Here is a 56,152-nt window from a genome sequence, read left to right on the forward strand (position 1 = left end):
TGCCAACGTCCAACGCCGGAATTGCCGACAGACGCTGGACCACTTGCCGAACTCTGCCGGCAGGTCTCGCCACGGCGCTCCGGTGCGGGCAATCCGGAAAATCCCATCTAGAACAAGGCGGTGGTTGGTAGGTTTGCGTCCGTTCGGGGCGCGGACTGCCAGGATGAAACGCTCAAAGAGCGCCCATTCCTCGTCCGACATCAAGTCTCGTGCCAAGCGGGTCTCCATCGCAGATACCAGCTGGAATCACGGTCAGCGCGTCCTGTGAATCCCTTTTGTCAACACAGCCTAAGTTGCACGCCATCTTCGACAGCCAAGGCCAACCGCTGAACCTGTCCGTGACCGAGGGTCAAGTCAGTGATTACATCGGCGCACGGGCATTGCTGAGAGGACTGCCGAAGGTCGACTGCTTAATTGGCGACAGAGGCTATGATGCTGATTGGTTCAGAGAAGCTTTGAAAGACAAAGGGATACGTCCCTGCATCTCGGCTCGGAGGAAACGTAAAAAGGCAGTGAACTACGATAGGCGCCGCTGCAAACGACGCAATCGCATCGAGATCATGTTCGGCAGCTTGAAGGATTGGCGCCGCGTCGCGACCCGCTATGACAGACGCCCGAAAGTCTTCCTGTCAGCAATCGCCCTGGCAGCGCTCGTCATTTACCGGCTATGAGTCCTGACCCTACGCAGACCAAGGCACGCAAAGAAGCTTCAACAATCGTCGGTCTGTTCAATTTTGATGGAACTATCATGCCGTGTCAAAGGGACACGGGGGCGTTCGCCGTGCAACTTTAACCAGCTTCCCTACCGTTTTCTCGATATCGGTAACCCGTGCGCAGTAGCTGTGCATGTTCGTCTACGGTTGACGATCTTTTTTCGTAGCGCTACGAAAATGGGTGTGAACTCCGCAAAACGCGCTGCGGAGGCAGCGCGACAGGGCAGGAAAGGGTATGGGATGGCAGACGTGCAGACACGCAGAAAGGTCGAGGACCTGCGTAGCCAGCGCTGGTTCGCATCGGAAGACATCCGGGGCTTTGCGCATCGGCAGAGGCTTCAGCAGATGGGGATGCGGCGCGAGGAGTTCCTCGGCAAGCCAGTGATCGCCATTCTGAACACTTGGAGCGACATCAGTCCCTGCCACGCCCACCTGCGCGACCGTGCCGAGGCGGTGAAGCGCGGCGTTTGGCAGGCAGGCGGCTTCCCAATCGAACTGCCTGCGCTGTCCGTTGGCGAAGTCATGGTGAAGCCCACGACCATGCTGTACCGCAACTTTTTGGCTATGGAGGCCGAGGAGCTGTTGCGCTCGCACCCCGTCGACGGCTGCGTTTTGCTGGGCGGTTGTGACAAGTCGACGCCGGGCCTGCTGATGGGCGCATTGTCTATGAACCTGCCGACGCTGTTCTGTCCGGCGGGGCCGATGTCTTCTGGTCGCTGGCGCGGGCACGTTACCGGTGCCGGCACACACACTAAGAAGTATTGGACTCAGTTGCAGACCGGTGAGATCGACAAAGACGATTGGATCGACCTCGAAAGTCGCATGACGCGCTCACACGGGACCTGCAATACGATGGGGACGGCATCCACCATGACGTCCATCGTCGATGCCATGGGGCTGACAAAGACCGGTGCATCGAGCGTCCCGGCGGCAGATTCGGCTCACCCGCGTCTGGCGGCGTGGTGTGGTGCGCGGATCGTGGAGATGGTGTTTGAGGATTTGAAACCCTCGGACTTCATGTCGGAGGCGAGCTTGCGCAACGGGCTGGCGGTCTACATGGCGCTCGGCGGATCGACAAACGCGGCTATCCACCTCGTCGCCATGGCGCGGCGGGCAGGCCTGGACCTGTCCTTGGCCGACATGAACTCCATGGCCGCGCAGGTGCCAGTGCTGGCGAACCTGTTTCCCTCGGGCAACTATCTGATGGAGGATTTCTGGTTCGCTGGCGGTCTGCCGGTACTGCTTGACCGATTGGGCGACTTCATTGATCGCGACGCGAAAACGGTCGAAGGCAGAACGCTGGGAGCCGCAATTGAAGGTGTTGCCTGCTACGACGAAGACGTGATCCGCAGCATGGATAATCCGGTGGTGCCTCTGTCCAAGGGCCGGACGCTGGTTCTGCTGAAGGGCAACCTCGCGCCGGACGGAGCGGTGATGAAGACGTCGGCTGCGGAACTCCCCAAACATCGCGGCCCGGCGCTGGTCTTTGACGGGCCTGCCGACATGGCCGCGCGGATCAACGATCCGAACCTGGATGTGAGTGCCGACACCGTGCTGGTCCTGCGCGGGGCAGGGCCGGTTGGCGGACCGGGGATGCCGGAATGGGGCAATCTGCCGATCCCGACGAAGCTTCTAAAGCAGGGCGTGACTGACATGGTGCGGATTTGTGACGGACGGATGAGCGGTACCCACTACGGCACCTGCATTCTGCATGTTGCGCCCGAAGCGGCGGTCGGCGGACCACTTGCACTTCTGCGCACCGGCGACATGGTCGTGCTAGACGCGGAGGAGGGGCGGCTGGACATGGAGGTGTCAGAGGACGACCTGGCCACCCGCCGTGCGGCCTGGGTGCCACCGGTATCGCCCTACCGCCGCAGCTTCACCGCGCTCTACCAAAAGCACGTGAGCCAAGCGCCTGATGGCTGCGATTTCGACTTTTTGGAAGGCACCGATGTGGTGCCGGAACCGCCAATTTATTGATCCACACATCTGACAAGGAACCCGAAACATGGATATTTCCAATCCGTTCAAGGCACGGCTGAAGGCCGGACAGAACGTGCCGCTGGGCACATGGCTCATGACAGGCGCACCGTCGACAGCGGAGGCGCTGGGGCGGCTTGGCTTCGACTTTCTGGTGCTCGACATGGAGCACGTGCCGGTGGGAATCACCGAAACGGCCGACCTGCTGCGCGCCATTGCCGTGACCCCGGCACGGGCGCTGGTGCGTCTGCCGTGGAACGATCCGGTCATGATCAAGCGGGTGCTGGATGCAGGCGCGCAGTCGATCATGTTGCCCTTCGTGCAGACGGCGGAAGAGGCGCGAGCGGCCGTCTCGGCGGCGAAATATCCGCCTGTGGGCACACGGGGGGTGGCCGCGGTGCATCGGTCGTCTGGCTACGGCGCGGCCACGGATTATCTCAAGCGCGCGAATGACGAGACCTGCGTGATCATACAACTCGAAACGCCCGAGGCGCTGGCAGCCTTGCCGGAAATTGCTAAAGTTGAAGGGCTGGACGGGGTTTTTGTGGGCCCAGGCGACATGGCGGCGGCCATGGGCTATATCGGACAGATCGGCCACCCGGAAGTTCAGAAGATGCTGGCCGACGCGGCGCGGCAAGCGCGCGAGGTCGGTTTGCCAGTTGGCATCGTCGGCCCGACACCGGAAATGGTGCGTAATTTCATCGACATGGGCTATTCATTCGCTGCCATTGGCTCTGACATGGCCTTGATGACGGGGCGTGCGCGGGAGGTGTTGAGCGCTCTGGGGAGTGATGTGGCGAAACCTGCGCCCGCCGGGCAGTCAGCCTACTGATGGCCTGCATTGCGCGTATCGAGGCCTGGGCCTGCCGGAGCCCAATCGCCGAGCCGGTTGCCACGTCTTTCGGGATCATGCGCAACCGCCCGGCGGTCTTCGTTCGGGTGGAGGACGATGACGGCGCATTTGGCTGGGGCGAGGTCTTTGCCAACTGGCCAGCCGCCGGGGCGGAGCATCGCGTCAATTTGCTGGCGGATGATGTGGCGCCGCTCGTTCTGGGGCAGGCGGCGGACGACCCCGCCGCCCTGTTCCAGAAGCTCGAAGACCAGCTCTACATTCGCGCCCTGCAATGCGGTGAGTTCGGCCCCTTCAGGCAAGTTGTGGCCGGTATAGATCAGGCACTGTGGGACATGCGCGCGCGGCGAGAGGCCGTTGCGGTGCACGTGATGCTGGGAGCCTCTCCAGTGATCCGAGTGCCCGCTTATGCCAGCGGTATCCACATCGACGCGGCAGACCGGGTGATCCCTGAGGCGCGGGACACAGGTTTCCGTGCGTTCAAGGTCAAGGTCGGTTTCAGCCCGGATGAGGCTGCGCGAGTTCGCGCACTGATGGATGGGCTAAACAGCGGCGAACAGCTTGCGCTCGACGCCAATCAGGGGTGGGACACCGAGAAGGCGAAGACCTTTCTTGATGCTGTGGCGGACCTGCCGCTGATGTGGATGGAAGAACCGATCCGCGCCGACATGCCCGCTTCCGACTGGCACCGTTTGGCCGGCCGTGTGCCCTTGGCGGGGGGAGAAAATATCGCCGGGTTTGCTGATTTTTCTGCGAGGCTGGGGGAGGGGGTGCTCTCTTTCGTGCAGCCTGACATTGCGAAATGGGGCGGGTTTAGCGGCTGTCTCGCCGTTGGCCGTGCTGCGCTGTCGGCTGGGGCGACCTACTGCCCGCATTTCCTTGGGGCCGGGATCGGTCTGCGGGCCTCCGCCGAGTTGCTGGCTACCGTGGGGGGGCCGGGTCTGCTGGAAGTTGACGTGAACCCGAACCCGCTTCGCGATGCGTTTGGCACGGTCCGCGACAGTATTGAGGACGGCCATTGGCGGCTCGGGCCGGGGCCGGGCCTTGGCGTAAGCCAGCTGCCCGAAGCGGTGGCAAAGTGCATCACACACCGCCGGGAGGTGCTGGCCTAGACCAGCACCATCACTCCTGCGAGCACAAAGCCCGCGATGAACACCGTTTCCACGAAGATTAGCGCGACCGATTGTGGCGGCACCGCCAGAATGCGCTTGAGGTCCGTCTTCATGCCCACGGCTGCAATGGCAGTCAGCATCGCCCATTTCGACAGCGCCCACAGCAAGCCCTGAATTGCGGTTGGGACCGCCCCCAGAGAGTTGACAAGCGCCAAGCCCAGGAAGGCCATCACAAAGCCCGGCAGGATGGGAGGGCGCTTGCCGTCCACCGGCTCCGCCATGCCAGTGCGGCGCAGGACCAGTGTCAAGATTAGCACGAAGGGGGCCAGCATCGACACGCGGATCAGCTTGACGGTGGTTGCAGTCTCTCCCACCGGTTCGGATACGGAGAAGCCTGCGCCGACCACCTGCGCCACATCGTGGATCGTTCCCCCGAGAAAGACGCCGGATTGCAGGTCTGTTAGCCCAAGGACGTTCGACAGGATCGGGTAGACGACCATGGCCACGGTCGACAGCAGCGTCACGCCGAAGACGGTGAACGACAGATTGCGCTCCGATAGATCGTTGCGCGGCAGGACGGCGGCAATGGCCATGGCGGCGGAGGCACCGCAGATCGAGACCGATCCGGCGGTGAGGATCGCCAACCGCCAGCCACGCCCAAGCGACCGGGCTGCCGCCCATCCGAAAGCCATGGTTGCCAGCAGGCCGCCAACAACCAGCCCCACCACCTGCCAGCCGAGTTGGGCGAAGACCTCGAACGAGATCCGTGCGCCTAGCAGGGCCACGCCGAGGCGCAGCACGGTCTTGGCCGCAAGACCGATGCCCGGCGCGCAGCGCTCGCCGTCGTCGACAAGAAAGTGCAGCGACAGGCCGATCAGCAGCGCCATCAACATCGCTGGTGCGCCGTAATGGTCGGAAAGGAACTGTGCCGCCAGCGCGGCAAGCCCGCAGACAAGCAGACCCGGCCAAACGGTTTCGGCGCGCTGGAAGATGCCCCTTACTCGGGGCATCGTGTTGGTAAGTGTAGTCATGTCTTTCTCCGGACAGGTCTCAGAAGATCATTCCGCGTGGCAGTGGGACGGACAACGCTTCGCGGAAGCCCAGGGTGAAGATCAAAATCACTGCAGCAACGCTGGCGGCAAGTATCAGCCAGCCCCGTGCCGTGCGCTTGTCATGCTCAGCAGCCAGAAAAAGGCCTAGCGCCATGACGATACCGGCAAGGGCAAAGCCCAGAACCGGCGCCAGTGCGACGCCGACCGCCATGGCCACCGGGACCGCGATGCGGCGTGGTGTGGAGCCTGAAGAGCGGTCCTCGACAACGCGCCTTGTCAGCAAGGTTTCCAGCGCCGCGAAAGCGCAGAGCACGAGCATCCCAATGGCAATTGTCTGCGGGAAGACGGCGGCCTCTGGATTGAGCAGCGTACACTGCCACAGAGCCACCAGCGCAACAGCAGCCATGACACCGACGGCCGCTAGATCGCGCAGAATCGCGGCGGTGCTTGCGCGGTCTTTGGCATTGGCCTTTTCGGGCATGGCTTCCTCGCCTCCCCTGCGAAACATGCGCTTGATGTCGGGCAGGAACGGGTAGATGAAACTAAGCGCTGTGAGCGCGATGATCACCATCGACAGTGGCCGCCCGAAGAACTGTCCAGGGATAGACCCCATGGCATCGCCAATGGTCCAGCTCTGGACAAAACCCTCTTCGGCGATCCGACCCAGAATCAAACCCAAAACGATGGGTGAGACAGAAAAGCCGCGCCGGTTCGCCAACCAGCCGATCACGCCGAGCACCAACATGATGCCTACGTCTGACAGGCTGTTGCGGATGGCAAAGCTGCCAATGATCGTCATGAAGGCCACCACGGGCACCAGCCCCGCTTTGGGCGCCTTCACGATGGAGCTGTAGGCAAATCGCCCGATAATGAGGCCTGTGGGCAACATCAGAATCGTGGCAAGGAACAGGCCAAAGATGAAGGTATATACGATGCTCGAACCGTCGTTGAAAAGCGTGGGTCCCGTCCTGACCCCTTGCACCATAAGCGCGCCGAGGATCACCGCATCGGGCGGCGTGCCCGGGATGCCAAGAACCAGTGTCGGGATGAAGCCACCGCCGACGGTAGCGTTGTTGGCGCTCTCGGTGGCGACGATGCCGCCAGGATTGCCTGTGCCGTAGGCTGGCTCGCTGCGGTCAGAGCGGCGCGCCTCGGAATAGGCGACCAGCCCGGCGATGGACCCGCCCGCGCCAGGCAGAGCACCCACAAGTGTGCCGATCAGCGAACTGCGCAGGACGTTGACCTTCTGGCGCATCAAGGTGGCAAACGCTTCGGGCAGACGGAAGCCGCGGGTCTGCTCTGGCGCGTCGAGGTGCCTTTCGGATCTGGCGGCAAGTTCGATCAGCACAGGCACGCAGTAAAGGCCGATCAGGGCGGAGACCGTCTCGATCCCGCCGAGCAAAGTGTTCGAGCCGAAGGTGAAGCGCACCTCACCGGATGTTTCGGATATACCGATCATCGCAACGAGGATGCCGAAGCAGGCCCCGATCAGCCCCTTTAGGAAGTCACGTGTCGAGAGTGCGGCAATCAACGACAAGCCGAATATCGCCATCCAGAAGTATTCGCCCGGACCAAATGCGAGCGCTGCGGTAGCCAGCGGCGGCGCCAGAAGAAGCAGCGCGAAGGCGCCAATAAGGCCGCCAACCAGCGACGAGAGACAGGCGATGGTGACGGCAAGATCACCATCGCCGCGTTTCGCCATCGGATAGCCATCAAACGTCGTGCCGATGGCCGAGGGCGTGCCGGGCGTATTGAGCAGAATGGCAGCATAGGCCCCACCATAAATCGCGCCGGTGTAAATTGCGCCCAGCAGGATCAGCGCGCTTTCCGGCGGCATGCCAAAGGTGATCGGCACCAGAACAGCGACTGCCATGGTTGCGGTCAGACCAGGCACAGACCCGATGATGGTCCCGGCCGCAACGCCAGCCAGCGCCAGCAGAAAATTGAGCGGTGTCAGGGCCGCAAGGAAGTAATCGAGCATTCTCCGGTTCCCATCATTCAGAAGCAGAGCAGGCCGCGAAACGGCCCGGTCGGGGTCATGCGAAGGGCGGGGCGGCGGATGCGTCACCCCACGCTGTCCGCGACTTTTAGTCGATGACACCTGCGGCGCGGGCGGCGGGAATGTACTCCTGCGCGCGGGCTGCCATCCAGGCATCCATCTCCTCGCCGTAGGGCACGTCGATCAGAGCAAAGCCTCCGTCGATCATCTTCTGCTGGAACTCAGGATCGGCGTTTATGGAGGCGATGGCATCGGACACCGCGCGGCGCGTTTGCTCGGAGGCGTCCTTCGGCACGGCGATGCCACGATACGCGCCGGATACGATATCATACCCCAGTTCCTTGAATGTCGGCACATCGGGGAAGGTGGGGTGACGCTCTTCCATAGCCACAGCCAACATACGCACCTGATCTCCCTGTCCCGCGGCCACTGTGGTATAGCCCCACTCCGCTGCGACCTGTCCACCAAGCATGGCGGTGACCGCCGCGCCGGTGCCCTTGAAGGCCACGTAGGTCGTCGTGGTCTCTGCCAGCGTGTCGAACTTGATCGCGACGAGATGGTTCGCCGTGCCCTTTCCCGAGCCGGAGAAGGTGACTTTCTTCGGGTTGGCCTTTGCTTCGGCGATCAGGTCATCGAGTGTCTCGTAAGGACTGTCAGCGCGTACAACGATGGCATCGGGCGTGTAGTGAAACATGTAAACGTTGGTGATGTCATCGGTGTCGTAGCCGACATTACCCTGCTTTGGCTGAACGATGATATGGGGCAGGTTTACGCCCATTATTACCGAACCATCGTCAGCCATTGAATTGAGTTGCGACCAGCCAACGGCTCCGCCGCCTCCGGGTTTGTAGCTGACGACCAGTTGTTCGTCGTAGAGTTTTTCGAAGAAGGGCTGCTGCAAGCGTGCGGTGATGTCGGATTCGCCGCCCGGCCCGAAAGGGATGATGTACTCGACCTGTCCCGGCGGGAACTCCTGCGCGAAGGCTGAGAAGCCAGACGTAAGGGCAACAAGGCCCGCAGCTGCGGCAAACATGTATTTCTTCATGGTAGTTCCTCCCTTGAAAATGCCCTTGCCCGGAAATGGGCAGGGGCGGTCTTTTAGCTGTCCCGGTGTCTGTCCGGACCCGGGCTTCTTGCTTTGATTCAGGCCTCGTTGGGCCCAGTCAGATTGAGGTCCTGTATGAGGTGCCCGGGAATGGTGACGCGTTCCTCCATACGTCCCATCAACCGTTTCGCACCCGGCAGGCGTGTGCCTGGTTGCTCGAGGATTGCCTCGAGCAACCCGTCCAGTCTCTCGGCGAATCCGGGCGAGCGGGATACGTCAAAGGCCAGGATCATTTGGCCGACACCGGGCGGCGGGCCATCAGCGTCGAAAAAGGACGACGCCTCGTCCGAGCGGTTGGCACCCGTCACCAGAGCTGCGAGGATTTCCACCACCAAGGCAAGCGCCGCACCTTTAGCGTCGCCCGCGGGCACCATGGTACCCTTCAACGCCGCGTCGGCGTCCGTGGTAGGCTGACCGTCGGCATCCAGAGCCCATCCCTCGGGGATCGGTTTGCCCGCCTTCGAGGCCGCCATGACCTTGCCCCGTGCCACTTTGGACAATGAGAGGTCGATCACCAGTGGTGGATCATCCCCGCGAGGCGCAGCGAAAGCGATAGGGTTCGTCCCGAAAAGTGCACGCGACCCGCCCCATGGCGCCATCGCCTGCGGCGTGTTGGCGACCATGAGCGCGGCAAACCCCTTGTCGGCCAGCCGCTCCACATGCGCGCCGAGCTGTCCGCAATGGTGTGAGCGGCGGATGGCCGCCATGGCCACGCCATACTCCGGCGTCATATCAACCAGTTCGGAGATCGCCAGATCGATCGCTGGAAAGGCAAAGCCGCTGCGTGTGTCGATGTCCACACGAGCGCCTTTGCGTGTCGCCACGGGGCAGGCGGCGCCGATGACTTTGCCGCTGGCCACCTGTGCGGCATAGGAGGCAACGCGCGAAAAGCCGTGGCCTGCCTGCCCGTCGATCTCAGCCGCGACCAGCGCACGCGCCACGCTTGCGGCATTGCGCCTCGAGGTCCCGGCTGCTTCGAGCACGGCGGCAATCTTTGTCTCGGCCTCGCCGCGTGATAGCGTCATGTCAGACTGCGGCATGTATCAACGCCTCTTTGACGTTTTTGACCGTTATGCCGCTCACACGCACGTTGGCCTCCTGTGTGACGCCAGCAATGTGAGGGGTCAGGATCAGGTTGGGCACGCCGTCAAACACCGCGCCAGCTTCTGCGGTCAGCGGCTCAGTTGCAAACACGTCGAGCGCAGCGCCACCCAGCTGCCCGGCCTTTAGCGCATTGGCCAGCGCGGCCTCGTCTATCACTCCGCCGCGCGCGGTGTTGATGACGACAGCTCGCGCTTTCATGCCGCTGAGAGCTTTTTGGTCGATGAGGTTACGTGTTTCGTCCGTCAGCGGTACATGCAGCGAAACGACATCGGCGCGGCCCAGCAATTCGTCAAGCGTGCAGCGCTGCGCGTCCTTCCATGCCGGATCTTGGGCAGGCAGGAAAGGGTCGTAGGCGGCGATGGTCATGCCGAGGGCGCGGGCCCGCTCTGCGACGGCGCGCGCGATGCCGCCGTAGCCAACAAGGCCCATCACGTGCCCAGAGGCCTCACCGCCGATCAATGCGTTGCGGGGCCAGTCGCCAGCGATCATCGCGGCATTCGATCCATAGGCGCCGCGCAGCAGCGACAATGCGGTGGTGATGACATATTCCGCGACAGAAAGTGTATTGGCCCCGGTGGCGGGTCGTACCGCTACGTCGCGTGCAAGACAGGCGGGCATATCGATATTGTCGAGCCCTACGCCAAGGCGGCCCACGACGCGCAGATCAGGCGCGGCGTCAAGCAGGGCGCGGTCGACCTGAGTGCGGTTGCGGACGATCAGCCCGTGTGTGCCGGGAAGCGCCGCAAAGAGCGCCTCCCGGTTGTCCACCAGCGTCGGATCGTAGATCACGTCGACCCCCTCGCCAAATCCGGCGAGGGCATCTTCGTCCATGAACTCCGTTATGACGACCCGCATCATGCGGACCGGTAGAGCTTGGTCAGGGAGAACTCGCGGTGCCCCAGGGCCTCGGCGGCGGTGTTGCGGCCGTTGGCCGTGCGCATGATCATCTCGATCAGCGAGTCACCTGCCTCTTCGATGGTCTGCTCACGTGTCAAAACGCCGGTCACGTCCACGTCGATGTGTTCGGACATGGTGCGCAGGGTACGTGGGTTGCCGGAGATCTTGATGACCGGAACGATGGGGTTGCCGACCACGTTGCCTTGCCCGGTGGGGAACGTGTGGATGACATAGCCCGCCGCCGCCATCAGCGTGACGCATTCCGCCGCAGCCGAAGACGTGTCCATGAAATACAGGCCCGGCCCCTTTTCAGGTGCAACAGCAGGACCCATCGCGTCGATGTAGGAGGAGGTGCGACCGATCTTTTCGAGGTTGCCGAGTGCCTTCTCCTCAATCGTGGTCAGTCCGCCGAGGATGTTGCCCTTGGTCGGCTGGCTGTCTGAAAGATCGGAGGTCTTGAAGGCTTCGATCACGTCGTCTTGATAGGCTTGGAAAATCTTCTTGAAAGCCTCGCCCGCTTCCGGGGTTGCCGCGCGCTTTTCGCAGATGTGCTCTGCGCCTGTGATCTCGGAGGTCTCGCCAAAGCAGCCGTAGATGCCTTCGGGCAGCAGCTTGTCGTACATGTTGCCGACAGTGGGGCAGGATGAAAGGCCGGTTGTGGTATCGCTTTCGCCGCACTTGGTGGAAATCCACAAGTCAGAGACAGGGCATTCTTCCTTCTGTAGCTCCGTCGCCCATTGGACATATTCCTTGGCTTTCCAGCTGGCCTGGCGGATCGTCTCGAAATCGCCCTTCTGCTCGATGGAGAAACCTGTGACGGGCTTGCCTGTTTTCGCGATGCCGTCGACGATGATTTGCGTCCATTCAGGTTCGATTCCGATGACCACCACGGCGGCGACATTCGGGTTCGCGCCGGTGCCGATCATGGTTCGGAAGTGCAGGTCGAGGTCTTCGCCGAACTGGAGACGACCGTAGGCGTGTGGAATTGCCAGCGAGCCTTTCACGTTGTTGGCCACCGCTTCACAGGCGGCGTTCGAGATGTCGTCGACCGGTAGGATTACCACATGGTTGCGCACGCCCACGCGGCCGTTCTCGCGGCGCCACGCATTCACGGTCATGTTCTTGAAATCAAATGCCATGGTTCACCACCGTTTCGTTTTGCAGTTGTGGACGTGGACATGTTCGCCCACCGCAGCGGCGCCGACCATGCGGCCGATGTCTTCGCCATATTTCGTGACGGTATCGCCTTCCTTCATGTCGGTTAGCGCGACCTTGTGACCGATCGGGATGTCAGCCTTCGCCGTCACGGTGAAATCGGAATTGTCGGCGGTAACGACGCAGAGCATTTCAGTGCCCGCCGTAAGCCCTTCGACCACCACGACGCCGACATTATCGGCGTGATCGTGTTTCAGCAGATGTGGTTTTCCCACGGTTGGTCCTCCTCGTTGACCCACGTTTCATTAACAAACGCGTAACATGTACATTAAGTCTTATACAAGACATATTATACAGAACTTGCTTAAGGCGCTCATGCGGTGCTATTTACTGCGTAATCTCAGGAGGATGGTTCATGGGGACACCGCTGTATCAGACCGTGATCGATACTATCATTTCCCGAATCGCCTCCGGTGAGCTGCCTTCGGGTGCGCTGCTGCCGAGCGAGACACAGCTTGGGAGCGATCTGGGGGTGAGCCAGGGAACGGCACGCAAAGCTCTGATCGAGTTAGAGAAACGGGGTCTCGTACAGCGCGCGCAGGGGCGCGGGACTTTTGTTACTTTGCGCACGCCCGAGACATCGCTTTTCAACTTCTTCCGGCTGCGCAGCCGGGACGGAACGCTGAACGTGCCGCAGCTGGTGTCAGAGACGGTGACGCGCCGGCCCGCCACCGAAGATGAAACGGCGACATTGTATGGGCGTCCAAAGGAGATCATTCAGATCCATCGTGTGCGCTCCGTTGGCGGACGACGGGCGACACATGAGCTCTCCTGTCTGCCGCCCGCGCTTTATCCCGGGATCATTGATCGGGTGCCGCTGACAAACGCTCTCTATGTGCTTTACCAGCGCGCCTATTCGATCATTATCGTGCGCGCGGACGAAAGGCTTCGTGCGGTCGGCGCACCGCCGGATGTGGCCGAGGCGCTGAAAGTTGCGCCTGGAACGCCAATGATGCGGATGCGGCGCGAGGCGGTGGACGTGCTCGATCGGGTGGTCGAGCTACGCACCTGCCACCTGCTGACTGAAGAGATGGACTACTTCGTTTCGCTGTCCTGAAGACGTGGCTTCCGAAGCGCGCCGATCACTGGTGCAGCCAACGCAAGAGCCGCAACGAGAAACAGGACCGCTGCCAATGGACCATCGGTAAAGAAGGAGAGAAAGTTGCCGTCGTTCAACAGCAGACCACGCCGGAGCGTCTGTTCGAATTGCGGGCCAAGCACGAGACCGATGACCAGCGGCGCCAGCGGGAAGCCGGTCAGCCGGAAAACCAATCCAGCCGCTCCGAAACCGACCGCAACCAGCACGTCCAGAGGGTTGCCGCGCACTGTGGCGGCACCGAGGATGCCAAAGACGACAATACCGGCTGTCACGAGGTGCTGGGGTATCATCAAGAGCCGCCCGAACAGGCGCACCAGCGGGAAGGCAACGACCATCATCACCAAATTAATGAGAATTAACACGACGAAGATGGCATTCACGACGTCGAGATGTTCCGTCATCAGCCGAACCCCAGGCGTGATACCGTGCACCACGAGTGCACTGAGCAGGATCGCAGTCACTACATCTCCGGGAATGCCGAGCGCCAGCGTTGGAATCATGGCGCTGCCGGTGACCGCGTTGTTAGACGCTTCCGCGGCAACGATGCCCTCCGGCTCACCCCTGCCGAAGCCGTCGCCCCGTGGCGAGACTTGCCTGGCCACGGCATAGCTGATGAACGAGGCGGTGGCTGCGCCGGTCCCGGGCAGCGCCCCGACGAGGCAACCGATCCCCGAACTGCGGATCAGGGTGCCAATACGCCCCTTCCAAGCCGACAATCTGGGCAAAGTCATGCGCACGCCTGACACCTCTGCCGATTCCGCGTTCCCGGTCGCGACCCGCCAAAATGCTTCGGATAGTGCAAAGAGGCCGATTACGACGGCAATCAGATCGAAGCCCGCCGAAAGGAACGGCGTGCCGAACGTGAAGCGCGCTGCGCCAGTCACTGGGTCAGTCCCAACCAGAGCGAGCATCAGCCCGATGAGTCCCATCAGCAGCCCCTTGGCTGTGTTGCCGTGCGATACGGCAGCAATGCAGGTCAGCGCCAAAACGATCAGGGCAAAGACCTCCACCGAGCCGAAGCTGGTGGCAAAGCGCGACAGTTGCGGCGCGGCTAGGATCAGCACCCCGCAGGAAATCAGGCCGCCCAGCACAGAAGCTACCGTGGCCCATCCCAGCGCCAGCCCGCCTTCGCCGCGCTGTGCCATTGGATACCCATCAAGTGTGGTGGCGGCTGCCTGAGGCGTGCCGGGAGAATTGACCAGGATGGCAGATATCGAGCCACCGTAGACCGAGCCGCAATACACGCCCAGAAGAAGCGTCAGGCTGGGCACAGTGTCCATCCCAAAGGTAAAGGGCAGGCAGATCGACAGCCCCACGACAGAGCCGAGGCCCGGCAACGCACCGATTATTATGCCGAGCGTGGTGCCCAGCAGCAGCGCGCCCAGCGTCCAGACGTTAAAGACATCCAGCAGGATTGTGGACATTTTAGAAAACTCCTCCAGACATCATAAGGGGCAGGCGCAGGCCCAGTCCGTGATGGAACAGTGCCCAGAGACCGGGTCCCAGAACAGCCAGCGACACCGCGAAAGGCAGCGGGCGACGTTCCTCCAGCAGCCACAGAAGGACCGCGACACCACCCGTCACCGGAACGAGATATCCAAGGGTTGGAAGTGATACGGCGACCAGAAAAAGCATCCCGATCAGCGCGGTTGTCCGACCGAGGTGCTGCGCGCGCCCGTCGCTCGTGTCATCCGAGCGGGCAGGCCGTAAGGCGCAGCCCACGCCAAGCAGAGCCCAGAGGCCAAGCAAAATGCGCGGTAGACGCATCGGCTGGTCGGTGGAGGCGGCATTGATGCCGCCTCCACCTATAAAGGACCAACCGAACGCGGCCATGGCCAGCGTTACCAGTCCGAGACAAAGGATCCTGTCCGAATTTTGTGCCACTGCCATGTCCTCCCGCCCGGGCTTACTGGGTCAGTCCAGCATCGCGCAGGATCTGCGCATTCATCTCGGCGTTACGGCTGACGAAAGCTTCGAAGTCCTCCGCGTTGCGGTACATCAAGCCGGTGTTGGTCTTTTTTGCAAGCTCGACGAAGGCTTCGGCTTCAATCGCCGCCGCGCAAGCGTCAGACAAAGCGGACCTTTGTTCCTCGTCGAGTCCCTTCGGTGCCACCACACCCTGCCAGACGGAAAAGTCGAGGTCGTAGCCCAGCTCCTGCATGGTCGGGATGTCAGGGTAGGCCTCGAGCCGCTCGGGAGAGAAGACGGCAAGCGCGGTCACATCGTTGGACTCCATCACCGTCGCGGTATCGACAAACAGATCGATTTCGCCACCCGCCATGGCATTCATGGCCATGCCGGTGCCATCAAAGGGCAGGTGAACCGAATTTATCCCGGCCTCCGTCGTAAACGCTGCCATGGCCAGGTGCGGGATCGTCCCTGGCCCGGACGAGCCGTAAACCACGCGGTCTTCGGTGCCCTGCGCGACCCAAGCGGCGAGATCTGCATTGGCAGAACCACTTTTGTTCAACAGGAACACCGGTGTCGAGGTGGTCTGACAGATGTAGTCGAAGCTGTCGAGGCCGTAGGAGGTGTCCCGCAGCGAAGGCTGGATCGCGAGTGGGCCGATGGGCAGGTAGCCTAGCGTGTTACCGTCCGCAGCCGCTTGGGCCACAGAGGCGGCGCCGATGGTGCCGGAGGCGCCAGCAGTGTTCCGAATAACAACGGTACGGTCAAGCTTGGCTGCAAAGCCCGGCTCGAAAACACGTGCCACGGTATCGGTTCCGCCGCCCGCACCGAATGGAACCACCAGTTCCAGCGTCTGAGCCTGCGCTGTTCCTGCCACGCCGAACGCGGCACAGATCACTGCAAATGTAGTTGTCTTCCTCATGGTCTCTCCTCCCACTGAAGCATTGGCAACACGCTGTGCTGCCCTCCCTTAGTCAAAATAATAGCGCTACGATTTTTCTGTCAAACAGTCTTTACGGTTATCGGCAAATATAGTCTGAGCGTGTGCAAAGGGCACGGCGGCGGGCCGCTCCGCCGCGCCCCGTGATTATGCGTAAGCTGCTGAAAACGCACCTTCACGTGTGATGCCCGACGCGTCAAGCGCAGGCGTCCAAGGCGTTACCTTCTCGGAGGTCAAAGCCTTCAGCGTTCGCAGGCGTTGCAGGCCGTCGCGTTCCAGATGCGCCAGCACCGCTTCGACGTCCGGAAAACCACAGACAATCGAATCAAGCCAGATCGTCCGTCCGGCCAGGAACCCCTTCGCGCCTGCGGCATACGAATACTCAAGCACGCGACCGAAGTGTTCCGGCGCGGACCCGCCCGACAACATGACCCAAGGCGCGCCTGCCTCTGCGCAGATGCGGCCGAGTTCGTCGAAAGCCTGCGTGGCCTCGCGGTGCGCGGGGCTGCCGTCAAGCGGGGGCAGGCTGGCGGCGGGCAGGGGGGTCTCCAATTTAAACAGGTCGACACCGTATTCAGGTTTGGCAAATTCGCGCACGCTTTCGATCACCAATTCCGCCCGCTTGTCGGGGGATTCGACGTAGTCAGTGGTGTGATTGGCGGAATCCGGGAACGGGTAAACGAGCAACTCCAGCACGTAAGGCAGGTCATGGCGGCGACATTCGGCGCCGACGGTGCGCACGTAGTCCTGCTGGTGCGCGATGACCTCCGGACTGGCGTCGGGTCGATACCAAGCGAGGACTTTCACCGCGTCGCCGCCAATGCGCCGTATCTTCTCGACGCTCCAGTTTTCGATCGACCGACTCAGTCGCCCAGTCGATGTGTCAACGAACCGATGCTCTTCGAGCGTTACGATCATACCGGTGCTCGACGGTAGGATATCCATAGCGGCCGGGATGGCAAAGTTCGGGTCCAGCAGCATGGAAGACGCTTCCTTGCCCAAAGCCTGCACTAGCAGGCGCTTTGCTGTCTTTACTTCCTCAAAGCTCACCTCCTCCGGCGATACGTTGCGCGCTTCTGCTATGGCCGCGAAAAGCGGTGGGCGCTGGTCGAGAGCCACCATGGTGAAAAGCCCGTTCTCGTCCGCGAGCCGTGTCAGGCCCCTCTGTTTGCCGTAGGTGGTCATGCGTTCTGTCTCCATGTCATTAGTGTTTCGTCGCGCGCCGGTATGCCGCTGCGTCCGCCGGGTTTGGTGCATTTCAGGGCTGCGGCTGCGGCGGCGAAGCCCATCGCGTCGCGGATCTCCAGACCGGCGCCCAAGGCAAGCGCATAGGCGCCGTGGAACACGTCGCCCGCGCCGTTGGTGTCCACGACTGCGACCTTCATGGCGGAGCGGTGGCACTTTGTACCGGCGGAAATCCAGTCGACCCCGTCGGCGCCACGCGTCACGGCGGCCAGCGAGCAAGTTGCCCCGATGCGGTCGAGGTCACCGCCCGCGTAATCGAGCAGCGAGCTTTCGGAAAAGATGGCGTGATCGGTCAGAGGCAGAAGCCTGTCAAAGATTTCCGCGTCGGACACCTCGGCGTCCAGTACCGTCGGGACACCTGAAGATCGGGCGATCTCGAAAGCCTTCGCGGCCCCATCCGGCCAGCGTGGATCGGCCAGCACCACGTCTGCTTCGGCGATCCGCGCTGCTGGCAACCACGACGGATCATCTGGCAGGTTGGCGCCGCGGAAGTTGACGATCTGCCGCTCGCCCGCTGCATCGACCAGCACGCAGGATACTGACGATTGCGCGCCCGGGACCAGCTTCATGTCGGTGACATCCACGTCTTCGCTGAACAATTCGCGACGCATGGCATGACCGGCTTCGTCCGCTCCGGCACGACCGAGGAACACAGCCTGTCCGCCAAGGCGCGCCACGGCCACGGCCGCGGTGGCCGCCATGCCGCCCCCCCGCGAGGCGAACCCTTCGGCCCGTGTCTTGCCGCGCTCTGGAAGAGACTCCACCTGCCAGATGTGATCCAGCGCTGTCATGCCGACGCAGACCACGCGTGGGCGCAGTGTTTCTGGGAAGCCCGGGATCATAGACCGGCCACGCAGAGGTACTTGATCTCCAGATATTCCTCGATCCCGTATTTCGAGCCTTCGCGGCCAAGGCCTGACTGCTTGAACCCACCGAAGGGCGCGGCCTCGTTGGCGATCAGACCCGTGTTCACCCCAACGATGCCGCTTTCCAGCGCTTCGCCTACGCGAAACATGCGGCGCAGGTCGTTGGTATAAAAATAGGCGGCCAGTCCAAACTCAGTGTCGTTAGCCATGGAAATGGCCTCTTCGTCTGTCCTGAAGGAAACGACAGGGGCTAGCGGGGCAAAGGTCTCCTCATGCGCCAACCGCATCTTCTGCGAGGCACCGAAAAGAACGGTCGGCTCGAAATATGTGCCCCCCAGAGCATGACGCTTGCCGCCCGACACAAGCCGAGCGCCCTTTTCCAGCGCGTCAGAAATGTGGCTTTCCATCTTCTCCACCGCGGCCATGTCAATCAAGGGGCCTTGATCCGTTCCTGTCTCCGTTCCTGGACCAACTTTCAGCGCTGATGCCGCCTCGCCGAGCTTTTCTGCAAAGGTTTCCGCCAGGCTTTCGTGGACGTAGATGCGGTTGGCACAGACGCAGGTCTGGCCGGAATTGCGGAATTTTGCGATCATCGCGCCCTGCACCGCTTCGTCCAGATCGGCGTCCTCGAAAACAATAAACGGCGCATTGCCGCCCAGCTCCAGTGAAAGTCGCTTCACATCATTTGCCGCCTCGCGCAGCAGCCAACGTCCCACTTCGGTCGAGCCTGTGAAGCTGATCTTGGCCACGTCAGGGTTCGTGCAGAATTCCGTGCCGATCATTGCTGCCTTGCCGGTGACCACCTGGAAGATGCCCTCCGGTACCCCGGCGCGTTCCGCCAGCACCGCAAGGGAGAGCGCAGAAAGTGGTGTTTGCGAAGCGGGTTTGACAATGATCGGGCAGCCCGCAGCAAGTGCCGGGCCAGCCTTTCGGGTGATCATGCCATTGGGGAAATTCCACGGCGTGATCGCCACACAGACCCCGATTGGCTGCTTCAGCACTAGCACACGGCGGTCTTGCGACGGTGCGGGTATCACGTCGCCATAGACGCGCTTGGCCTCCTCCGCGAACCATTCGAGGTAGGCGGCGTTGGCAACGATCTCACCCTTCGACTCGGCCAGCGGCTTGCCCTGTTCGGCAGTCAGGATCTGCGCGAGGTCATCGGCATTTTCCACGATCAGCTCGTACCAGCGACGCAGGATGGCTGCGCGTTCCTTTGCGGGGCGTGCGGCCCATGCGGGCATGGCGGCCTTCGCGGCATCCACGGCGTCGCGGATGGTTTCCACCGGCAGCGACGGCACGATGGCCACGGTCTCATCAGTGGCTGGGTTGGTCACGGCGATGCCGTCCGTTTCCGAAATCCAACGATCCGCCACGCGGCAGGCATCGGTGAAAAGCGTCGGGTCTTTGAGGGAAAGCGCGGTCATACGGCCTCCAGTGTTTTTTGGCGCAGGCTGGCGCCGGTTTCAGGATCGAAGAGATGCGCCTTGTTCATGGCAACACGAAGCGATAGCCTTCCATGGGCGCGGGCGGGTGTGTCGGGCGGCACAGATGCGATCGCCTCCGTCCCTGCGAGGTCGAAGTGTACCAATGTTTCGGACCCCAGCGGCTCCGTCAGTTTGACCGGCACGCTTACTCCCGATAGATCCGGTACGAAGTGTTCTGGCCGGATGCCAAGACGGACGGATTGGCCTTCGCGCAGACTTTTCGGTGCGTCCAATATTGTGCCGTCAGTCAGTAGCAGCTTCCCTCCCTCCACCCTCGCGTCGAAGATGTTCATCGCGGGCGAGCCTATGAAGCCGCCGACAAACTCGTTAACGGGCTGGTTGTAGACTTCCTCCGGCGTGCCGACCTGCTGGATCACGCCATCCTTCAGCACCACGATACGGTCGGCCATTGTCATGGCCTCCACCTGGTCGTGTGTCACAAAGACCATAGTTGTCTTCAGCTGATCCGAAAGCGCCTTTATCTCGGCCCTGACCTGCGCGCGCAGCTTTGCATCAAGGTTTGACAGCGGCTCGTCGAAGAGAAAGACGCGTGGGTTGCGCACGATGGCCCGCCCCATGGCGACGCGTTGGCGCTGGCCGCCGGACAGCGCTTTGGGCCGCCGTTCGAGAAACTTGGTAATGTCGAGCAGCGCCGCTGCGCGGTCCACCTGCTCCGTGATTTCTGCCTTCGGCACGTTGCGCATTTCCAGCGCGAAGGACATGTTCTGCCGCACCGTCATGTGCGGGTAGAGTGCATAGTCCTGAAAGACCATGGCGATATCGCGTTTCGACGGCTGCACGTCATTTACCAGGTCATTGCCGATATATAGCTCTCCGCCGGAAATCGGTTCTAGTCCGGCCAGAACGCGAAGAAGCGTGGACTTCCCGCAGCCAGAGGGCCCCACCAGCACGACGAACTCGGTGTCGCGAATTTCCAGTGACAAGTCCGGGATAACGGTCAGTGCGCCGTAGGCTTTTGACAGTTTTTTCAGGGTGATGGATGCCATTAGCGGTCCTCCTCGTCGAGCACAAGCACCGGCTTGATCAGACCACCGCGTGCGAATTGGGCGAATTTCTCTGGCAGGGCATCGAGACCGAAACGGTCGTCCACGAGTCGTGCGTAGGCATCGAGATTGGCGCGCAGGAGCGCGACATTGGGTTCGAAATCGCCTTTTGGAAAATAGAAGGTGCGCAAAAGAATGAAGTCCTTGCGGCGGAATACCGGACCTTCGTGGATCGTCCAGGGCGCGGCATTTTCGCCGACGAGTACTATCACGCCCTTGGGCAAGATAAGATCTATGGCGATGTCGCGCGCCGGGTGCGCCCCGGAGCATTCGACGATCAGGTCGAAACGCTTTTCTCGGCTGCCGACGAAATGTGGCGTGGCGCCGAACTCTTGCGCCAGGTCCAAGCGCGCGGCATTCGGGTCAGAAACATGTACGCCCGAAAACCCCATCGCCTTTAACGCTAGCAGCACGCCGAGCCCCACAGGGCCAGCCCCGGTGATGAGGATCTTCGGCGTGTCGGTGGCGAGGTGACGCTTCGCCTCGCGCACCGCGTGCGCAGAGGTTCCGATCGTGTCCAGCAGCAGCGGCGCAAGGTCCACAGGGATGTCGTCGGGCACCGGCAACAGGCAGTTTTCGGGCACGCGCACCCATTCGGCATAGCCGCCATCGCGATTCCATCCGACCAGCGAGGACACTTCCGTACACATCTGGGTGTTGCCCGCCGCGCAGGTTTCGCAGGTGCCGCAATGCTCGGGGATGTAGACGGCGCAGTGCTGGCCTTCGAGGGGGTGCCCGGGTTGGCGTACCACTCCACAGATCTCGTGGCCTGCCACATGCTGTGCACCTTTGTGCCATAGCTTGAGATCCGACCCACACAGCGCTGTGCGAGTGACGCGCAGAATTACCTCGCCGGAGGCTTTGGTCGGCCGCTCTCTGGTGCCGATTTCAATCACGTTATCGCCCTTGAATTCGGCGAAGCGCATTGTTGATGGGAGGTCGTTGATCATAATTGTGTTCATGGTTCAGCCTTTCACTGCGCCCAGCGTCAGGCCGGAGATCAGCCAGCGCTGCACGATGGTTGCCAGCACGAGAGGAGGCAGGGCGATCATGGTGGCTGCGGCCATCAGCCCGCCCCAGTTGGTCGACCCTTCGCCGATGAAGTTGAAAGAGGCCGCGATCAAGGTTTTGGTATCCGAGTTCGACAGCACGAGGCTGAACAGGAAGTAATTCCAAGAGAACACGAACGCGAGGATGGTGGAGACAACAAGGCCGGAGGACACCAAAGGTAGAGCTATCTTCCAGAAGACCCGCGCTGGAGCACAGCCGTCGACCTGAGCCGCCTCGTAGATCGAGCGCGGAATGTTGTCGAAGAAGGGCAGGAGCACCCAGATCACAATCGGCATGGTAATGACCCCGTGGGTCAATATCAGCGCGCCGTAAGTGCCGATCATGTCTACCTGACGGAACATCAGGTACCACGGCAGCAGGAAAAGCGTGCCCGGCGCCATGCGTGCTACCAATGTGACGATGGCGGGCCAGGTGATGCGCGTCCAGGACGCCACAAAGGCGGCAGGGGTTCCGAGGATCAGGCCCAGCAAAGTCGAGCCAACGGTGACCACCATGCTATTGAAGGCATAGTGCAGGAACGGCGTGCGTTCCGAGAGCGTGACGTAGTTCTCAAGCGTTGGTGTGAAGAACAGCTTCGGCGGATAAGCGGTCACTTCGAAGGACTGCTTGAATGATGACAGCACCATCCAAAACGTCGGCGTAATCACCAGCATCCCGGCAATGAACAGCATCACCGAATTGGCGATACGGGCAGAGCGGTCTGACATCGGGTCGGACATTGACATGAAGGGCTCCTTACCAAGCCACGGCGGCGCGCAGCCGGTTCAGCGCAATCACCGCGCCGAGGACAATTGCCGAGAGGGTGATCATCAGCGCGCCTGCATAGCCAAGCTGGAAAAACTCGAAGCCGGTGCGAATGCCGTAAATGTTGAGCGTTAGAGAAGCATCAGCAGGGCCGCCCTGCGTTGTGATGTAAATGAGGTCGAAGAACCGCAGCAGGTCCACGGACCGCAACACCATCGCGGTGACCAGCGTCGGAAGCAGCAATGGCAGGGTGATACGCGTGAGTTTCTTCCAGCGCGGCGCGCCGTCGATCTCGGCGGCCTCGTAGACACCGGGCGGCAGCGACTGCAACCCGCCCAGCACGATCAGCGCGACGTAAGGGGTCCATTGCCAAGTGTCGATCAGCGCCAGTGTGGGCACAACCCATCGTGGCGAAGCGAGCCAGGTGGACGGCGGAAGGCCGACCGAGGTTAGCAGGTAATTCGCCACGCCGAGAGACGGATCGAGGATCACGATCCACATCATCCCCGCGACCACCGGCGGCATCATGAAGGGCGATATGAAGAGTGAGCGCACTACCCCTGGCAAACGTTTTGCGTTGAACAGCAGGAGCGCAAGCCACGTGCCGAAGAACAGCTGTAGCGAAAGAGACAGGAAGTACAGGTAGAAGGTGACCCATATTCCTGCCCAGAAACGGTCATCCCCGATCATCCGGGCATAGCTGCCCAAACCGTTGAAACGGAGCTGGCCGGTCGCGGAAGACGCGTGGAAACTGACCCAAATGGTGTAGAGGATCGGAAAGGCGATCATCCCGACAGTGAATATAAGCGAAGGCGCGGCCAGTGCGCCGAGCTGTCGTCTGGAAGTGGCGTTCTGCATGGGTTTTCTCAGCTTGCTAGGAAGCCGCCGTCGACGGCGTAGACCGACCCGGTGACATAGGCAGCAGCGGGCGAGCACAGGAAGGCAACCGTGCCTGCCACGTCTTCGGGCTGTCCCCAGCGTTTCAGGGCAGTCCGGTCGGCGATCCGGCTATAATGCGCGCGATCGGCGCGGCCTTCGGCGTTGATGTCGGTTTCGATGAAGCCGGGCGACACCGCGTTTACGCGGATACCATCCGGAGCCCAGGCATGGGCGAGCGCCCGCGTCAGCATGACCACTCCAGCCTTCGAGGCACAATAGGCCGGCAGGCGGGGCAGGGCGCGCTCGGCATTCATCGAGGCGACGTTGACGACGCAGCCCCGGGCGGCCTCCAGCGCACCGTGAAAGGCATGGCAGCAGGAGTAGGTGCCCGTTAGGTTCACGTCGATCACATGGCGGAAGGTGGCGCGTTCAAACTCTGCATCGCGTCGCAGAATACCGGCGCAATTCACCAGCACATCGAGACGCTCGAACCGGCTGGCAAAGGCGTCAACCGCTGTATCATCCGTCACGTCGAGCGCCACGCCAACCAAACCCGACGCGGTGACCTCGGCCTCTGTCGCACCGGTCACGGTGGTCTCGATGCCCCGGTCGCGAAGACATCGCGCGACGGCGGCGCCAATCCCGCCAGTTCCACCGATCACGACAGCGCAGCGCCCTGCGGGCATGGCAAGGGGGTCAGTCATTGCTTGTCCCTTTCGTTCCCAAACCTGGTGAAAAAAAACCGCGGGGGCATGGCTGTGCCGGGCACCCCGCGGGAAGTGAGGATCACTGGCGCGCAATCAGTGCATCAAGCTGCTCGTTCGCGGCGGCGCAGGCTTCCGCGACATCGGAATCGCCGAGCAGCACGGCATTCACCGCTTGCCCGATGTATTCCCGCGATTCCGGATTCTGGACGATGGGATACCCCACCTCCGACGTGCCCGTCGCCGCCAAGTCGGCCAGCGCCGCGTTCCATTCGCCGCGAACCGTCTGTTCCGCCAGCCAAGCCTGATAGTCCGGATCATCGGCAGCGCCCGCACGCGGAGGTGCAATACCGTCCAGTGCCAGCTTCGCCTGCATCTCGGGCGAGGTCGCCCACTGCACGAAGTACCACGCGGCATCCGCATTGTCGGAGAAGGCCGAGACAGACAGTGCCCAACCGATCGTCGTTGGGACAGAGCCGCCATCGCCAGCGGGCAGCGGCACGATCCCGGTGTCCTCTAGGCGCTCACCGCCTTCCATAACCGCCGAAAGCTCGTTCGATGACTGGAAGGACATTGCCGCCTGACCCGCACGATATAGCGAGGTCAACTGGTAGAAACTGTAGTTCACCACGCCCGGAGGGCCGTAGTCGCGCAGCAGCGTTGCATAGGTGTCGATGGCCGACTGGGCCGCGTCTGAACACAGCGCAGACCTGCCGTCCGCCATGTAGCTGCCGCCCATGTTGTGCAGAAAGTTGGAGAACGTGTAAGGCAGCGCCGGTTTCAGGCCGCGCGACGCAAAGGCCGTCATGTCGGGCTTGCAGGACTTGATGGTTTCGGCTGCAGCCTGAAGGTCTGCGAGCGTGTCGGGCACCTCTACGCCGCACTCAGCGAACACGTCCTTACGGTAGTAAAGCAGCGGTCCCTCGATGTTCAGCGGAATACCGGTCAAAACGTTGTCGAAGGTAGCAGCCTCGACAAGCGCGTCGCCAAGGCCATCGAAATCATACTCGGGCGAAACATCGTCCTTGGCGTGCTCTGCCAGGTCATTATACCAGCCAGCGGCGGCGAACTGCATCCCCTCGCGCGAAGGCAGCGTCATGAAGATGTCGATCTCGTCGCTGCGCGCGTTCATCACCGTCATCAGGCGCTGGCGCATTTGCTGTTCTTGGTAGCTGTCGACCGCCAGCGTAATGCCGGTCTTTGCCTCGAAGTCGTCTTTGTACTTCAGCACAGAGGTTGCCCATGGGTTATTGTTGGCGAGAAACGTGATCGTTTCGCCATCATGGGCTTTCCAATCGAAATCTTGTGCCAATGCCTGAGTGCCAAGCGCCGCGCTCAGTGCGACTCCGGCAACCCCTGTAACAAGCTGTCTTTTTGTCATTGAATTTCCTCCCTTTTCAAGGCGGCGCCTCCCCTCTGCTCCACACTTGTAACCGGTTACATATCGTAGCGCTGCGATTCGGTCAAGTGAGTAGAATTTGACCAATATTGCGGCGATAATTCACTATGCTATGGTGTAACCGGATACACTAAGGAGCATTATGTCAGAGCAGACACGACAGGTTGGCATACGAGACGTTGCGCGCGCGGCCCAAGTGTCGACGGCGACGGTCAGTCGTGCGCTCAACAGCCCCTCAAGCGTAAGCGCGCGGCTGCGCGACCGCATCGACGCAGCGATCCGCGACCTGGGCTACATCCCCGACGCCTCGGCCCGGGCGCTGTCGTCCAGGCGCACCCGAACGGTGGGCGCCATCGTACCGACTGTCGACAACGCGATGTTCGCGCGGGGCTTGCAAGCCTTGCAAAGCTACCTTTCAGGGCAGGGTTATCTGCTATTGCTGGCGACCAACGAATACGACCTCGACGTGGAGCTGGAGCAGGCGCGGAACCTCGTGTCGCGCGGCATCGACGGACTGATCCTACGCGGCGACGCCCGCCATCCGGATCTGCGCCGGATGCTGAAAACGCAGTCCATCCCCTTCGTCAACGTTGGCGTCTATGATCCGACAAAACCGTATCCGAGCGTCGGAGTGGACAACTTTGCAGCCGGACAGCGCATCACCCGGCACCTCACCGATCTCGGTCACCGCCACGTTGCGATTGTCTCGGCGATTCAACGCAATAATGACCGCGCGCAGGCTCGGACGCAGGGTGTTCTCTCCGTATTGCAAGAGGTTGGAGCCGAACCGCCGGAGGCTTGGCGCCTTCAGGTCAACTACAACCTCGACGAGGCGAAGCAGGCCGCGCGCGTTCTGTTTGCATCCGACGACAGGCCGACAGCGGTGATCTGCGGCAACGACGTCATCGCATACGGCGTGATGATGGAGGCGATCCGAATGGGCCTTGACGTGCCCACCGAGGTCTCCTTTGCCGGGTTTGACGATCTTGACTGGTCGCACCACCTTAGCCCGAGCCTGACGACGATCCATATGCCAACAGACGAAATCTGGGCGCAGGCCGGGCAGTGGCTGGTTTCCTCGCTCGACCGTAAGCCCGCTATTTTGCACCGCGAACTGGACTTCTCGCTTGTGGTGCGCGACTCTACCGCGCCGGCGCGCCGTTGAGCGACTCTTGTTTCGCCCCATTCTGAAGGGATAGGTTGCCCGGAATACGGCGGGACGGATAGATGCAAGACAATAGCAAGACACAGCGCAACAGGCGTGGCATGGAGCGCGTGACAATGGCGGATGTGGCCCGACACGCAGGGGTCTCGGCCTCTTCTGTGTCGCTTTTCCTGCGAAAACCCGACGCCGTCTCAGTGCGTATCGCGCCCCGTATCGCCGCCGCCATTGAGGAAATGGGCTACGTCCCCAACTTGGTGGCGGGCGGTTTGGCTGCCGCGGGCTCGCGGGTCGTCAGCGTCATCGTGCCCTCCCTGCGCAATGCTTTCTTCTCAGAAACCGTTACCGCTCTTGAAAGGCATCTCGCGCGCAAAGGCCTGCAGACTCTTGTCGGGCACACCGAGTATTCTCTGGATCAAGAAGAAGCTTTGGTCCGCGCCGCGCTGTCATGGGCGCCGGCCGCCATCGTTCTGACTGGCGGTCAACATACGCAACGGACCCGAGACCTGCTCCGCAAGACCGCAACGCCGGTGGTCGAAATGTGGGAGCTGCCCGCCGAACCCATCGACCGCGCCGTTGGTTTCAGTCACGAGCAGGTCGGGGGCGAGATGGCTCGGCATTTCATCGCCTGCGGGTACCGCAGGGCCGCTTTTCTTGGTGCGCGCCTGCACGAAGACACACGCGCCGACAGCCGCGCGCGCGGGTTCGTCTCGGCTATGGAGGCAGCAGGATGCGAGGCTTTTGTAACCACCGAGAAGGCGCCAGCCAGCGCCGCCACAGGGGCGCATCTGCTCGACGCAGTGGTGGCGGGGCGAGCCCGCGCGGTGGCCTGTTCGAACGACACGGTGGCCCTCGGCCTGTTGTTTGAGGCGCAAAGACGAGGCATCGCCGTCCCTGACACGCTGGCAGTCGCCGGATTCGGGGACCTTGATTTCGCCGCGCATTGCGTGCCGACACTCACAACCATTCGCCCGCAAGCTGATCGGATCGCCGCCACCGTGTCACGCTGCATCCTTGATCAAGATCATACGGAGAGACTTTACTCGATTCAGTTCAACCTGATCGTCCGCGGCAGCACATAAATGTTACATAATCCACATTATTGGACTTTCTGGGGTAGCCGGGTGGATTCACGTCCGAAGTGCAAAATCTTTATTCAAACCTAATGTTTGACGGAGGATCACCAATGGGCCGCTAGTCCCCTCACCGAAGTTTCCGTGAATGAATATTGCCGAGTGACGTCAACCCAAGGTGCCAGTCTCTTGGATTGCGGATTGGTGGAGGCATGTATGAGAAGCGCCATCCACCGCAAACCGTCGCAACGACCCTTGAGCCATCAGGTAGCAGCCCGGACGCCAAACGTGGTTTTGCGCCGCCTCCTCGCCCTGGCAGAGCGACGTGGCCTGCATGCCCGAATTCGAGTTGCGGCAGCTGTGCGACCAGCTCAGCAACGCACCCCGCCAAATGCCTGCGCTGGAAGACCCCGGCACAGGTCTTTCACGAAAAGAGGATAGACGAGCTCGGCCGCCGCTCCCACCCTCGCAGGTAATGGGCGCAGCGCTTCAGGTCGCGCGCGCAGTCGATGATCGTAGTTCTGCGAAAATGCGTTCGACGATATTGTCGTCGGGCGGCGCTTCCGCATCGACTTTAATGACGGGACCGAAATCGCCGAACGCCTCGGCCTTGGAGGCCAATTCCTTGAGTTCGTCAGCATAACTGGCGGGCGGATGTCCGGGGTGCCGGTCGCGCTGAAGATATCTTCGTCTCGCCACTTCAGGCGAGACCGAGCACCAGACCTCAATCACTTTTGAAACTCTTGCAGCTGTGAGGTGCGCCTCGAGTACGGAGCGAGGTTGGAACCCATGCCAGGCATCGACGACCGGAACAAGCTCATCTGGAAACTCGGCAATGGTGTTGAAGATCGCGGCATAGCTTGCGCGCCCGAGCATGCGATTGTGCTCCCGATCTCCTATGCCCAACTCGGGATAGAGAGCCTCCTTGATTGTATCGAGGCCGAGCGGCACCGCGCCTAGATCACGCGCAAGAAGACCGGAGACGATGTACCGACTGATGGTTGATTTTCCGCTGGCCGGGACGCCGTTCACAATAACCACCGAACGTGTCAAACATTCTCCTCCTGCAATGCGTGCAATCCTGCGCCGATCACGCCGGCATCATCGCCAAGTTTGGCGGGTCTTATAGGTGTGCTGAACCATGATCCGTTTTCCGGCAACACGTGCAAAGCGCGGCACATCTCAGCGCCGAGTCCTCCCCCGATCACGATACGGTCAGGATCGACCACGGCAACAAGCGTCTGCAAGGCGCGCTGCATCGGTCCCGCCCATGTCTGCAAAACCGCGCGCGCTGTGCTATCTTCCTGTTCCGCCATACAAAAGAGCGTTTCGGCTCGTGTGTCTTCTGGAAACCCGGCTTCTTTAATCAACCGCGCGAGCGCTGTGCCAGAACTGAAGGTCTCTACGCAGCCTGTACGACCGCAATTGCAAATCGGCCCGGTTTCCGAGACGACGATATGGCCGAACTGACCTGCGAAATCACCGCCGTGCCAAGGCTTGCCGGCGAGAGCTATCGCGCCGCCAATGCCTGTGCCCACCGTGACCATCAGGGCGAGATCGCCGTCATCTGCATCTGCGACATGCACTTCGGCAAGCAATGCCATCATCGCATCATTGTCGAGGCGTGCCGAGAGTCCTGTCTGCCGCTCAATCCCGGTGGCGAGATCTATACCGGCAATATCAAGGTATCCTGCAGAGATAATCTCGTTGCTACGTGCTCTTACGCGTCCGGGCAGACCGACGCCAACGCGCCGGTCCCCGGGTCTCTGGACAGTCGAGATCATCCGCAGAATCTGTGAGACGAAGCCTTCCTGGTTTGAGACCACTGGCTCGATGATGCGGTCAAGAATGCGTCCCGACGCGTCTATGCGGCCCGCGCGAATGCGCGTGCCGCCGACATCTACTCCGATGGCCGCTTCAGTTTGCTGTCGCGCTGGCATCGAGCACTTCCTGAATCTCGCGCAAGCGGGAGCTGGCGATTTCCTCGAGCTTTGTGCGCCGTTCGTCGGCATCAAGAGAGATGCAGTCTTTCCAGAGAGCCCGCCCTGCAATCACGCCGGATGCACCACACTCCATGGCGGTCCGCACTTGTCCAATGAATGTCTCATGATCGACGCCAGCAGACAGCACTGCCCAAGGTACACCTGCGCAAAGCTGTGTAATCTTGCGGCAAGCATCGGCGTTGCCGGGATATGGCAGCTTCAGCACCTTTGCCCCAAGCTCAAGCGAGATTCTGGCACTTTCTACGATGAGGTCGGGAAAGGCCTTTGCGTAGGCTTCGTCGCTTTCACCGTCCAACTGATAGGTCAGGATCTCCACGACCAGCAAAAGATCCTCGCTGGCGAAATCAGCAATGCACTGCTTGATGATCTCGATGTTGGCTCCGTTCGCTTCCACGGTATCCGGGCGCAGGTAGACCATCAGCTTGGCACCGGTGCCCCCCAGCTCACGCGTGCGCCGAGCGTCGATCCCTGGAACGAGCTTTGACAAGCGATAGCCCTTGTCATCCAGATCCCAGCCGGAATCGTCCAGACCGATCAAAAGCCCGGTGTCGCGCGCAAGAACACCGTCGTCGACGACCGCCGGGACCGCACAGGTCGCGTCAAGAAGAATGCAGGACGCCTTGTTGGCAAGGTGCGTGACGATACCCGCCTTTACGACGCCCAAAGTCTTAGTATCGATGGCTTTCTGCTCCGCCTCGGTTGCAGCGAGAACCTTGCGCATGCCGCCGCGCTGATCTGCGGCAACCACCATCATTAACCCGTTCTCCCCGCAAATCTGCTGGTATCCTCGCCGCTCTGCGGTCGTCATCTGCGCATTCATCTTGAAATCCCTGATCTTGTGCCGTCACGGGCAGTCCCCCGCCGGTCTTTCGATCCCGCGCCCATTCGGTATGGGCGTTCAACCATAGGCCGGACGGTATGAGGACCGCATCCGCGATTCAACAATTAAATTCAGAAATTACTTTCACTAATGCCCGTCTGGAGAGACGTTGAGGCTCGCGAGCAGGTCGGACGCGGTTGCACTGTCAGTCACCAGAGCGTTCACCATGCCGCTTCGAACTGCGCCGAGAATGGCATCCGCTTTGTCGTGTCCAGCCGCCACGCCAATGCTGAGCGGGATCCGCCTCATGTCGAGACGCGGGATCGCCATGAGGTCTTCCTCACCGTCCCAAAGCACTTCGATGCCGTCGATATCGTAATATCGACGCGCCACGTCACCTACGACCCGAGCCCGGTTCGTCTCACCGAAGTGGAGTGTTTCGATGTAGGCGGCCTGCGCGATGGAGCCTATGCCGAAGATCGCCGCATCCACTTTGCTCCAGGATTCAAACACCCGACGGCTCTTTGGGTCGCGCTCCAGAACGCCGCGGAGCTCCTTGGACGCGAGGTAAGGCGCATGGAGGAACATCGCCTGCCCGCCGGTCGATTCGGCCGCCAATCGCACCAATTCGTTGATCTGGAAATGCGGCTCGGTCTCTTCCATGCCACCAATGCAGGGCACGATGGAGCTGCCCGGCAGCTTCGGAAGCCCTTCCATCAGCACGGATTTGATGGTGCGCCCCCATCCGATCGCGATGACCGGACTGCCCGGCAAGTCTCCCTCCCGCAGAAGTTCGGAGACACGATAGGCCATGTCGTGGGGCCGGGTCGATTCGCAGACGCTTGCTGCCCGCAATCCGAGCGCGGTGGCCAATTTGGCTCCGAGTGCATCGGTTTCGAAGATGTCAGCAACTTTGATCTGCACCACGCCCTCTTCGCGGGCGCGGGCCAAAACGCGGGATGCGCTTGCCGTCGAGATATCCAGCTTTTTCGCGACGTCCCTCTGCGATAGGCCGTCCACGTAATGCAACCGAGCAGCCATATGCATCAGGCTTCGGTCCAGAATACGTCTCTTGCTCATCTTACCCTCCTTCCGTGCTGTGAAATTAATTTCATATATTTTCTTCTTGAATTGAGCCGACAGGAAATGCAACCGTTGTGTGACACCTGACTGAACTGACTTGTCAACGTGTCAGAACGGCAAAAGCCGTAAAATGGGAGGAAATTATTATGAAACGCTTTTTCGCGGCCACCGCCGTTGCTGCCACGCTTGGTTTTTCCGGCGCTGCCAATGCACAGGAAGATCTGTCGATCACGCTGCTGCCGGGGCTGACCACCGATGCCTTCTACATCACGATGAATGTAGGCGCACAGGCCGCTGCCGAAGATCTGGGAATCGAAGTAAACTTCCAGGGCCCCGAGGAATGGGACCCGGTTCTGCAGACCCCTGTTCTTGACGCAGTCATCGGCCGCGCGCCAGATGCGTTGCTGATCGCTCCGACGGATGCGGTGCAGATGATCGAACCACTTCGCCGCGCGCATGAGGCCGGCATTCCGGTCATCACGGTGGACACATTCATCGATGACGGCCTCTACCAGACAGGTTCGGGAGATGGCGATTTCCCGATTTCGTATATCGCGTCGGACAACCTTCTTGGTGGTCGAATGGCCGCACGGGCTATGGCGGACAAGATCGGTGGTAGCGGAAAAGTCTACATCGCGAGCAACCGCCCCGGTATTTCCACAACGGACCAACGTGAAGAAGGCTTCAAGGCGGAGATGGCCGAGAACTTTCCCGACGTAGAAGTCCTTGAAACCCAATTCAACGAGAACGATGCTTCTTTGGCGGCGTCCCAGTTTCAAGCCGTCTTTGCACGGAATTCGGACGTGGCCGGCGTATTCGGTGCCAACCTGTTCTCTGCGCTTGGAGCAGCAAACGGTGTGGCTGGCGCAGGCGCTCAGGACGACATCGTCGTGGTGGCCTTCGATGCTCCCCCGAGCATCACCGAGAACATTTCGGATGGCGCCATCGATGTCGCGATTGCTCAGCACCCCGCGGAAATCGGCTACTACGGCGTCATGACAGCCTATGCCCACCTGACCGGTCAGTCCGTACCGACCAAGATCGGCACCGGTTTCACGACAATCACGGCCGACAATGTCTCTGACGAAGACATCGCGAAATTCATCTACTCTGAGTGAACCGGATGTCTGATATAAACAACAACGGGTTTTCATTCGTGAAAACCCTACTCAACGCCTGGTCATGGCTGTTTCTCGCCCTGATCCTGGCATTCTTCGAAATTTACGCTCAGGTCGAAACGGGATCGACCTTCATCTTCCGGGCTTACAATATCCAGTCCGTGGCCGTCGCGGCCTCGCAGATCCTGCTGCTTTCTCTCGGCCTGACATTGGTGGTGGTTGCAGGACACATCGATCTTTCAATCGCGTTCACCACCGGGCTCGCTGCCGTTGCAATGGCGTTGACGGTCCGCTTGCTCGGGGACGCAAATGGCTGGGTCGTCTTCGCGGTGGCGATTAGCGTCGGCATGCTGGCAGCCGTGGTCGTTGGCTTGGTCAACGGGTGGTTGGTCGCCTATCTCGATGTTCCGAGTTTCATCGGTACGCTGGGGACCTACGGCATCGCACGGGGTGTCGCGCTGATCGTTGCAGGCGGGGCAACCGTTTCGATCCGCTCCGAAGAGGTCCGCGCCTTCGGCAACGGAGACATCCTTGGGATTCCCGTGCCAGTTGTCATGGCCCTGGTTCTGGCGGGCGCCTGCCACTACCTGCTGACCTATACGAAATTCGGCATCTATACATACGCGCTTGGCGCCAACCGCGCATCCGTTGAACGCGCCGGGGTCGATGTGAAGCGTCACCTGATCAAGCTGTTCGTGCTGTCCGCGCTGACAGCCGGGATCGGGGGGCTGGTGTATACTGGTCGCTTCTCCGCTGGTGCGGCGAATGCTGGTGAGCCTATCCTGCTCTACGCGGTTGCTGCTGTCTTTATCGGCGGGGCCTCTCTGACCGGCGGTCAGGGAACCATTATCGGCACCGTCATAGGCGCGATCATTATTGCGGTCATCCAGTTCGGCTTGGTCTTCTCTGGGCTGCCCCCCTACTGGCAGTTCGTGGCAGTTGGTCTCGTCATCGTCGTCGCCGTGTTGGTTGACCAATCACGCGACAAGTTTCTCGGAGGGGCAAAATGAAACCCATTCTGCAGGTGCAGGGGCTGGCGAAACGCTTTGGCGCGATCACGGCTGTGAAAGATGTGAACTTCGACGTTTATCCAGGTGAATGCGTCGTGCTCGCCGGGGACAACGGCGCCGGAAAGTCCACGGTGATCAAGATGATTTCGGGGGTTCATCTGCCGAGCGAAGGCAAGATCATCTTCGACGGCCAGGATATCACGAACAGCCCGCCGGAAACCGTGCGAAATGTCGGCATAGAAACAATCTATCAAGACCTGTCCCTTGCGGACAATCTTGACCCCGGCCTGAACCTCTACCTCGGGCGAGAGAAGATGAAGCGTGTGTTCGGCCTGCCGGTGCTGGACCGCAAGGCCATGCAGGCGGATGCGGTCGAGGTCCTGAAGGGGCTTGGCATCAAGGTGCCTGATCCGGGCGCGAGGGTGCGTGAGATGTCAGGTGGCCAACGCCAGTCGATCGCGATTGCCCGCGCGATCCACTGGGAGGCCAAGCTGGTCATCATGGACGAGCCGACAGCTGCTCTGGGCGTTCCTGAGCAGCGGGAAGTCATGGCGCTCATCGACCGCCTCAAGCAGCGCGGCGTCGGCATCATTCTTATCTCTCACAACCTTCCCGACATTTTCGCGGCGGCTGACAGGATCTTTGTGCTCGCGCGCGGGGTCATTGGCGGTGAGCGTCGCCCGAGTGAGACAACGGACGAGGAAATCGTGCGGCTGATGATGGGCGCGACGATTGACACCTGAGCCGAGCAGGACGCCTCGCCCTGTGGCGCGGCGCAGCTCACGGCCCAACATAGGGTATAGACATGAACTGTCTCGGTAAAAGTTGAGCTTGTAGCGGTTTGATGCCGCTCCTTCGATGGCTATTACTGCTCCGAGGGAGACCGGATATGGGGCTGAAACGAAAGGAAAAGCTCCGCCAAGATGCGGTGCATACAGTGCTGTCCAACGGGCTAACGCGCACTGTTTGCTGATGATCCGGGCGTGGACGTGGCTCACGGCACACAGCAAGGGCCCGTGGGGGGGGCGAGTTCCGGCTCGATGGTCGTCTTTCTGTCGACCAACCTGTGCAGGATATTCTGCACATTGGCTTTTGTGGCGATCCCCTCGGCCCGCGCCATTTCCACGAGGACCAGCAAGGCCTTTTCGTCGTGATGCAGGACCAGAGCGAAGATATCGACCATTTCCGGATCACTGTCGGAACGGCGCAGCATGAGGTCTTGCAGCTACAGAGGCAGTCAGGTTGACGGCTTAACCTGACCGACTTCAAATGGATCACTACAGCGCATCGCTTTATGATGCGGGTTCACCAAGGCAGAAGTGTAGGCGCTTACACAGATTCAGCCCGCAAGTCAGGGCCTATTTCTATACGCCCCAAGAGATAAACGCGCTTTATGCGTCAAGGCGTATAAGGTGAAAATATGCGCTGCACCGATTATTGAACTTTATACCTTTTGGTGTATATTGACGCCATGAATCATTTGGCGCGCACACCACGACAGATCGGCACCATCATCCAGCGCACGCGTAAGAAGCGCGACTGGACACAGATGAAGCTCGCTGAACAGGCGGGGCTGCGTCAGGCGACGATCTCGATGATCGAGAGTGGAGAAAGGCCCGCAAAACTTGAATCCATCCTCGCTGTACTCGCGGCTCTTGATCTGGAATTCAGGATTGGAGAGCGCTCCAAGGGCCATGAAAGTGACATTGAGGATCTTTTCTGATGGGACGGCGTCCGGCCTATGCGCCGTTGCGCGTCTATCTGAACAACCGCCGCGTCGGCACGTTACGCCGCGAGGCCAGCGGTGCCATCGGCTTTTCATACGAAGCGGACTGGCTGGACTGGGAACATGCCCTGCCGGTTTCTTTGTCACTTCCGCTCAGAGAGACCCCCTATCGCGGAGAACCTGTCTCTGCCGTCTTCGAGAACCTGCTACCTGACTCTGACAAGCTGCGGCGCCTGGTGGCCGAAAAAGTCGGCGCACGCGGGACCGACGCCTTTAGCATGCTGTCCAAGATCGGCCACGACTGTGTGGGGGCGCTGCAATTTATCGCAGGAGATAACGAAGCCCCTGACACGATCGGCAAGATCGAAGGTGAAACGGTAAATGACGCTGCCATCGAAAAGATCCTGAACGGATTGAGCCAGGCGCCGCTTGGCCTGGCCAGCGATGATGCCTTTCGAATTTCAGTCTCGGGCGCGCAGGAGAAGACCGCGCTACTTTGGCATGAGGGCCAGTGGGTCAAGCCCCACGGAGCGACGCCGACGACGCACCTGATAAAGACACAGATCGGCAAGCTGCCCGGTGGCATCGATCTCTCTGACAGCGTCGAGAACGAATATTATTGCCTCAAACTCACCGAAGCATTCGGCTTGCCGGTGAACACCGCCAGCATCGAAACCTTCGGTGAGACCTCGGCCCTGGTCATCGAGCGCTTTGATCGACGCTGGACCAAGGACGGGCGATTGCTGCGTCTGCCGCAGGAAGATTGCTGTCAGGCACTCTCAATGCCGCCCTCATTGAAATACCAAAACGAGGGCGGCCCCGGCATGATCAACGTTCTCGGCTTGCTTGAGGGCAGCGACACCCCGATCAAGGATCAGAACATCTTTCTCAAAGCCCAGCTCGTCTTCTGGCTGATGGGCGCGACAGATGCCCATGCCAAGAACTTCAGCGTGTTCCTTGGCCCAGGCGGTGGTTATCGCATGACCCCGCTCTATGACATCCTGACAGCACAAGGGGCACTGGATGCCGGCCAGATTGAACGCAAAGAGATGAAAATGGCCATGTCGGTCGGCAACAGCCGCCACTACCGCTTCGACCAGATCCACGGACGGCATTTTGTGCAAACGGCAATGCGCGCCGGACTTTCAAAAAAGCGTGCAACAGACATCATTGAGGAGACTGCGGCCAGAGTGCCCGAAGCCCTCGAAGCTGCCGCCGCCGCTGTTCCGAAGTCCTTTCCGTCGGCCATTGTCGATACCGTTAACAACTCGATTATGGATCGCCTTGGGGGCCTGAAGCTGGCGAGCACCGTTTAGCGCCAAGTACCTCGCACCCTCAGCCCCAAGAAGGCGCGGCGCGTACACCTCCCCTGATATATTCGCCCTGACAGCCAGGCATGTTTTGCTGAATTCTGAAACAACCCCAAAATGCACAACTAGCGTGAACAGTGGTGCCCGCGGAAACCCCGACTCATCCCCGGAATTTGGGTCGAGGTAACCTTGCAAAACCAATTTACTGCAAGGTTATCTCGGAACCGGAGCGCCCGGCGGACTTTTCAAGCCATGATCACCTCAGACAACCTGAACCGACGTCCCTCTCCGTTCCGGCCGCGCCTGTTGGACGTAGCCTTGCTTCTGGACGGGTGAGGACTGGCCTTGGCGAAACTTCTTTGGATTTTCGCCACGCCAGACCGGTCGTCCTCAGCCTTGATCTGTTATCCGCTGCACCCTTGCGTCGTACACAAGGCGACGGGTCACGGGCTGAGCGCGCTTGACCCGTGCCCGCGTCGATTGCCATACACCTGTCCATCGGGCGGGGCTCTTCACCTTTTCAGATCAGGTTGCGGGGCACAGACTCCTCCCACTCGCGGGTCTTCACCGGCGCGCCGTTGTGGCTCACGGCCATGCGTCCCTTCAGGTAAAAGCTGTCACGATCCGAGGTCATCTCGGTTTCGAGGCGAATGACCGTCTGCCAGCCATCACGGCCTATCTCGTAAACCTGGTCCAGCCGATAGGCCGCCGAGGTGGGATCATCGGGCTGGATTTTCAACTCGCGTCTCAGGCTGTGCGACAGCACCGTACCCACTTCGTCAAAGCGCAGCACGCCCTCGCCGAACAGGCCACCCTGACCATCGGTGACGTAGGTCACCTCGCCTGTGAGAAAGTCGGTGGTCACCGTGCGTTCCAGCTGTGCGGGCCGGATCATGGTGACTGGCACATCGATGCCATGCGCCGGAGGTTCGAATCCGGGATGCGTGTCGCCGCCCTTGCGCACAGGCAGGTGCAGGCACGAGCCCGCGGTGTCGATCGTGAGGGTTGCGGCTTCGGGCGATGGCCAGATGATCGGCCAGTAGGCCGTGCCCACCGACACCCGCATCCTGTGACCGGCCGCAAAGCGATGACCGCAGGCCGAAAGCTTCACCTTCACAGTCTCGAACCGGCCCGGCTCGAGCGGCTTCGGATCGGCATGGCCGTCGCGATGGGTCAGGTTCAGCACCTGGTAAGTGACGCGGGTGATCTGACCGTCCGGTGCCACGTCGCCGATGCGCACAACGACCTGCGCCACGGGCTTGTCCGATGCGAGGTGCAGGTCCAGCTCCGGCACGCCGAGAATCTCCAGATCCTCTTTCAGGACCGGCGTGTCAAAGGTCAGCGCGCCACCGTCGTCGATCCGCTGATCGGCGGGCATCTCGCCCGGACAGCCGACGGCCATCCATTCGCCCGCGGCGATGCCATGGCTTTGCGGCGAGCAGATCGGCAACAGAGCGGGCGTTTGCGCTGCATCCCCCAGCGTGCCGTCACCGCCGAGATGCATCTGCCGCATCGGCTCGTCCAGCGGCCATGCGCTTCCGACCCAGCGACCGGGCTGGTGCGGGCGCGTGGGATTTGGCGCAATGGGATCGTTGATGTAGGCGCGCAGCTTCGGCTCGTCCATCACGCCGGTCTCGCGGCCCTTGAGCCACTGGTCCCACCAGCGCGTCGCCTCCTGCAGAAAGCCGATGGCGGGGCCCGGTGCGCCGTCATGGGGATAGACATGCCCCCAGGGCCCGATGATGCCGCGCGTGGGTACCTGCAAGTTCTCGAGCAGGCGCGGGACCGAGTTGGTGTAGCTGTCCGCCCAGGCCCCGACCACCAGCACCGGGCATTCGATGGCCGCGTAATCCTCCTGCACCGAGCCATGCTTCCAGTAGTCGTCATACGTCTGATGTCTGGCCCAGAGTGCGGGAAAGAACGGCAGGTCGTCGAGCCGCTTTTCCCAGGCGCCGCGCCAGTCCTCGCCGGTGATCTCCGGGTCCTGAGGGCGGGCCTGGTAGGCCATCATGATCGACCCCCACCAGAGGTTGTCGTTCAGCAGGCAGCCATTCATGAAGTGAATGTCGTCCTTGAACCGGTCGTCGGTGGAGTAGCAGGTGATGATCGCCTTCAGCGCCGGAGGACGTCGCGCGGCCACCTGCAGGGAATTGAAGCCCGACCAGCTTTTGCCCATCATGCCGACATTGCCGTCGCACCAGTCCTGCGCGGCGATCCAGGCGATGACTTCGACCGCGTCGTCCTGTTCCAGCTCCAGGTATTCGTCGGCCATGTGGCCTTCGCTGTCGCCGGAGCCGCGAATGTCGACGCGCACGGCGGCATAGCCGTTTTGCACGAAATAGCCGTGCATCGGGGCATCGCGACCGCGCGTGCCGTCGCGCTTGCGGTAGGGAATGTATTCCAGGATCGCAGGCACGGGCGCGCCGGTCAGCCCATCGGGCAGGAAGATGCGGGCGCTCAGCCGGGTGCCGTCGGACATGGGAATCCAGACGTGTTCGATGATTTCGGTGGCCATGTCGGGCTCCGTTTCTTGGTAGGTATTGATTGTGTCGGAAGGCTCAGGGCGCGGTCAGCACCTGGTCCAGCCAGCCGGGATCGAGCTGCGGCACAGAGGCCAGCAGCTTGCGGGTGTAGATCTGCCCCGGTGCCTCGAAGAGCCTGTCCGTCTCGGCTTCTTCGACGATGCGGCCCTTCTGCATGACCACCGTTCGGTCGGCGAGGCGCTTTACCACCGACAAATCGTGGGTGATGAAAAGATAGGTGATCCCCAACTCGTCCTGCAGGCGGCGTAGAAGGCGGAGAATGTCCTCGGCCACCAGCGGGTCAAGCGCCGATGTCACCTCGTCGCAGATGATGAGGTCCGGCTTGGCCGCCAGAGCCCGCGCAATGCAGACCCGCTGCTTCTGTCCGCCCGAAAGAGCGTCTGGCAAGCGGTCGGCCATCTCGGCAGGCAGGCCGATCTGCTCCAGCAGGCGCAGCACCTCGGCGCGGTTGGCACGTCCCGTCAGCCCCTGGAAGCGGGTCAGAGGGCGGCCGATGGTCTCGCCGACGGTCTGTCGAGGGTTCAGCGCCACGTCGGGCAACTGGTAGATCAGCTGGATCCGGCGCAGCAGGTCCTTGCCCCGCTTGCGGTAGCTCGGCGGCAGGGCAGCACCGTCGAACATCACCGCGCCTTGTGACGGCGGCAACAGCCCCGCCACGACCCGTGCCAGCGTCGATTTGCCCGAGCCGCTTTCACCGACGATTGCAACGGTCTCGCCCTGTTTCACCGACAGCTCGATCTCGGAGATGACCGGTACCTTGCCATAGGTGGCGTCCACCCGGTTCAGGCGCAGCAGCTCCCGCCCGGTCTTGTGCGCCGCGCCCGCCGGCGCCGACAGGCTGGCCTGCCGTTCCGAGACAAGGCGTCGGGTGTATTCCTCGCGCGGGGCGGTGAGGATCTGCTGCGTCGGGCCGGTTTCGATCTCCTGACCGTGGCGCAGCACCACGAGGCGGTCGGCGACCTGGGCGATCACGGCCAGATCATGCGTGATGTACAACGCCGATCTGCCGTATTTGCGGATCGTGTCCCGCAAGAGGCGCAGCACCTCGATCTGTGTCGTCACATCCAGCGCCGTGGTCGGCTCGTCCAGCACGAGGATGTCCGGCTTGCAGGCCATGGCCATGGCCACCATCGCCCGTTGCAGCTGGCCGCCCGAGACCTGGTGCGGGAAGCGCCGTCCGAAGCTCTCCGGTTCGGGCAGGCCGAGCGCGGTGAACAGCTCGACCATCCAAGCGCGGGCCTCCGTCTCGGTCATCAGGCCATGGTAGAGCGGCGCCTCGATGATCTGTTTTTCCAGCCGGTGCGCCGGGTTGAAGGCGGCGGCGGCACTTTGCGCCACGTAGGCGATGCGCGCGCCCCGCACTGCTTCGCGGTCCTGTCGGCTGCAGTCGGCCAGGTCCCTGCCCGCAAGCAAAACCTCGCCCCCAGTGATCCGGCAGCCGCCACGACCATAGCCCATGGCCGCGAGGCCAATCGTGGATTTGCCCGCCCCGCTTTCCCCGATCAGGCCGAGGATCTCGCCTTGTTCGAGGTCGAGGGACACGCCGTGCAGCAGCTCCGTGCCGCTGTCGGTGGATACCCGCAGGTTACGGATGCGAAGGATCTTGTCGCTCATCTGTTGTCTCCCTGCACGGTGGTGCGGCCGGACAGCATCCAGTCCACGGTGAGGTTTACGCCGATGGTCACCAGCGCGATTGCTGCGGCGGGGAACAGCGGGGCGTAGAGCCCGTAGAGGATGCCCTGCTGATTGTCGCGCACCATGCCGCCCCAGTCGGCAAAGGGCGGTTGCACCCCGAGCCCGAGAAAGGACAGACCCGCCACGAAGAGGAAGGTGAAGCAGAAACGCATGCCGAACTCGGCCACCAGCGGCGGCAGGACGTTGGGCAGGATCTCTCGGCGGATCATCCAGGCCAGTCCTTCGCCGCGCAGTCGGGCGACCTCGGCGTAGTCCATCACGTTGATCCCCTGCGCCACCAGGCGCGCCAGGCGAAAGACACGGGTGCTGTCGAGGCAAGCGATGGTGACGATCAGCACCGGTAGCGACGAGCCAAGCGCTTGCAATACCACCAGCGCCGAGATGAGCACGGGGATCGACATCACCGTGTCCACCAGCCGCGACAGGACGAGATCCAGCCAGCCGCCGCGGAGCGCGGCCAGGATGCCCAGCGGCACGCCGATGGCGAAGGACAGGCAGACAGCGGCCAGCGATATGCCGATGGACGTCTGGGCGCCGTAGAGCACGCGCGACAGCATGTCCCGTCCGTTCTGGTCGAATCCAAGCGGGTGGCCGGGCTGCGGCGCATCGAAGGGCACGCCGACAATCTCCTCCTGCCCGTAGGGTGCCAGCATCGGCCCGAACGCAAAGAGGAACAGGTTGATGGCGATCAGCGCCATGCCGATCCAGCCGGTCAGCGGAACGGCGGACAGACGAGAGGTCACAGCCGTCATCTCAGGCCTCCTTTCCGCGCGGATGGCGCAGGCGCGGGTTCAGGGCGATGGCGGCGATGTCGGCAACCATGTTGAGAAACACGTAGACCGCGCCGAAAATCATCGCAGCCGCCTGCACCAGCGGCAGGTCACGACGCGACACGGCGTCGACCATGAACCGGCCCAGCCCGTTGTAGTTGAACACCGCCTCGACCAGCACCACGCCGGTGATGAGATAGGCAATGTTGAAAGACACCACGTTGACGATGGGCGCCGCCGCATTCGGCGTGGCGTGGCGCAGCACCACGCGACCATTGCGCAGCCCTTTAAGGTAGGCGGTTTCCACGTAAGGCTGGTCCATCACGCCCAGAACGGTGGTCCGGGTCATGCGCAGGATCTGCGCAGTGGTCACCATGACCAGCACCAGCATCGGCAGCGTTGTGGCACGGAACCAGGCGGCCATCCCCATGCCCTCGTAGGTGTCGGCAAGGCTCGGCAGCCAGCCGGTCTTGACCGACAGCCACAACACCAGCAGCAGGCCGAGGAAATATTCCGGCAGCGACACGAAGGCCAGCGCGGCCACGTTGCTCACCCGGTCGAAGATGCCGCCGCGCAGCGCCGCCGCCATGATGCCAAGGCCGACGGCCAGCGGCACGGCGATCACACCGGCATAGGCGGCCAGCGACATGGTGTTCCAGAACCTCGGCCACAGCAGACCGGCAACCGGCTGGCCACTGGCCATCGACCGGCCCATGTCCCCTTGCAGGAACCCGGTCAGCCACTCGACGTAGCGTTGCAGCGCCGGCACATCGAGGCCAAGCTCTGCGCGCAGGCGGGCAAGGCTCTCGGGGGTGGCGCTCTGGCCAAGGATGGCACCGGCCACGTCCCCCGGCAGGATCTCGGTGCCGGCAAAAACCAGCACCGACACCAGCCAGAGCGTGAACACGCCCAGCACCGCTCGTTTCGCGATAAGGGTCAGCATCAGGCGTCGAACCACACTTTCTCTGCCATGCGCGCGCCCATGAGGTTGAACATGGCATGGGGCTTTACGCCACGCAGCTCGGTCGAGACCGCGTCAAGGTAGTCGCCGAACATCGGGATCATCGCGCCGCCGTCCTCGTTGATCAGCGCCTGACATTCCCAGTAGATTTCGCGCCGCTTTTCTTCGTCCAGAAGCGCACGGGCCTCTTTCAGCAGGCTGTCGAAGCGGTCGTTCTTCCAGCGGGTGTCGTTGTAGGACGAGGTGGATTCATAGGCGATGGACAGCATCTGGTCCGCCGTTGGACGTCCGCCCCAGTAGGACATGCAAAAGGGCACCTGCATCCAGACATCGGACCAGTAACCATCCGCTGGCTGCCGGTCGATGGTCACGTCGATGCCCGCGCCGGTTGCCGCGGTGCGGAAGACCGCGGCCGCATCCACCGCCCCCGAGAAAGCCGCATCGGAGGCCGACAGAGTCACCGCCAGCGGGTCCATCCCGGCCTTCTTAGCGTAAAACTGGGCCTGTTCGGGGTCATAGGCGCGCTGCGGCAGTTCGGAATTGTAGAACCGGTCGGTCTGCGGGATCGGGTGGTCGTTGCCCAGCTGGCCGTAGCCTGCCAGCGCGGTATCGAGCAATTGCTGCCGGTCGACGCTGTGCTTGACCGCAAGACGTGTATTCACGTCGGTGAAAGGCGCCTTGGTGCAGTCCATCAGGAAGGTGAAGTGCTGACCTCCGGCCGAGCGCACGATCTCAACCCGGGGGGCGCGGGCAAGCAGGTTCACGGTCTTGAAGTCGACGGCGTTGATCGCCTGTACCTGGCCGGACATCAGCGCGTTGGTCCGCGCTGTCACGTCGTTGATGACCAGAACCTCTACAGCGTCCACGTTGGCGCAGCCGGGCTTCCAATAGTCTTCGTTGCGGACGAAACGGCCTCGCACGCCCGGCTCGATACGCTCGGGAACAAAGGGGCCGGTGCCCACCGGGTTGGACCAGTCGTCGAAGCCTTCGGGCACCACCAGCAGGTGATAATCGGACAGCACGTAGGGCAGGTCCGCGTTGCCGCTTTCCAACGTGATGCGGATCTGGTGCTCGCCCAGTTTCTCGATCTCGGTGATCGGCTCCACGATGGATCGCGCCGCCGAGGAGCTGTCGCCGCGGTGCAGGTTGAGCGAGTAGATCACATCATCCGCCGTCAGCGACTTGCCGTTGTGAAAGGTGACGCCCTTCCGCACATCGAACGTCCAGACAACTGCGCCGGGTTCGGCCTCCCAGTTTTCCAGCAGCTCGGGCTGGGCGATATTGTCGCTGTCGATCTCGATCAGACCATTCATGACCATGTAGGCCTGGTTCACCGGCACCCAGTCGGCCAGTTTGCGCACATCGAAATCATCGGTGGTCGAACCGCCGCTGATACCAAGCTTCAGCACCCCGCCCCGGCGCGGTGTTTCCTGAGCGCGCAGCGGCAGTCCGGACAGCCCCAGAAGACCCGCGCCTGCCATTCCGGCCAGCAGGCCACGGCGGTTGATCCCAAATTGGTCATGCGGCTTTGTCATGTCGTCTCCACTCTCTGTCTTGTCTTGCTTTCGGGTCCCTAAATAAATGGCCCGCAGTTTCGCCCGGAACCTCACGAGATTACTTCAAATTTACAAATGAATTTTTGTCATGCCCCTAGGAGGAGCGCGCAACACGCCAGCTTTTCATAGGTTTCATTCGAGGTGTGATGGTCGTCCAATGGGACCGGGGCCGTGCTTTGCACATGAAACAGGCAGACACCGGCCAGCTCAGCCAGCGGGCCATCGCGGGTTGCTGGCCTCCAGCCAGTCGGCCACCTGACGGGCCATGCGGCGTTGATGACGCGTGGTGGGTCGCATCAGGTAGTACTGGCCGTGGCCGTGAAAGCTGCGGGAGTCGGCGGGCACGAGGGTGCCATTTTCAAGGTCGTCGGCGATGAACAGGCTCCAGCCCATGGCGACGCCGATCCCCTGCCGAGCCGAGGCGATAGACAGGTGGTAATCGCCCAGTTTCCAGCGCATCGCGCCCTCGGGCAGGCGCAGCCCGGCGGAGGCCAGCCAGTTGCCCCAGTCGGTCCATTCCTTGTGGGTTTCTTCCACCGTCAGAAGCAGCGGCGCCGATTGCTCGGCCAGCGGCACGCCTCCCGGGGCCATGACGGGAAACATCTCTTCCGGAGCGAGCGAAATCGCCTGGTGATCGGTCGGCCTCACGAAGCGATAGTAGATGGCCAGGTCGTATTCATCGTGGCGCAGCTGCTCGAAGAAGTCGTTGACCACCAGCTTGAGCTCAAGATCGGGAAAGGCCGCGCGCAGGGCGTGGAAGCGCGGCATCATCCACAGGTCGGCCACTGCGCGGGAACAGGCGATGGTCACCCGGTCCATTCCCTGGCGGGTGAACTGGTCGACCTCCAGCGATTGCAGGGCGTCAAGGGCACGTCCAACCTCCTTGGCGTATTCCTCCCCGATCGGGGTCAGGATCACGCCGGAGGGCTGCCGTTCGAAAAGCGCTGCGCCGACGTAATCTTCGAGCTGGCCAATCTGACGGCTGACCCCGCTCTGGGTCAGAGCCAGCAGCTGCGCGGCGCGGGTGAAGCTGCCGCAGCGGGCTACCGTCTGAAAGGCAACGAGGCTGCGCAGCGGGGGGAGGCGTCCGGTATCCATGTCGCGCTTATACAGCCGGCGGCGCAACGGTCTAACCGTTGTTTGTCCATAGTCTCCCGTTTCGGCCCTGCTCGCCGACATTCCCGCAAGACCATGCTGTGCAGATATGCCAGATGGCTCTTCAATTCATTAGGTCAGCGTGTCGCGCAGTTGCGGAGGATGTCGCCATGATCACGTTCTTGAGCCTCGGCCCAAGCGGACGCGACCTCAGCGAACACCCAATCGAGGGAGCCCGTACAGATGGGCGGAAACCGGACCTTCGTTGCGCCTCAACAAAAGGTCCGCATCGTGGAAACTTACCGCCGCGTGCGTGATCACAGTTATTGACCGCATCCTGCCTGTAGTTATCGCTCGATCAAGCCAGTTGGTATAGCCGACGTGCCCATCAGGGCGCTACACGTTGCGGTTCCCGGCCTCCATTTCGCTTTCACGTTGCTCATGCCAGTGGCGCATCATATCCGCCCGCCGTTTGGCCGGCCTTCGTTCGAGTACCTCGATGTGGGACATGCGCTCCAAGCGGAAATGGCGGAGGGCGCTCCTTTTCTCGCACCAGGCAATCAACAGGCAACGGGTATCTTCGTAGCCGAGCAGGATCGGCCAGACTTGGCGCTGGCTGATTGACCCGTCGAGCGCCCGATAGCTGAATGTCACCACGCGCCAACGACGTATGGCCTCCCTCAGGGAAGAGGTATCGAGCATCGCGCCCGGGGCGGTTGCAATCGACTTCACGCCCAAAGCGGGCTGCTCCAACACGGTGCGGCTGGGCTCGGGCAGTGACAGCCGGATCTTCGACAAGGCGTCCAGGGCAAGACGGGCCAGCGCCTGATCGGGGTGACGGCTCACCCATTGTGCGCCCAAGGCAAGGGCTTCGGTCTCGTCGGGTGACAAGGCCAGCGGGCGCATCTCGTAATCATCGTCGAGCGTGTAGCCGAATCCCGCCGTTCCATGGATCGGGACCCGGCGACCGATGAGGTCGGCAATATCGCGGTAGACTGTCCTGCGCGACACTTCGAGTTCCTCCGCGATGGCGGCGGCGGTTACGGCGCGTGGCGTGCGTCGCAGGATCTGGATGATCTGGAAAAGACGGTCTGTGCTGCGCATCCTGTTTCCTGTTGCCACAATGCTGTCAGCAGTAGCCTTCTACAAGCGCTCGTGGCCGGTCAAGCGCCGGCGAAAAAGGAATATAAAATGAAACTTGCTTCTGTCCGCCTCATTGCGCGGGATGTCCGGGCTCTTGTGGCCTTCTATGAAACCGTCACCGGCACGCAGGCCGAATGGCTGGCACCCGTTTTCGCGGAGATCGTGACGACGGGCGCATCGCTGGCCATCGGGTCGGAAGAGACCGTGGCGCTCTTTCAGGAAGGCAGTGCCGAAGCCGGGGCAAACCGGACGTCGATCATCGAACTTCAGGTGGAGGATATTGACGCTGAATTCGCGCGCCTGAAGACGCTGGATCTGGTCCATGCCCCAAAACGACTGCCCTGGGGAAATCGGACGTTCCAACTGCGTGATCCGGAGGGGAACCTCGTCAGCCTTTACATGCCGGAGACCGATGCCGCGAAGGCGCGATTTGGCTCAAGGTTCTAGGGTCATGGCGACCACCTAGAGCGACGGGGCCACTTGAGATACAAGGTCTGCTTTTGCCTTGGCTGAAGGTTTCGACAGCCTTGGCTAGACACCAAACTGGTGCCGATACTCTGAGGCTGAAATTCCAGAGATACGCTGGAAGATCTTACTAAAGGCAGAGGGGTCCTTGTATCCGACCTCCCACGCCACCTGATCCACGGGACGGTTGGTCAGCTCCAGAATACCTCGGGCTTTGGCAACTCGGGCCTGTTGGATGTACTCGGTGGGGGTGAGCGAGGTCGCTTTGGCAAAACGGCGCATGAAGGTCCGTTTCCCGAGATGTGCAAGATCAGAGAGATCGTCGAGGTTCAGTGATGCCGTCAGATCGGCATGGATATGGTGCTGAACCCGCAAAATTGCCTGGTCCCCATGATCGAAATTCGGAATAAATTCAGTAAAGGGAAGCTGCGTGGCCCGCGGCGGCTGGATGACCAGAAATCGGGCCGTCGACAGCATTGTACTGCGTCCAAAGAGACGTTCTACAAGGGTCAGGCCGAGATCGGTCCAGGCAAGGATGCCGCCCGCTGATATGACGTCACCATCGTCCAGCACCAGATTACGGTCGGCAACCTCGATCTCCTGGTAGCTTTCGGCAAGGTGTTTGGCGAACGCCCAATGCGTTGTGACACGCCTGCCTTTGAGCAATCCGCTTTCAGCCAGAACGAAGGCACCAGCACAGATCGAACATACGCGACTGCCATCTTTGTGTTGCGCGCGAAGCCACGCGGCCTCTTTTGGCATGGACTGCATCTTTTCGGGCATGACGACGCTGGGCGGTGTGATCACGTACCCCAAGCGATGGAGCTTGTTTGGATGGCTGTCCCAGACGCAGATGAGCTCGCCGTCTTCCTCGGCTCGCCAATGCGAAACCCGGACCTGTCGCGCGTTGTCACCGTCTGCCCATTCACCCGCAATCCGGAACAGATCGGTCAGCCCGTAGATCGCGGACATTTGGCAGTCGGGGTAAATCAGCAAACCGATCTCGCAGACCCAATCTTTCTTTGCGCTTGTCACTTTCGAACCCTTCTTTGTCATTTGTGACAATCGTGGAAAGCTCTCCGAATTGCAACATTGGCCTCGTCGAACAAGCAGTGCGGAGCCAATGACCATGACCCAATACGACCCCACCAGACGCGCCGTTTTGCAGATGGGTGCAGCCACTGCGCTGCTCTCGACGATGCCCGCCGCGCTTGCGGCACAGACCCTTACTCAGCAAGAAGGAGACATCATCATGTCGACCATCGAAACACGCGACGGCACCAGGATCTTCTACAAGGACTGGGGACCGCGCGATGCGCAGCCTATCGTCTTTCACCACGGCTGGCCGCTCAGCGGCGATGACTGGGACAACCAGATGTTGTTCTTCCTCGCCCACGGCTACCGGGTGATCGCCCATGACCGGCGCGGGCATGGACGGTCGGACCAGACCGACCTTGGCCATGACATGGCGACCTATTCAAACGACGTTGTCGATCTTGCTGCGGCGCTTGATCTGCAAAACGCGATCCATATCGGTCATTCGACAGGCGGCGGTGAAGTCGCGGCCTACGTGGCCAAGGCCGAGCCCGGCCGTGTCGCCAAGGCCGCGCTGCTGGGGGCCATCCCGCCCCTGATGCTGCAGACCGACGCCAACCCGGACGGTGTGCCGCTTGAGGTGTTCGACGGGTTCCGGGCCGCACTGGCCGCAAACCGCGCGCAGTTTTACCTCGATGTTCCGTCAGGTCCGTTCTACGGCTTCAATCGTGACGGTGCCGACGTTAGCCAGGGGTTGATCAACAACTGGTGGCGTCAGGGCATGATGGGCAGCGCGTCTGCCCACTACCAGTGTATCGCGGTGTTCTCCGAAACCGACCAGACCGAGGACCTCAGGGCGATGAACGTGCCGACCCTGGTGATGCATGGCGATGACGATCAGGTCGTCCCGATCGCAAACTCGGCCGAGAAAGCGGTCGAACTTCTGCCGAACGGGACGCTGAAGGTTTACAAGGGGCTGTCGCATGGCTTCTTTGCCACGCACCCTGAACTGGTGAACCCGGACCTGCTCAGCTTCGTGCAGAGCTGACGCCAGAGCTGCCGGGACCCGTTACAGGGCCCCGGCCACCACGCCGCCGTTGACCCAGACCGCAGCACGAGAAGAGCGGATATCTACCGTCTTGGCGGTGTCGGTCGTTTTGGGCTTGGAGCAGCCGTTCGCTTCGATTTGAATGAATGTCCGATCTGGGGCGGGAGCGACGGCCGCCGCTGCCTGCCAGGCGCACGACCCACTGCGTCGCTGCATGTCCGCTTCGAGGCCAACTAACCGCGCTGGTCGTAGGAAGTTTCGCAGTCGCTGCACGCGCGCGCCTGTCGCGGGCGGCCCAGATGTATGTACCGGACGCTGTTCGCAAATGATTTCTTGCACGATTTCGGAAGTCGCTCATACGTATCCGGCCTGTTGATCGACACGCGGGTCGTGGCCTTCTTGGGGTTCCGCACGCGCCGTGATCTAATTGGCGGAAAGGTCCACAAGGACCGAATGGGCCGTCAGATTCTGGGGGCGTAATTGTTCCGTTCCATGCTTTCGATCTGTCGCGAACTCCTTTGGGCGCGCCGCCTCAGATGCCAGCGGCGACCTCGTCTCGTGGTGCGTCAAACGCGGGTCTGTGTCTCAGAATGCTCCAGGCCATGCGTGCCATCCACTGCCCGGCAGGGCATGCCGCAGGCATGTCCCGATAGGGTTGTTGGCCAGTGCGACGGCCAGTTTGTTCCTGTTCATTCTTTCCAATTCCCGGATCAGCCAATCACCAAAGCTGAAATCCGGCCATCGATTGGCCCGCATCAGGATGACCTTTGCGGCCTGGACGAAGAGCATCCTCAGGTATCGGCTGCCGCTTTTAGAAATGCGGCCGAGCACCGTTTGTCCGCCGGTGCTGTATGGCCTGGGAACCAGGCCGACCCATGCGTCGAAATCCCGCCCACGCCTGAATGCCTCCCCTGTGCCGATTGCTGCAACCATGGCCGTCGAGATCATCGGTCCGATGCCGGGGATGGTCATGACGTTGACGCAGTTCTCCTCGGTGCGACTGATCTGTTCGATCTCTCCCGAGACCGCATCAATCCGGCCATCCAGCCAGAGCCAGTCCCCATAGAGGCCGATCAGGATCGCCCGCATGCAGGTCGAGCTGGTCCTGGCTCTTCGCAGGCACGATCGGCAGGTTCGGACGGACCGCCGCCACTGCGATGGCTTCGGCGTCATTGCAATCGTTCTTTTGCCCCTTGATGAACGGTTTCACGTAGATCGCAGGGATGATGCGCGGTTCAAAGCCCATCTTGCGAAGCGTCCAACTGACAAAATGGGCGCTCAGGCAGGCTTCCATCCCGACGATGCATCGCGGCAACTTCTCGAATGTCGCGACGAGGGCCAACCGCTTGATCTGTTTGCGCAACACAAGCTGGCCATACCGGTCAAACCCGACGAGATGGAACGTATCGATGCCGATGTCGATCCCGATGGACAATCAGCTGATCGAGGGTCTTCTTCTCCATGCTACTTCTCCAACTTGCAGACATAGGCACAGCCTAACCTGCTGGGGGAAGCAGCCGGCACATCCCATTAGCCGACCTTGGCTGGGTTCGGCTACGCCGCGACGCAGCTTCACGAGACCGGCCATTCGTCCATCGTGCGGCAGTTTCGTAAGGAGACGGGCGACAGAGCGGGAATAACCATCACTCCTTTCTTGCCACGCCGTGGGATCAGACATCAATTTTTTTGTCTGCAACGAAGATTATCTTCCAGTGTCGACTAAAGTCTTTCCAGACGTCACGAGAACAATGAAATCATGGCTTTCCGAGCTTCAACCGAACCGGCTCTTCAGGGTCGCGCTTACGGGATCTCCTTCAGAGACCAGCAGCTGGATACCGCTGAAACGCCAGCCATCAATTCGCTTTTTCAAGATAATAAAGGACGTGTAGGTGTCCTCTGCCAATTCGACGCCGTTTCGGAGAAAGCGAGTTTCATATGTGGCCCAGATGGTATCGTCATCTTTGAATTCCGCTTCAAAACAGCGGCGGACCATGTGGCTAAGCTTCTTGGCATTGATGGAACAAACCAAGGCTTCGCATATCGCTCTCATTTCGGACGTGTTCGCGGCAATCACTCTGCCCGACAGAGTCTCGATGGCGCACGGGATGTCACTGTATGCCATCATGGTATCGATGTCGCCGGACATTGTTGCGCCGGCGTGGTGATCCAGCCCGTCCTGCACAATCTCCAGAGCCTTGTAAGAAGCCATTTTCAATCCCCGCCGCATCGGTGTGCAACAAAAGCAAAAGTCCCTACTTTGGCAAGAGGAATATCTCTATGCGACGAGAGATTGGAAAGCCAAGGTGAAGCTTGGACCCGGTGCGGTCGTGCGGCGGCGCAACGGGGACCTTCCGGTTCGGGTTCGCCTGCCGTCAGCGGTATGAAGCAGACAAATCGAAAATGATGCGAAACCTCATTTCCGTCCGCGACGCTGGGGTGCTTCAATCCCCCGGAACGCCGACCTGCCTGCTGGACAGCAACGGTAGAGTAGATGAAAAGCAGACAGCCAACAGGCTATTCAGAATACGGACGACGCGGAGATGCTGACATCAATCTGGCCAATATTCGCCTTGATCTGGCTTGGCTTCGGCCTCGCGCACTGTCGCTTTCCATCTATCGAGTTCTGGCCCGCGGCAGAGCGGCTGAACTACTTCGTCCTGTTCCCCGCATTGCTTATCTCCAGCCTCGCAGACGCGCCTTTGCGTGACCCGGAGGTACTTCGGTTGGGGGGAGCGGCAGTGTCTACGATCGTGATCGCAGCGACCGCGCTCGCTCTGTTCCGGCGGATCCGGCCAATGCCGTCGCAACGCTATGGGCCGGTTGTCCAAGGGGTGATCCGTTTCAACACCTACCTCGCATTGTCACTCATCGCGACGCTTTCAGGGCCAGACGGCTTGGAAACGGCAGCGTTCTACCTCGCCCTCGCTGTGCCACTTGTGAACCTGCTCTCCATTCTCGCTCTCAGCGACGCAGGCGCCGCGAAAGCGCCTCGAGCCCTGATGCGTGTGGTCCTGACAAACCCATTAATACTCGCCTGCCTCGCAGGTTTGGCGCTCGCGATCACGGGCGTCGGCCTCCCCTTCGGTCTGGACCGATTGGTGACGCTGCTGGGCCAAGGTAGCCTTCCACTCGGTCTGCTCTGCATTGGAGCAGCGCTTCGGCCCGCGTCGCTTCGTATCAATGCCCTACCTCTGATTACCACAAGCGTTGCCCGTCTGGTGCTGATGCCCCTACTCGGCCTTGCCGTAGGGCATCTGTTCGACCTGGAAGGAACCGAAGCCATCATTATGGCCGTCTTCTGCGCCGTTCCAACTGCCCCGACTGCCTACGTGCTGACTCAGCAGATGAGGGGAGACGGGCAATTTATGGCTGGCATCGTCACTTTTCAGACCATGGCCGCAGTCCTGTCGATCCCGATTATGTTGACGTTTCTCGTGCTTTGACCTGTGTCGAGACGGTTGCGGCAAGCTGCGTTTCCGCAGCAACGTGCGGGGTGCCCATCTCGACCAGAGCGGGAGAGCACAGACACGACTGTTGCGTGGGCATCTGTGCAATAAGGCTCTCTTGCACTACCAATGCAGGTTGGCCAGCTTCCGCCCCTAACCCGACATTCGCTATTCAAGCGACCGCTGCGGCGCAGCTCCGCGAACCAGTCATTTAAGGCGTCGTGCAGCGTGATCCGGCAGCGCAATGGCAGACTTCGACTGAGTTTTCTCTCTTTGTCGCGCCACAGCGGAACCCGCAAGCGCCTCATCTGTTTGAATTTGGCATCCAAATTCCAGCAGAGGGCCTTTAGACGATGAGCACCCCTTACAGTAATGCCCCGAAGTGGCGATCCTGAGCGTGATGATTTTCGACGAACTGTCAGCGTTTTTCGCAATCGAGACCTACCACCTGCAGCTCGCCTTCGTGGGCATGGTCATCATCCTGTCCTACTGGCTGCCTCGGCTGGTGTCCCGTAAGGAGCCTGTCGCTGCGCCTCTGATACTCGTCTTCAGTGGCGGCACCGCTTTTCTGCTTCCCGAGGTGTCACCACTGCCCGATCCTGTCAGTTCGCCAAAGATATGGGAGCATCTCAGCGAGATGGCGGTGATCGTCGCGCTTTTCGGTGCAGGGATGCGCATAGACGAAATCGGCTCGTGGCGGCGCTGGCAGCCTGCCACGAGACTGCTGATCATCGCGATGCCCCTTACGATCATCGCGGTTGCGATCCTCGGGGCAGGTCTTGTGGGCCTTTCTCTTGCAAGTTCGGTCCTGCTCGGCGCGATTCTGGCCCCCACCGACCCGGTGCTGGCATCGGACGTTCAGGTTGGCCCACCGCATAAGGGAGGCGAGCGTCCGGTACGCTTCGCCCTGACGACAGAAGCGGGCCTGAACGATGGGCTTGCCTTCCCCTTTGTCTACCTCGCTTTGTTCGTGGCTGCCGAAGGGATGACACCGACCTCCTGGGCGCTTGAGTGGGTCGGCATAGATGTCTTCTACAAGATCTTGGTCGGTGGCGTGGTCGGCTGGGCTGGTGGGCGAATGTTGGGCCTCGTCTTGTTCAAGATTCCCCGCAATGCCACTCTCGCTGAAACGGGCTCCGGCGTGATTGCCTTAGCGGGAGTCTTCCTGTGCTACGGTTCGAGCGAGCTTGTCGAAGGATACGGTTTCATCGCTGTCGCCGTCATGGGCTTCAACCTGCGGCGGATCGAGAAGGAACACGACTTTCATCGCCGGCTTCACGATTTCTCCGAGGCAATCGAGCATGGGCTGACGGCGCTTCTCCTGGTTGCTTTCGGAAGCGTCCTGCCCGTGCTTTTGACCAACCTGAACTGGACTCATCTCGCCATCGCTTTGGGGTTGATTATGGTGATCCGACCGCTCGCAGGCTGGATCAGCTTGTCGGGAACCGGCTTGAGGAGAGGTGAGAGGATGATCGTCGCAGTCTACGGCATTCGTGGCATCGGATCCATATACTACCTCGCCTACGCCGCCTCTCAGGGAGAGATCGAGCAGCAGGCCGAGCTGTGGTCTATCGTTGCGATCGTCGTGCTGTTGTCGACTATGCTCCACGGCTTTACCGTGGGGTTCGCGATGGATCGTTTACGTTCGGCCGGGTCACAGAGCGGGTAGGCAGCCGGCGCGGCGGGAACGCAGAAAAAGCGTTTCGCAACTTGGGCTGTGTTGACAAAAGGGATTCACAGGACGCGCTGATCGTGATGCAAGCTGGTATCTGCGATGGAGACCCGCTTGGCACGAGACTTGATGTCGGACGAGGAATGGGCGTTCTTTGAGCATTTCATCCTGGCAGTCCGCGCCCCGAACGGACGCAAACCTACCAACCACCGCCTTGTTCTAGATGGGATTTTCTGGATTGCCCGCACCGGAGCGCCGTGGCGAGACCTGCCGGCAGAGTTCGGCAAGTGGTCCAGCGTCTGTCGGCAATTCCGGCGTTGGACGTTGGCAGGCCTGTGGGAGCAGATCATGGACGCCCTGAACGAAAGCGGGGCGGTGCCGCACGCCCTGCAAATGATCGACAGCACCGTGGTTCGCGCCCATCATCCACTGCCCGGCAGGGCATTGCGCGAGCAATGTCCCGAGAGGGAGGCAGCGGGCGCAAAAGGGGACTCCGCGACAGGGTCTTGGCCGCTCACGCGGTGGCTTCACGACCAGGATCCACCTCCTCGTCAATGCAGCCGGGCTGCCCATGAGGACGGAGATCACCGCGGGACAGACCTCAGACTATCTCGGTTTTGATATGGTCATGGCCGATAACCTGCCCACGCCAAGCGTCCTGCTGGCCGACCGAGGCTATGACGCTGACAGCATTCGCAAATCCATGGACAGGCGTGACGTTCTGCCGGTCATCCCGATGCGGAAATCACGCAAGATGCGCGTCGGCGTCAACCGCTCCCTCTACCGGCTACGCAACCTGGTTGAACGGTGCTTGAACAAGCTGAAGAACGCCCGCCGAGTTGTCCCTCGTTACGATAAGACCGCAGAGAGCTTCCTCGGCTTCGTCGATATCACCTCGATCAGGCTTTGGATCCGCCATCTGTCAACATGAACTAGAATATTCTAGAATTTCGGGGGGCAGGCGACCTCGACACCGTTGGCCCCCGAACCCGAGCCTGGTCCGAGAGCCTCTGGTGGAGGATGCACCTGGCCGGGTGCGGGTTAGCCGGCTGCGCAGAGCTGCAGCGCGAGGGCGTGGAAAATAGCCGGGTTCTGGTCCGACTGAATGTTCGGCAACAGGATCGCCGCGTTGATGATCGCGATGATCGAACCAATCGCAGGCGCGGGATCGTCTTGTTCTTGGGTTCCGCCAAGGGCCTGAGAACAAGAATTGAGGTACTGTTCAGCAAGGCCGCGCGCAATTTTGGCTAGCATGAAGGTGCGGTTGAGCGTGGCCGACGAGGATGGTTTGAAAGCCAGCTGCGGTGTTCAAAATTTGCGGATCACGCGGCCTTAACCCCCGGTGCACGAATAAATTCGTGATGAGGGTCCGAGGTGAAGGACTCCTCGATTTATCAACAGGGTAAAAATTTGAGAATTCAGAAGAATAATTCCAAATCCGTTGTTTTTGGCGTTGTGCCTGCCGGCGAGGCGAGCGCCCTGATACCACTCAGGTCACTGACACAGTCAGGAGGCAGCGGGCTAGACGTTTCTCCAGAATGCCAATGATCGGCTGTGCCGCAAGATCTGTTCTTTCGGGCGGCGGACCCACGCCTTGCCTGACGGCCTTTGTAACCGGGCTCATCGTCGGATTCTCGACGATCGCCGTAGGCAGGCCGTCAGTGTTCTCTGCACGCACGACACACTCTGCCCAGGCTGTATGAGAACTCGAACGGATACGGCCTGCCTCGGAATAATGTTCGCCAGAAGGCGGACTTGAGAGGTTATGTTCCGATCTGGTCGGCCGCGAGCGTTCTTGTGGGGAAAACGTCCTTCGCGATTTCACGAGATCTGTGTTTCTACACAGCCTCGACCCTTCCCGGACATCTGCCGGGTCAGGTATCGCCAAGGTGCAGCTTTCTCGACAAGGTCATTCGCGACATTGTGCAGCATGGCCAGCGATGCCTAGGTCTGCTCAGCAGACTTGGGCAGACGTTCTCCGCGAG

At 61.3% G+C, this 56,152-nt stretch carries 51 protein-coding genes and 2 pseudogenes; 17 read left to right on the plus strand and 36 right to left on the minus strand.

The annotated features are described in order from the left end of the window. Window positions 1–228: transposase (locus GGQ68_RS21625; protein ID WP_183969689.1), on the minus strand; the 228-nt coding region annotated here is incomplete at its 3' end. A 62-nt stretch (window positions 229–290) separates the two neighbouring features. Here GGQ68_RS21625 and GGQ68_RS21630 point away from each other — a divergent pair. From GGQ68_RS21630 to GGQ68_RS21645, 4 genes and pseudogenes are all read left to right on the plus strand, one after another. Next, window positions 291–671, plus strand: a pseudogene (locus tag GGQ68_RS21630) (IS5 family transposase); the annotation flags it as partial. 282 nt (window positions 672–953) lie between these two features. Further along, window positions 954–2,693: an L-arabinonate dehydratase gene (araD, locus tag GGQ68_RS21635; RefSeq protein WP_183969691.1), complete on the plus strand. Its 1,740-nt coding sequence runs from the start codon at window positions 954–956 to the stop codon at window positions 2,691–2,693. Between the two features lie 28 nt (window positions 2,694–2,721). Further along, entirely contained in the window at window positions 2,722–3,525 is an 804-nt protein-coding gene (locus GGQ68_RS21640; RefSeq protein ID WP_183969693.1) for an HpcH/HpaI aldolase family protein, read from the plus strand. Next, the gene (locus GGQ68_RS21645; protein ID WP_183969695.1) at window positions 3,525–4,655 is read left to right on the plus strand and encodes a mandelate racemase/muconate lactonizing enzyme family protein; all 1,131 of its coding nucleotides are present in this window, start codon (window positions 3,525–3,527) and stop codon (window positions 4,653–4,655) included. The genes GGQ68_RS21640 and GGQ68_RS21645 overlap by 1 nt, the downstream gene beginning before the upstream one ends. On the opposite strand, the gene GGQ68_RS21650 is transcribed toward GGQ68_RS21645, so the two are convergent. The 7 genes from GGQ68_RS21650 to GGQ68_RS21680 form a co-directional block, all read right to left on the minus strand. Next, the gene (locus GGQ68_RS21650; RefSeq protein WP_183969697.1) at window positions 4,652–5,686 is read right to left on the minus strand and encodes a YeiH family protein; all 1,035 of its coding nucleotides are present in this window, start codon (window positions 5,684–5,686) and stop codon (window positions 4,652–4,654) included. The two genes, GGQ68_RS21645 and GGQ68_RS21650, sit on opposite strands and share 4 nt — an antisense overlap. Before the next feature lie 19 nt (window positions 5,687–5,705). Next, entirely contained in the window at window positions 5,706–7,688 is a 1,983-nt protein-coding gene (locus GGQ68_RS21655) for a tripartite tricarboxylate transporter permease (protein ID WP_183969699.1), read from the minus strand. A 106-nt stretch (window positions 7,689–7,794) separates the two neighbouring features. After that, window positions 7,795–8,751, minus strand: a complete 957-nt coding sequence (locus GGQ68_RS21660) for a tripartite tricarboxylate transporter substrate binding protein (RefSeq protein ID WP_183969701.1) — start codon at window positions 8,749–8,751, stop codon at window positions 7,795–7,797. Between the two features lie 98 nt (window positions 8,752–8,849). After that, window positions 8,850–9,851 (minus strand): Ldh family oxidoreductase, encoded by a 1,002-nt coding sequence (locus tag GGQ68_RS21665; protein WP_221235682.1) that lies wholly within the window; start codon window positions 9,849–9,851, stop codon window positions 8,850–8,852. Beyond that, window positions 9,838–10,773, minus strand: coding sequence for an NAD(P)-dependent oxidoreductase (locus GGQ68_RS21670; protein ID WP_183969703.1), 936 nt, complete (start codon window positions 10,771–10,773; stop codon window positions 9,838–9,840). Before GGQ68_RS21670 ends, GGQ68_RS21665 begins: the two co-directional genes overlap by 14 nt. After that, window positions 10,770–11,951 (minus strand): UxaA family hydrolase, encoded by a 1,182-nt coding sequence (locus GGQ68_RS21675; RefSeq protein ID WP_183969705.1) that lies wholly within the window; start codon window positions 11,949–11,951, stop codon window positions 10,770–10,772. Before GGQ68_RS21675 ends, GGQ68_RS21670 begins: the two co-directional genes overlap by 4 nt. 3 nt (window positions 11,952–11,954) lie before the next feature. Beyond that, window positions 11,955–12,242 (minus strand): UxaA family hydrolase, encoded by a 288-nt coding sequence (locus GGQ68_RS21680; protein WP_183969707.1) that lies wholly within the window; start codon window positions 12,240–12,242, stop codon window positions 11,955–11,957. 140 nt (window positions 12,243–12,382) lie between these two features. On the opposite strand from GGQ68_RS21680, the gene GGQ68_RS21685 reads away from it, so the two are divergent. Then, window positions 12,383–13,084, plus strand: coding sequence for a GntR family transcriptional regulator (locus tag GGQ68_RS21685; RefSeq protein WP_183969709.1), 702 nt, complete (start codon window positions 12,383–12,385; stop codon window positions 13,082–13,084). On the opposite strand, the gene GGQ68_RS21690 is transcribed toward GGQ68_RS21685, so the two are convergent. The 12 genes from GGQ68_RS21690 to GGQ68_RS21745 form a co-directional block, all read right to left on the minus strand. Next, on the minus strand, window positions 13,063–14,550 hold the full coding sequence (locus GGQ68_RS21690; protein ID WP_183969711.1) for a tripartite tricarboxylate transporter permease: 1,488 nt from the start codon (window positions 14,548–14,550) through the stop codon (window positions 13,063–13,065). The two genes, GGQ68_RS21685 and GGQ68_RS21690, sit on opposite strands and share 22 nt — an antisense overlap. A 1-nt stretch (window position 14,551) precedes the next feature. Next, window positions 14,552–15,016: a tripartite tricarboxylate transporter TctB family protein gene (locus tag GGQ68_RS21695; RefSeq protein WP_183969713.1), complete on the minus strand. Its 465-nt coding sequence runs from the start codon at window positions 15,014–15,016 to the stop codon at window positions 14,552–14,554. 16 nt (window positions 15,017–15,032) lie between these two features. Further along, on the minus strand, window positions 15,033–15,956 hold the full coding sequence (locus GGQ68_RS21700) for a Bug family tripartite tricarboxylate transporter substrate binding protein (RefSeq protein ID WP_183969715.1): 924 nt from the start codon (window positions 15,954–15,956) through the stop codon (window positions 15,033–15,035). Between the two features lie 165 nt (window positions 15,957–16,121). After that, complete coding sequence (locus GGQ68_RS21705; protein ID WP_183969717.1) at window positions 16,122–17,159, minus strand: tagatose 1,6-diphosphate aldolase; 1,038 nt, start codon at window positions 17,157–17,159, stop codon at window positions 16,122–16,124. Next, window positions 17,156–18,061 (minus strand): PfkB family carbohydrate kinase, encoded by a 906-nt coding sequence (locus tag GGQ68_RS21710; RefSeq protein WP_183969719.1) that lies wholly within the window; start codon window positions 18,059–18,061, stop codon window positions 17,156–17,158. Before GGQ68_RS21710 ends, GGQ68_RS21705 begins: the two co-directional genes overlap by 4 nt. Next, window positions 18,058–19,512, minus strand: a complete 1,455-nt coding sequence (locus GGQ68_RS21715; RefSeq protein WP_183969721.1) for an NAD-dependent succinate-semialdehyde dehydrogenase — start codon at window positions 19,510–19,512, stop codon at window positions 18,058–18,060. Before GGQ68_RS21715 ends, GGQ68_RS21710 begins: the two co-directional genes overlap by 4 nt. Continuing rightward, entirely contained in the window at window positions 19,509–20,579 is a 1,071-nt protein-coding gene (locus tag GGQ68_RS21720) for an ABC transporter ATP-binding protein (protein WP_183969723.1), read from the minus strand. The genes GGQ68_RS21715 and GGQ68_RS21720 overlap by 4 nt, the downstream gene beginning before the upstream one ends. Then, window positions 20,579–21,598: an alcohol dehydrogenase catalytic domain-containing protein gene (locus GGQ68_RS21725; protein WP_221235683.1), complete on the minus strand. Its 1,020-nt coding sequence runs from the start codon at window positions 21,596–21,598 to the stop codon at window positions 20,579–20,581. The genes GGQ68_RS21720 and GGQ68_RS21725 overlap by 1 nt, the downstream gene beginning before the upstream one ends. Before the next feature lie 3 nt (window positions 21,599–21,601). After that, the gene (locus GGQ68_RS21730) at window positions 21,602–22,432 is read right to left on the minus strand and encodes a carbohydrate ABC transporter permease (protein ID WP_246429497.1); all 831 of its coding nucleotides are present in this window, start codon (window positions 22,430–22,432) and stop codon (window positions 21,602–21,604) included. 10 nt (window positions 22,433–22,442) lie between these two features. After that, window positions 22,443–23,309 carry a carbohydrate ABC transporter permease gene (locus GGQ68_RS21735; protein ID WP_183969725.1) on the minus strand — a complete coding sequence of 289 codons (867 nt, stop codon included), beginning with the start codon at window positions 23,307–23,309 and terminating at the stop codon, window positions 22,443–22,445. 8 nt (window positions 23,310–23,317) lie between these two features. Then, complete coding sequence (locus GGQ68_RS21740; protein WP_183969727.1) at window positions 23,318–24,034, minus strand: SDR family NAD(P)-dependent oxidoreductase; 717 nt, start codon at window positions 24,032–24,034, stop codon at window positions 23,318–23,320. 82 nt (window positions 24,035–24,116) lie between these two features. Further along, on the minus strand, window positions 24,117–25,415 hold the full coding sequence (locus GGQ68_RS21745; RefSeq protein ID WP_183969729.1) for an ABC transporter substrate-binding protein: 1,299 nt from the start codon (window positions 25,413–25,415) through the stop codon (window positions 24,117–24,119). A gap of 160 nt (window positions 25,416–25,575) precedes the next feature. Between GGQ68_RS21745 and GGQ68_RS21750 the strand changes: the two genes are divergently transcribed. Next, window positions 25,576–26,598, plus strand: coding sequence for a LacI family DNA-binding transcriptional regulator (locus tag GGQ68_RS21750; RefSeq protein WP_183969731.1), 1,023 nt, complete (start codon window positions 25,576–25,578; stop codon window positions 26,596–26,598). 62 nt (window positions 26,599–26,660) lie between these two features. Continuing rightward, window positions 26,661–27,677, plus strand: coding sequence for a LacI family DNA-binding transcriptional regulator (locus GGQ68_RS21755; protein WP_183969733.1), 1,017 nt, complete (start codon window positions 26,661–26,663; stop codon window positions 27,675–27,677). Between the two features lie 480 nt (window positions 27,678–28,157). Here GGQ68_RS21755 and GGQ68_RS21760 read toward each other — a convergent pair whose 3' ends face one another. The 4 genes from GGQ68_RS21760 to GGQ68_RS21775 all read right to left on the minus strand — a co-directional run bounded on the left by GGQ68_RS21760 (window position 28,158) and on the right by GGQ68_RS21775 (window position 31,571). Continuing rightward, on the minus strand, window positions 28,158–28,721 hold the full coding sequence (locus GGQ68_RS21760) for a P-loop nucleotide/nucleoside kinase family protein (RefSeq protein WP_183969735.1): 564 nt from the start codon (window positions 28,719–28,721) through the stop codon (window positions 28,158–28,160). After that, window positions 28,718–29,680 (minus strand): ROK family protein, encoded by a 963-nt coding sequence (locus GGQ68_RS21765; protein WP_246429502.1) that lies wholly within the window; start codon window positions 29,678–29,680, stop codon window positions 28,718–28,720. Before GGQ68_RS21765 ends, GGQ68_RS21760 begins: the two co-directional genes overlap by 4 nt. Next, a complete protein-coding gene (locus GGQ68_RS21770; protein ID WP_246429498.1) occupies window positions 29,586–30,425 on the minus strand; it encodes a tagatose-bisphosphate aldolase in 840 nt (279 codons plus the stop codon). The genes GGQ68_RS21765 and GGQ68_RS21770 overlap by 95 nt, the downstream gene beginning before the upstream one ends. A gap of 213 nt (window positions 30,426–30,638) precedes the next feature. After that, the gene (locus GGQ68_RS21775) at window positions 30,639–31,571 is read right to left on the minus strand and encodes a sugar-binding transcriptional regulator (RefSeq protein ID WP_246429499.1); all 933 of its coding nucleotides are present in this window, start codon (window positions 31,569–31,571) and stop codon (window positions 30,639–30,641) included. A gap of 149 nt (window positions 31,572–31,720) precedes the next feature. Between GGQ68_RS21775 and GGQ68_RS21780 the strand changes: the two genes are divergently transcribed. Genes GGQ68_RS21780 through GGQ68_RS21790 form a run of 3 tightly spaced genes read left to right on the plus strand, consistent with a single transcriptional unit; the run spans window position 31,721 to window position 34,445 of the window. Next, entirely contained in the window at window positions 31,721–32,692 is a 972-nt protein-coding gene (locus GGQ68_RS21780; RefSeq protein ID WP_183969740.1) for an ABC transporter substrate-binding protein, read from the plus strand. A gap of 5 nt (window positions 32,693–32,697) precedes the next feature. After that, window positions 32,698–33,702 (plus strand): ABC transporter permease, encoded by a 1,005-nt coding sequence (locus GGQ68_RS21785; protein WP_183969742.1) that lies wholly within the window; start codon window positions 32,698–32,700, stop codon window positions 33,700–33,702. Further along, window positions 33,699–34,445, plus strand: a complete 747-nt coding sequence (locus GGQ68_RS21790; RefSeq protein ID WP_183969744.1) for an ATP-binding cassette domain-containing protein — start codon at window positions 33,699–33,701, stop codon at window positions 34,443–34,445. The genes GGQ68_RS21785 and GGQ68_RS21790 overlap by 4 nt, the downstream gene beginning before the upstream one ends. A gap of 251 nt (window positions 34,446–34,696) precedes the next feature. On the opposite strand, the gene GGQ68_RS21795 is transcribed toward GGQ68_RS21790, so the two are convergent. Continuing rightward, the gene (locus GGQ68_RS21795) at window positions 34,697–34,915 is read right to left on the minus strand and encodes a hypothetical protein (protein ID WP_183969746.1); all 219 of its coding nucleotides are present in this window, start codon (window positions 34,913–34,915) and stop codon (window positions 34,697–34,699) included. Window positions 34,916–35,158: 243 nt separating this feature from the next. On the opposite strand from GGQ68_RS21795, the gene GGQ68_RS21800 reads away from it, so the two are divergent. Both GGQ68_RS21800 and GGQ68_RS21805 read left to right on the plus strand, forming a co-directional pair. Then, a complete protein-coding gene (locus GGQ68_RS21800; protein ID WP_343056040.1) occupies window positions 35,159–35,425 on the plus strand; it encodes a helix-turn-helix domain-containing protein in 267 nt (88 codons plus the stop codon). A 26-nt stretch (window positions 35,426–35,451) separates the two neighbouring features. Continuing rightward, window positions 35,452–36,744 carry a type II toxin-antitoxin system HipA family toxin gene (locus GGQ68_RS21805; RefSeq protein ID WP_246429500.1) on the plus strand — a complete coding sequence of 431 codons (1,293 nt, stop codon included), beginning with the start codon at window positions 35,452–35,454 and terminating at the stop codon, window positions 36,742–36,744. Window positions 36,745–37,258: 514 nt separating this feature from the next. Here GGQ68_RS21805 and GGQ68_RS21810 read toward each other — a convergent pair. From GGQ68_RS21810 to GGQ68_RS21840, 7 genes are all read right to left on the minus strand, one after another. Beyond that, complete coding sequence (locus GGQ68_RS21810; RefSeq protein ID WP_183969750.1) at window positions 37,259–39,253, minus strand: CocE/NonD family hydrolase; 1,995 nt, start codon at window positions 39,251–39,253, stop codon at window positions 37,259–37,261. A 43-nt stretch (window positions 39,254–39,296) separates the two neighbouring features. Continuing rightward, complete coding sequence (locus tag GGQ68_RS21815) at window positions 39,297–40,895, minus strand: ABC transporter ATP-binding protein (protein ID WP_183969752.1); 1,599 nt, start codon at window positions 40,893–40,895, stop codon at window positions 39,297–39,299. Continuing rightward, window positions 40,892–41,728, minus strand: coding sequence for an ABC transporter permease (locus tag GGQ68_RS21820; protein ID WP_183969754.1), 837 nt, complete (start codon window positions 41,726–41,728; stop codon window positions 40,892–40,894). Before GGQ68_RS21820 ends, GGQ68_RS21815 begins: the two co-directional genes overlap by 4 nt. A gap of 1 nt (window position 41,729) precedes the next feature. Continuing rightward, window positions 41,730–42,689 carry an ABC transporter permease gene (locus tag GGQ68_RS21825; RefSeq protein ID WP_183969756.1) on the minus strand — a complete coding sequence of 320 codons (960 nt, stop codon included), beginning with the start codon at window positions 42,687–42,689 and terminating at the stop codon, window positions 41,730–41,732. After that, window positions 42,689–44,242 (minus strand): ABC transporter substrate-binding protein, encoded by a 1,554-nt coding sequence (locus GGQ68_RS21830; protein WP_183969758.1) that lies wholly within the window; start codon window positions 44,240–44,242, stop codon window positions 42,689–42,691. The genes GGQ68_RS21825 and GGQ68_RS21830 overlap by 1 nt, the downstream gene beginning before the upstream one ends. A 228-nt stretch (window positions 44,243–44,470) precedes the next feature. Next, the gene (locus GGQ68_RS21835) at window positions 44,471–45,361 is read right to left on the minus strand and encodes a LysR family transcriptional regulator (RefSeq protein WP_183969760.1); all 891 of its coding nucleotides are present in this window, start codon (window positions 45,359–45,361) and stop codon (window positions 44,471–44,473) included. Between the two features lie 393 nt (window positions 45,362–45,754). After that, entirely contained in the window at window positions 45,755–46,462 is a 708-nt protein-coding gene (locus tag GGQ68_RS21840) for a helix-turn-helix transcriptional regulator (RefSeq protein WP_183969762.1), read from the minus strand. 87 nt (window positions 46,463–46,549) lie between these two features. On the opposite strand from GGQ68_RS21840, the gene GGQ68_RS21845 reads away from it, so the two are divergent. Continuing rightward, window positions 46,550–46,948, plus strand: coding sequence for a VOC family protein (locus tag GGQ68_RS21845; RefSeq protein ID WP_183969764.1), 399 nt, complete (start codon window positions 46,550–46,552; stop codon window positions 46,946–46,948). An 84-nt stretch (window positions 46,949–47,032) separates the two neighbouring features. Here GGQ68_RS21845 and GGQ68_RS21850 read toward each other — a convergent pair whose 3' ends face one another. Then, entirely contained in the window at window positions 47,033–48,001 is a 969-nt protein-coding gene (locus GGQ68_RS21850) for a GlxA family transcriptional regulator (protein WP_221235685.1), read from the minus strand. Between the two features lie 94 nt (window positions 48,002–48,095). On the opposite strand from GGQ68_RS21850, the gene GGQ68_RS21855 reads away from it, so the two are divergent. Then, window positions 48,096–49,049, plus strand: a complete 954-nt coding sequence (locus tag GGQ68_RS21855; protein WP_246429501.1) for an alpha/beta fold hydrolase — start codon at window positions 48,096–48,098, stop codon at window positions 49,047–49,049. 532 nt (window positions 49,050–49,581) lie between these two features. On the opposite strand, the pseudogene GGQ68_RS21860 reads toward GGQ68_RS21855, so the two are convergent. Both GGQ68_RS21860 and GGQ68_RS21865 read right to left on the minus strand, forming a co-directional pair. Then, window positions 49,582–50,484: pseudogene (locus GGQ68_RS21860) on the minus strand (transposase). A gap of 336 nt (window positions 50,485–50,820) precedes the next feature. Continuing rightward, on the minus strand, window positions 50,821–51,258 hold the full coding sequence (locus GGQ68_RS21865) for a hypothetical protein (RefSeq protein ID WP_183969768.1): 438 nt from the start codon (window positions 51,256–51,258) through the stop codon (window positions 50,821–50,823). Between the two features lie 331 nt (window positions 51,259–51,589). Between GGQ68_RS21865 and GGQ68_RS21870 the strand changes: the two genes are divergently transcribed. From GGQ68_RS21870 to GGQ68_RS21880, 3 genes are all read left to right on the plus strand, one after another. Then, complete coding sequence (locus GGQ68_RS21870) at window positions 51,590–52,492, plus strand: AEC family transporter (RefSeq protein ID WP_183969770.1); 903 nt, start codon at window positions 51,590–51,592, stop codon at window positions 52,490–52,492. A gap of 403 nt (window positions 52,493–52,895) precedes the next feature. Next, window positions 52,896–54,164 (plus strand): cation:proton antiporter, encoded by a 1,269-nt coding sequence (locus tag GGQ68_RS21875; RefSeq protein ID WP_183969796.1) that lies wholly within the window; start codon window positions 52,896–52,898, stop codon window positions 54,162–54,164. Between the two features lie 105 nt (window positions 54,165–54,269). Beyond that, window positions 54,270–55,098, plus strand: a protein-coding gene (locus GGQ68_RS21880; RefSeq protein ID WP_183969772.1) for an IS5 family transposase whose coding sequence is annotated in 2 segments (ribosomal slippage) — window positions 54,270–54,655 and window positions 54,654–55,098 — 831 coding nt in all. Because the reading frame shifts where the segments join, the coding sequence is not laid out codon by codon here. A 110-nt stretch (window positions 55,099–55,208) separates the two neighbouring features. Here the strand turns inward: GGQ68_RS21880 and GGQ68_RS21885 are convergent. After that, entirely contained in the window at window positions 55,209–55,421 is a 213-nt protein-coding gene (locus GGQ68_RS21885; protein WP_183969774.1) for a hypothetical protein, read from the minus strand. Between the last annotated feature and the right edge of the window lie 731 nt (window positions 55,422–56,152).

It is taken from the genome of Sagittula marina, from assembly GCF_014196795.1.
Lineage (GTDB): Bacteria > Pseudomonadota > Alphaproteobacteria > Rhodobacterales > Rhodobacteraceae > Sagittula > Sagittula marina.

What these genes read in the sequence shown, in the direction of transcription:
- GGQ68_RS21725 (WP_221235683.1), bottom strand. Translation starts at nt 21,598, where the DNA reads ATGAACACAATTATGATCAACGACCTCCCATCAACAATGCGCTTCGCC.
- GGQ68_RS21825 (WP_183969756.1), bottom strand. Translation starts at nt 42,689, where the DNA reads ATGCTGACCCTTATCGCGAAACGAGCGGTGCTGGGCGTGTTCACGCTC.
- GGQ68_RS21715 (WP_183969721.1), bottom strand. Translation starts at nt 19,512, where the DNA reads ATGACCGCGCTTTCCCTCAAAGACCCGACGCTTTTCACCGATGCCTGC.
- GGQ68_RS21755 (WP_183969733.1), top strand. Translation starts at nt 26,661, where the DNA reads ATGCAAGACAATAGCAAGACACAGCGCAACAGGCGTGGCATGGAGCGC.
- GGQ68_RS21650 (WP_183969697.1), bottom strand. Translation starts at nt 5,686, where the DNA reads ATGACTACACTTACCAACACGATGCCCCGAGTAAGGGGCATCTTCCAG.
- GGQ68_RS21835 (WP_183969760.1), bottom strand. Translation starts at nt 45,361, where the DNA reads ATGGATACCGGACGCCTCCCCCCGCTGCGCAGCCTCGTTGCCTTTCAG.
- GGQ68_RS21645 (WP_183969695.1), top strand. Translation starts at nt 3,525, where the DNA reads ATGGCCTGCATTGCGCGTATCGAGGCCTGGGCCTGCCGGAGCCCAATC.
- GGQ68_RS21705 (WP_183969717.1), bottom strand. Translation starts at nt 17,159, where the DNA reads ATGACCACCTACGGCAAACAGAGGGGCCTGACACGGCTCGCGGACGAG.
- GGQ68_RS21785 (WP_183969742.1), top strand. Translation starts at nt 32,698, where the DNA reads ATGTCTGATATAAACAACAACGGGTTTTCATTCGTGAAAACCCTACTC.
- GGQ68_RS21700 (WP_183969715.1), bottom strand. Translation starts at nt 15,956, where the DNA reads ATGAGGAAGACAACTACATTTGCAGTGATCTGTGCCGCGTTCGGCGTG.
- GGQ68_RS21770 (WP_246429498.1), bottom strand. Translation starts at nt 30,425, where the DNA reads ATGATGGTGGTTGCCGCAGATCAGCGCGGCGGCATGCGCAAGGTTCTC.
- GGQ68_RS21660 (WP_183969701.1), bottom strand. Translation starts at nt 8,751, where the DNA reads ATGAAGAAATACATGTTTGCCGCAGCTGCGGGCCTTGTTGCCCTTACG.
- GGQ68_RS21745 (WP_183969729.1), bottom strand. Translation starts at nt 25,415, where the DNA reads ATGACAAAAAGACAGCTTGTTACAGGGGTTGCCGGAGTCGCACTGAGC.
- GGQ68_RS21830 (WP_183969758.1), bottom strand. Translation starts at nt 44,242, where the DNA reads ATGACAAAGCCGCATGACCAATTTGGGATCAACCGCCGTGGCCTGCTG.
- GGQ68_RS21855 (WP_246429501.1), top strand. Translation starts at nt 48,096, where the DNA reads ATGACCCAATACGACCCCACCAGACGCGCCGTTTTGCAGATGGGTGCA.
- GGQ68_RS21885 (WP_183969774.1), bottom strand. Translation starts at nt 55,421, where the DNA reads ATGCTAGCCAAAATTGCGCGCGGCCTTGCTGAACAGTACCTCAATTCT.
- GGQ68_RS21845 (WP_183969764.1), top strand. Translation starts at nt 46,550, where the DNA reads ATGAAACTTGCTTCTGTCCGCCTCATTGCGCGGGATGTCCGGGCTCTT.
- GGQ68_RS21720 (WP_183969723.1), bottom strand. Translation starts at nt 20,579, where the DNA reads ATGGCATCCATCACCCTGAAAAAACTGTCAAAAGCCTACGGCGCACTG.
- GGQ68_RS21865 (WP_183969768.1), bottom strand. Translation starts at nt 51,258, where the DNA reads ATGGCTTCTTACAAGGCTCTGGAGATTGTGCAGGACGGGCTGGATCAC.
- GGQ68_RS21810 (WP_183969750.1), bottom strand. Translation starts at nt 39,253, where the DNA reads ATGGCCACCGAAATCATCGAACACGTCTGGATTCCCATGTCCGACGGC.
- GGQ68_RS21685 (WP_183969709.1), top strand. Translation starts at nt 12,383, where the DNA reads ATGGGGACACCGCTGTATCAGACCGTGATCGATACTATCATTTCCCGA.
- araD (WP_183969691.1), top strand. Translation starts at nt 954, where the DNA reads ATGGCAGACGTGCAGACACGCAGAAAGGTCGAGGACCTGCGTAGCCAG.
- GGQ68_RS21795 (WP_183969746.1), bottom strand. Translation starts at nt 34,915, where the DNA reads ATGCTGCGCCGTTCCGACAGTGATCCGGAAATGGTCGATATCTTCGCT.
- GGQ68_RS21750 (WP_183969731.1), top strand. Translation starts at nt 25,576, where the DNA reads ATGTCAGAGCAGACACGACAGGTTGGCATACGAGACGTTGCGCGCGCG.
- GGQ68_RS21695 (WP_183969713.1), bottom strand. Translation starts at nt 15,016, where the DNA reads ATGGCAGTGGCACAAAATTCGGACAGGATCCTTTGTCTCGGACTGGTA.
- GGQ68_RS21765 (WP_246429502.1), bottom strand. Translation starts at nt 29,680, where the DNA reads ATGCCGACGAACGGCGCACAAAGCTCGAGGAAATCGCCAGCTCCCGCT.
- GGQ68_RS21710 (WP_183969719.1), bottom strand. Translation starts at nt 18,061, where the DNA reads ATGATCCCGGGCTTCCCAGAAACACTGCGCCCACGCGTGGTCTGCGTC.
- GGQ68_RS21730 (WP_246429497.1), bottom strand. Translation starts at nt 22,432, where the DNA reads ATGTCAATGTCCGACCCGATGTCAGACCGCTCTGCCCGTATCGCCAAT.
- GGQ68_RS21670 (WP_183969703.1), bottom strand. Translation starts at nt 10,773, where the DNA reads ATGATGCGGGTCGTCATAACGGAGTTCATGGACGAAGATGCCCTCGCC.
- GGQ68_RS21790 (WP_183969744.1), top strand. Translation starts at nt 33,699, where the DNA reads ATGAAACCCATTCTGCAGGTGCAGGGGCTGGCGAAACGCTTTGGCGCG.
- GGQ68_RS21775 (WP_246429499.1), bottom strand. Translation starts at nt 31,571, where the DNA reads ATGAGCAAGAGACGTATTCTGGACCGAAGCCTGATGCATATGGCTGCT.
- GGQ68_RS21740 (WP_183969727.1), bottom strand. Translation starts at nt 24,034, where the DNA reads ATGACTGACCCCCTTGCCATGCCCGCAGGGCGCTGCGCTGTCGTGATC.
- GGQ68_RS21820 (WP_183969754.1), bottom strand. Translation starts at nt 41,728, where the DNA reads ATGACGGCTGTGACCTCTCGTCTGTCCGCCGTTCCGCTGACCGGCTGG.
- GGQ68_RS21655 (WP_183969699.1), bottom strand. Translation starts at nt 7,688, where the DNA reads ATGCTCGATTACTTCCTTGCGGCCCTGACACCGCTCAATTTTCTGCTG.
- GGQ68_RS21780 (WP_183969740.1), top strand. Translation starts at nt 31,721, where the DNA reads ATGAAACGCTTTTTCGCGGCCACCGCCGTTGCTGCCACGCTTGGTTTT.
- GGQ68_RS21840 (WP_183969762.1), bottom strand. Translation starts at nt 46,462, where the DNA reads ATGCGCAGCACAGACCGTCTTTTCCAGATCATCCAGATCCTGCGACGC.
- GGQ68_RS21690 (WP_183969711.1), bottom strand. Translation starts at nt 14,550, where the DNA reads ATGTCCACAATCCTGCTGGATGTCTTTAACGTCTGGACGCTGGGCGCG.
- GGQ68_RS21640 (WP_183969693.1), top strand. Translation starts at nt 2,722, where the DNA reads ATGGATATTTCCAATCCGTTCAAGGCACGGCTGAAGGCCGGACAGAAC.
- GGQ68_RS21815 (WP_183969752.1), bottom strand. Translation starts at nt 40,895, where the DNA reads ATGAGCGACAAGATCCTTCGCATCCGTAACCTGCGGGTATCCACCGAC.
- GGQ68_RS21870 (WP_183969770.1), top strand. Translation starts at nt 51,590, where the DNA reads ATGCTGACATCAATCTGGCCAATATTCGCCTTGATCTGGCTTGGCTTC.
- GGQ68_RS21735 (WP_183969725.1), bottom strand. Translation starts at nt 23,309, where the DNA reads ATGCAGAACGCCACTTCCAGACGACAGCTCGGCGCACTGGCCGCGCCT.
- GGQ68_RS21675 (WP_183969705.1), bottom strand. Translation starts at nt 11,951, where the DNA reads ATGGCATTTGATTTCAAGAACATGACCGTGAATGCGTGGCGCCGCGAG.
- GGQ68_RS21665 (WP_221235682.1), bottom strand. Translation starts at nt 9,851, where the DNA reads ATGCCGCAGTCTGACATGACGCTATCACGCGGCGAGGCCGAGACAAAG.
- GGQ68_RS21875 (WP_183969796.1), top strand. Translation starts at nt 52,896, where the DNA reads ATGATTTTCGACGAACTGTCAGCGTTTTTCGCAATCGAGACCTACCAC.